General features: G+C 67.3%; 56 protein-coding genes, 1 other RNA gene and 1 riboswitch (2 of these 58 running past the window's edge). Of the genes, 25 read left to right on the top strand and 32 right to left on the bottom strand.

From position 1 onward, the window contains the following. The 4 genes from J2X01_RS11370 to J2X01_RS11385 form a co-directional block, all read right to left on the bottom strand. Positions 1-39, bottom strand: the start of a protein-coding gene (locus J2X01_RS11370; RefSeq protein ID WP_310056984.1) for an HIT family protein. It extends 390 nt beyond the left edge of the window; 39 of the gene's 429 nt are visible here — the first part of the coding sequence; the start codon lies at positions 37-39; its stop codon lies off the left edge, out of view. Then, entirely contained in the window at positions 36-1,208 is a 1,173-nt protein-coding gene (locus J2X01_RS11375; protein ID WP_310056986.1) for an NAD(P)-dependent alcohol dehydrogenase, read from the bottom strand. The genes J2X01_RS11370 and J2X01_RS11375 overlap by 4 nt, the downstream gene beginning before the upstream one ends. A gap of 103 nt (positions 1,209-1,311) precedes the next feature. Further along, complete coding sequence (locus J2X01_RS11380; protein ID WP_310056989.1) at positions 1,312-1,698, bottom strand: hypothetical protein; 387 nt, start codon at positions 1,696-1,698, stop codon at positions 1,312-1,314. Between the two features lie 58 nt (positions 1,699-1,756). Next, positions 1,757-2,221 (bottom strand): MarR family winged helix-turn-helix transcriptional regulator, encoded by a 465-nt coding sequence (locus tag J2X01_RS11385; RefSeq protein WP_310056992.1) that lies wholly within the window; start codon positions 2,219-2,221, stop codon positions 1,757-1,759. 1,012 nt (positions 2,222-3,233) lie between these two features. Here J2X01_RS11385 and J2X01_RS11390 point away from each other — a divergent pair. Beyond that, complete coding sequence (locus J2X01_RS11390) at positions 3,234-4,715, top strand: HNH endonuclease (protein WP_374724963.1); 1,482 nt, start codon at positions 3,234-3,236, stop codon at positions 4,713-4,715. Positions 4,716-4,767: 52 nt separating this feature from the next. Here the strand turns inward: J2X01_RS11390 and J2X01_RS11395 are convergent, their stop codons facing one another. Beyond that, positions 4,768-5,640, bottom strand: coding sequence for a sulfurtransferase (locus J2X01_RS11395; RefSeq protein WP_310056995.1), 873 nt, complete (start codon positions 5,638-5,640; stop codon positions 4,768-4,770). 48 nt (positions 5,641-5,688) lie between these two features. Here J2X01_RS11395 and J2X01_RS11400 point away from each other — a divergent pair, with 48 nt between their 5' ends. Then, entirely contained in the window at positions 5,689-6,834 is a 1,146-nt protein-coding gene (locus tag J2X01_RS11400) for a PLP-dependent cysteine synthase family protein (RefSeq protein ID WP_310056999.1), read from the top strand. 13 nt (positions 6,835-6,847) lie between these two features. On the opposite strand, the gene J2X01_RS11405 is transcribed toward J2X01_RS11400, so the two are convergent. Next, a complete protein-coding gene (locus J2X01_RS11405) occupies positions 6,848-7,504 on the bottom strand; it encodes an MBL fold metallo-hydrolase (RefSeq protein WP_310057002.1) in 657 nt (218 codons plus the stop codon). A 105-nt stretch (positions 7,505-7,609) separates the two neighbouring features. Between J2X01_RS11405 and J2X01_RS11410 the strand changes: the two genes are divergently transcribed. Next, positions 7,610-8,071, top strand: a complete 462-nt coding sequence (locus J2X01_RS11410; protein ID WP_310057210.1) for a Fur family transcriptional regulator — start codon at positions 7,610-7,612, stop codon at positions 8,069-8,071. Between the two features lie 76 nt (positions 8,072-8,147). Here J2X01_RS11410 and J2X01_RS11415 read toward each other — a convergent pair whose 3' ends face one another. The 8 genes from J2X01_RS11415 to J2X01_RS11450 form a co-directional block, all read right to left on the bottom strand. Beyond that, positions 8,148-9,773, bottom strand: a complete 1,626-nt coding sequence (locus J2X01_RS11415; RefSeq protein ID WP_310057005.1) for an MDR family MFS transporter — start codon at positions 9,771-9,773, stop codon at positions 8,148-8,150. After that, on the bottom strand, positions 9,770-10,399 hold the full coding sequence (locus J2X01_RS11420) for a TetR/AcrR family transcriptional regulator (RefSeq protein WP_310057008.1): 630 nt from the start codon (positions 10,397-10,399) through the stop codon (positions 9,770-9,772). The genes J2X01_RS11415 and J2X01_RS11420 overlap by 4 nt, the downstream gene beginning before the upstream one ends. 88 nt (positions 10,400-10,487) lie before the next feature. Continuing rightward, a complete protein-coding gene (locus J2X01_RS11425) occupies positions 10,488-11,378 on the bottom strand; it encodes a metal ABC transporter permease (RefSeq protein WP_310057012.1) in 891 nt (296 codons plus the stop codon). Continuing rightward, positions 11,379-12,194 (bottom strand): metal ABC transporter ATP-binding protein, encoded by an 816-nt coding sequence (locus tag J2X01_RS11430; protein WP_310057015.1) that lies wholly within the window; start codon positions 12,192-12,194, stop codon positions 11,379-11,381. It lies immediately after the preceding gene. A gap of 100 nt (positions 12,195-12,294) precedes the next feature. After that, positions 12,295-13,263, bottom strand: a complete 969-nt coding sequence (locus J2X01_RS11435) for a metal ABC transporter solute-binding protein, Zn/Mn family (RefSeq protein ID WP_310057019.1) — start codon at positions 13,261-13,263, stop codon at positions 12,295-12,297. 99 nt (positions 13,264-13,362) lie between these two features. Further along, positions 13,363-14,430: a hemolysin family protein gene (locus tag J2X01_RS11440; RefSeq protein WP_310057022.1), complete on the bottom strand. Its 1,068-nt coding sequence runs from the start codon at positions 14,428-14,430 to the stop codon at positions 13,363-13,365. After that, complete coding sequence (locus J2X01_RS11445) at positions 14,427-15,764, bottom strand: hemolysin family protein (protein WP_310057025.1); 1,338 nt, start codon at positions 15,762-15,764, stop codon at positions 14,427-14,429. The genes J2X01_RS11440 and J2X01_RS11445 overlap by 4 nt, the downstream gene beginning before the upstream one ends. 344 nt (positions 15,765-16,108) lie before the next feature. After that, positions 16,109-17,584 (bottom strand): GuaB1 family IMP dehydrogenase-related protein, encoded by a 1,476-nt coding sequence (locus J2X01_RS11450; protein ID WP_310057027.1) that lies wholly within the window; start codon positions 17,582-17,584, stop codon positions 16,109-16,111. 374 nt (positions 17,585-17,958) lie between these two features. Here J2X01_RS11450 and J2X01_RS11455 point away from each other — a divergent pair, with 374 nt between their 5' ends. The 5 genes from J2X01_RS11455 (at position 17,959) to J2X01_RS22010 (ending at position 24,178) form a co-directional block, all read left to right on the top strand. Then, positions 17,959-21,744 carry a multifunctional oxoglutarate decarboxylase/oxoglutarate dehydrogenase thiamine pyrophosphate-binding subunit/dihydrolipoyllysine-residue succinyltransferase subunit gene (locus J2X01_RS11455; protein WP_310057029.1) on the top strand — a complete coding sequence of 1,262 codons (3,786 nt, stop codon included), beginning with the start codon at positions 17,959-17,961 and terminating at the stop codon, positions 21,742-21,744. Positions 21,745-21,840: 96 nt separating this feature from the next. Next, positions 21,841-22,440, top strand: a complete 600-nt coding sequence (locus J2X01_RS11460) for a GDSL-type esterase/lipase family protein (RefSeq protein ID WP_310057032.1) — start codon at positions 21,841-21,843, stop codon at positions 22,438-22,440. 118 nt (positions 22,441-22,558) lie between these two features. Further along, positions 22,559-23,386: a DUF4097 family beta strand repeat-containing protein gene (locus J2X01_RS11465; protein ID WP_310057034.1), complete on the top strand. Its 828-nt coding sequence runs from the start codon at positions 22,559-22,561 to the stop codon at positions 23,384-23,386. Further along, on the top strand, positions 23,386-24,003 hold the full coding sequence (locus J2X01_RS11470; RefSeq protein ID WP_310057036.1) for a PadR family transcriptional regulator: 618 nt from the start codon (positions 23,386-23,388) through the stop codon (positions 24,001-24,003). Before J2X01_RS11465 ends, J2X01_RS11470 begins: the two co-directional genes overlap by 1 nt. A gap of 100 nt (positions 24,004-24,103) precedes the next feature. Next, entirely contained in the window at positions 24,104-24,178 is a 75-nt protein-coding gene (locus J2X01_RS22010; protein ID WP_369299106.1) for a 50S ribosomal protein bL37, read from the top strand. Positions 24,179-24,278: 100 nt separating this feature from the next. Here J2X01_RS22010 and rsrA read toward each other — a convergent pair whose 3' ends face one another. Next, the gene (gene rsrA, locus J2X01_RS11475) at positions 24,279-24,539 is read right to left on the bottom strand and encodes a mycothiol system anti-sigma-R factor (protein ID WP_310057040.1); all 261 of its coding nucleotides are present in this window, start codon (positions 24,537-24,539) and stop codon (positions 24,279-24,281) included. Continuing rightward, positions 24,536-25,414: a sigma-70 family RNA polymerase sigma factor gene (locus J2X01_RS11480; protein ID WP_374724964.1), complete on the bottom strand. Its 879-nt coding sequence runs from the start codon at positions 25,412-25,414 to the stop codon at positions 24,536-24,538. The genes rsrA and J2X01_RS11480 overlap by 4 nt, the downstream gene beginning before the upstream one ends. Before the next feature lie 294 nt (positions 25,415-25,708). On the opposite strand from J2X01_RS11480, the gene J2X01_RS11485 reads away from it, so the two are divergent. From J2X01_RS11485 to J2X01_RS11540, 12 genes are all read left to right on the top strand, one after another. Further along, positions 25,709-26,257: a DoxX family protein gene (locus tag J2X01_RS11485; protein WP_310057043.1), complete on the top strand. Its 549-nt coding sequence runs from the start codon at positions 25,709-25,711 to the stop codon at positions 26,255-26,257. Positions 26,258-26,264: 7 nt separating this feature from the next. Then, positions 26,265-27,695, top strand: a complete 1,431-nt coding sequence (gene aroA, locus J2X01_RS11490; protein ID WP_310057047.1) for a 3-phosphoshikimate 1-carboxyvinyltransferase — start codon at positions 26,265-26,267, stop codon at positions 27,693-27,695. Then, positions 27,679-28,794: a ribosome small subunit-dependent GTPase A gene (rsgA, locus tag J2X01_RS11495; RefSeq protein ID WP_310057050.1), complete on the top strand. Its 1,116-nt coding sequence runs from the start codon at positions 27,679-27,681 to the stop codon at positions 28,792-28,794. Before aroA ends, rsgA begins: the two co-directional genes overlap by 17 nt. Positions 28,795-28,897: 103 nt before the next feature. Continuing rightward, positions 28,898-29,710, top strand: coding sequence for a histidinol-phosphatase (gene hisN / locus J2X01_RS11500; protein ID WP_310057053.1), 813 nt, complete (start codon positions 28,898-28,900; stop codon positions 29,708-29,710). Between the two features lie 91 nt (positions 29,711-29,801). Continuing rightward, positions 29,802-29,915, top strand: a riboswitch (SAM riboswitch). Between the two features lie 34 nt (positions 29,916-29,949). After that, positions 29,950-31,371 carry an aminotransferase class V-fold PLP-dependent enzyme gene (locus tag J2X01_RS11505; RefSeq protein ID WP_310057055.1) on the top strand — a complete coding sequence of 474 codons (1,422 nt, stop codon included), beginning with the start codon at positions 29,950-29,952 and terminating at the stop codon, positions 31,369-31,371. A 95-nt stretch (positions 31,372-31,466) separates the two neighbouring features. Further along, complete coding sequence (locus J2X01_RS11510) at positions 31,467-32,225, top strand: class I SAM-dependent methyltransferase (RefSeq protein WP_310057058.1); 759 nt, start codon at positions 31,467-31,469, stop codon at positions 32,223-32,225. Between the two features lie 161 nt (positions 32,226-32,386). Next, positions 32,387-33,673 (top strand): Nramp family divalent metal transporter, encoded by a 1,287-nt coding sequence (locus J2X01_RS11515; protein WP_374724960.1) that lies wholly within the window; start codon positions 32,387-32,389, stop codon positions 33,671-33,673. A 16-nt stretch (positions 33,674-33,689) separates the two neighbouring features. After that, positions 33,690-34,403 (top strand): metal-dependent transcriptional regulator, encoded by a 714-nt coding sequence (locus J2X01_RS11520; RefSeq protein WP_310057061.1) that lies wholly within the window; start codon positions 33,690-33,692, stop codon positions 34,401-34,403. A gap of 32 nt (positions 34,404-34,435) precedes the next feature. Continuing rightward, positions 34,436-34,894 (top strand): fluoride efflux transporter FluC, encoded by a 459-nt coding sequence (locus tag J2X01_RS11525; protein WP_310057064.1) that lies wholly within the window; start codon positions 34,436-34,438, stop codon positions 34,892-34,894. Next, the gene (locus tag J2X01_RS11530; protein WP_310057066.1) at positions 34,891-35,265 is read left to right on the top strand and encodes a fluoride efflux transporter FluC; all 375 of its coding nucleotides are present in this window, start codon (positions 34,891-34,893) and stop codon (positions 35,263-35,265) included. Before J2X01_RS11525 ends, J2X01_RS11530 begins: the two co-directional genes overlap by 4 nt. Before the next feature lie 62 nt (positions 35,266-35,327). Beyond that, positions 35,328-35,699: a hypothetical protein gene (locus J2X01_RS11535; RefSeq protein WP_310057068.1), complete on the top strand. Its 372-nt coding sequence runs from the start codon at positions 35,328-35,330 to the stop codon at positions 35,697-35,699. A gap of 51 nt (positions 35,700-35,750) precedes the next feature. Then, on the top strand, positions 35,751-35,885 hold the full coding sequence (locus J2X01_RS11540) for a hypothetical protein (protein WP_310057072.1): 135 nt from the start codon (positions 35,751-35,753) through the stop codon (positions 35,883-35,885). A 139-nt stretch (positions 35,886-36,024) separates the two neighbouring features. Here the strand turns inward: J2X01_RS11540 and ssrA are convergent. From ssrA to J2X01_RS11605, 13 genes are all read right to left on the bottom strand, one after another. Then, positions 36,025-36,393, bottom strand: a transfer-messenger RNA (tmRNA) gene (gene ssrA / locus J2X01_RS11545). A gap of 126 nt (positions 36,394-36,519) precedes the next feature. Further along, on the bottom strand, positions 36,520-36,990 hold the full coding sequence (gene smpB / locus J2X01_RS11550; RefSeq protein WP_024367797.1) for an SsrA-binding protein SmpB: 471 nt from the start codon (positions 36,988-36,990) through the stop codon (positions 36,520-36,522). Positions 36,991-37,097: 107 nt separating this feature from the next. Then, positions 37,098-38,510 (bottom strand): M23 family metallopeptidase, encoded by a 1,413-nt coding sequence (locus J2X01_RS11555; protein ID WP_310057219.1) that lies wholly within the window; start codon positions 38,508-38,510, stop codon positions 37,098-37,100. A 34-nt stretch (positions 38,511-38,544) separates the two neighbouring features. Then, the gene (ftsX, locus tag J2X01_RS11560) at positions 38,545-39,459 is read right to left on the bottom strand and encodes a permease-like cell division protein FtsX (RefSeq protein ID WP_310057078.1); all 915 of its coding nucleotides are present in this window, start codon (positions 39,457-39,459) and stop codon (positions 38,545-38,547) included. Further along, positions 39,456-40,256, bottom strand: coding sequence for a cell division ATP-binding protein FtsE (gene ftsE, locus J2X01_RS11565; protein WP_310057081.1), 801 nt, complete (start codon positions 40,254-40,256; stop codon positions 39,456-39,458). The genes ftsX and ftsE overlap by 4 nt, the downstream gene beginning before the upstream one ends. Before the next feature lie 235 nt (positions 40,257-40,491). Then, the gene (gene prfB / locus J2X01_RS11570) at positions 40,492-41,607 is read right to left on the bottom strand and encodes a peptide chain release factor 2 (protein WP_310057084.1); all 1,116 of its coding nucleotides are present in this window, start codon (positions 41,605-41,607) and stop codon (positions 40,492-40,494) included. 76 nt (positions 41,608-41,683) lie between these two features. Continuing rightward, on the bottom strand, positions 41,684-42,094 hold the full coding sequence (locus J2X01_RS11575) for a pilus assembly protein TadG-related protein (protein WP_374724965.1): 411 nt from the start codon (positions 42,092-42,094) through the stop codon (positions 41,684-41,686). 95 nt (positions 42,095-42,189) lie between these two features. Then, entirely contained in the window at positions 42,190-42,717 is a 528-nt protein-coding gene (locus tag J2X01_RS11580) for a hypothetical protein (protein WP_310057092.1), read from the bottom strand. Beyond that, the gene (locus J2X01_RS11585; protein WP_310057095.1) at positions 42,698-43,096 is read right to left on the bottom strand and encodes a TadE family protein; all 399 of its coding nucleotides are present in this window, start codon (positions 43,094-43,096) and stop codon (positions 42,698-42,700) included. The genes J2X01_RS11580 and J2X01_RS11585 overlap by 20 nt, the downstream gene beginning before the upstream one ends. Positions 43,097-43,099: 3 nt before the next feature. Further along, positions 43,100-43,342, bottom strand: a complete 243-nt coding sequence (locus J2X01_RS11590; RefSeq protein WP_310057098.1) for a hypothetical protein — start codon at positions 43,340-43,342, stop codon at positions 43,100-43,102. 62 nt (positions 43,343-43,404) lie between these two features. Continuing rightward, positions 43,405-44,346, bottom strand: a complete 942-nt coding sequence (locus J2X01_RS11595; RefSeq protein ID WP_310057100.1) for a type II secretion system F family protein — start codon at positions 44,344-44,346, stop codon at positions 43,405-43,407. After that, positions 44,343-45,197, bottom strand: coding sequence for a type II secretion system F family protein (locus J2X01_RS11600; RefSeq protein WP_310057102.1), 855 nt, complete (start codon positions 45,195-45,197; stop codon positions 44,343-44,345). Before J2X01_RS11600 ends, J2X01_RS11595 begins: the two co-directional genes overlap by 4 nt. Continuing rightward, a complete protein-coding gene (locus J2X01_RS11605; RefSeq protein WP_310057105.1) occupies positions 45,197-46,420 on the bottom strand; it encodes a TadA family conjugal transfer-associated ATPase in 1,224 nt (407 codons plus the stop codon). The genes J2X01_RS11600 and J2X01_RS11605 overlap by 1 nt, the downstream gene beginning before the upstream one ends. Positions 46,421-46,713: 293 nt before the next feature. Between J2X01_RS11605 and J2X01_RS11610 the strand changes: the two genes are divergently transcribed. From J2X01_RS11610 to J2X01_RS11620, 3 genes are all read left to right on the top strand, one after another. Continuing rightward, complete coding sequence (locus tag J2X01_RS11610) at positions 46,714-49,422, top strand: GH25 family lysozyme (protein ID WP_310057108.1); 2,709 nt, start codon at positions 46,714-46,716, stop codon at positions 49,420-49,422. Positions 49,423-49,512: 90 nt separating this feature from the next. Further along, entirely contained in the window at positions 49,513-51,162 is a 1,650-nt protein-coding gene (locus J2X01_RS11615; protein WP_310057111.1) for a DUF2142 domain-containing protein, read from the top strand. Then, a complete protein-coding gene (locus J2X01_RS11620; protein ID WP_310057113.1) occupies positions 51,159-51,722 on the top strand; it encodes a GtrA family protein in 564 nt (187 codons plus the stop codon). Before J2X01_RS11615 ends, J2X01_RS11620 begins: the two co-directional genes overlap by 4 nt. An 86-nt stretch (positions 51,723-51,808) precedes the next feature. Here the strand turns inward: J2X01_RS11620 and J2X01_RS11625 are convergent, their stop codons facing one another. Together J2X01_RS11625 and rfbB are read right to left on the bottom strand one after the other, a co-directional pair. Continuing rightward, positions 51,809-53,212, bottom strand: a complete 1,404-nt coding sequence (locus tag J2X01_RS11625; protein ID WP_310057114.1) for a sugar nucleotide-binding protein — start codon at positions 53,210-53,212, stop codon at positions 51,809-51,811. 2 nt (positions 53,213-53,214) lie between these two features. Further along, complete coding sequence (rfbB, locus tag J2X01_RS11630; RefSeq protein WP_310057116.1) at positions 53,215-54,213, bottom strand: dTDP-glucose 4,6-dehydratase; 999 nt, start codon at positions 54,211-54,213, stop codon at positions 53,215-53,217. A gap of 57 nt (positions 54,214-54,270) precedes the next feature. Here rfbB and rfbA point away from each other — a divergent pair, with 57 nt between their 5' ends. Both rfbA and J2X01_RS11640 read left to right on the top strand, forming a co-directional pair. Continuing rightward, positions 54,271-55,140, top strand: a complete 870-nt coding sequence (rfbA, locus tag J2X01_RS11635; RefSeq protein WP_310057118.1) for a glucose-1-phosphate thymidylyltransferase RfbA — start codon at positions 54,271-54,273, stop codon at positions 55,138-55,140. Positions 55,141-55,256: 116 nt separating this feature from the next. Then, on the top strand, positions 55,257-56,705 hold the full coding sequence (locus tag J2X01_RS11640) for a DUF2142 domain-containing protein (protein WP_310057120.1): 1,449 nt from the start codon (positions 55,257-55,259) through the stop codon (positions 56,703-56,705). A 46-nt stretch (positions 56,706-56,751) separates the two neighbouring features. On the opposite strand, the gene J2X01_RS11645 is transcribed toward J2X01_RS11640, so the two are convergent. After that, a protein-coding gene (locus J2X01_RS11645; protein ID WP_445344436.1) for a DUF7657 domain-containing protein crosses the window boundary here: on the bottom strand, positions 56,752-57,074 show its 3' portion. The gene runs 1,627 nt beyond the window's last position; 323 of the gene's 1,950 nt are visible here — the last part of the coding sequence; its start codon lies off the right edge, out of view; the stop codon is at positions 56,752-56,754.

The raw sequence follows: 57,074 nt of genomic DNA on the forward strand, positions 1-57,074 counted from the left end.
GATCTCGCCGTTGATGATCCTGGTGAAGAGAGTGCTCATGCGTCTGCCCTTTCCGAAGGTGTACCGAGCGTGCTGGTGTCCAAGACAAAACGGTACTTCACGTCGCCGGCCACCATGCGGTCGTAGGCCTCATTGAGCTGGTCGGCACGGACCACTTCGACGTCCGAGGTGACTCCGTGCTCGGCACAGAAGTCCAGCATCTCCTGGGTCTCGGCGATGCCGCCGATCAGCGACCCGGCGTACGCGATCCGGCGCCGGATCAGCGCGCCGGGGTTCACCGGCGGCATGTCCCCCGAGGGAAGCCCGAGCTGGAAGAGGGCACCGTCAACACGCAGGGTGCGGAAATACGGGTTGAGGTCATGGGGTGCGGCGACGGTGTCGATGATGACGTCGATGCTGCGGTTCGCCGCGCGCATCGCGGCCTCGTCGCGGGACAGGATGACGTCATCGGCGCCGAGGTCGCGCGCGGCGGCGATCTTGGACTCTGACGTCGTGAAGACCTTTACCTCGGCGCCCATGGCCTTGGCCAGCTTCACTGCCATGTGGCCCAGTCCGCCCAGGCCAACGACGCCGACGACGTCCCCCTCCTCGACGTCGAAGTGGCGCAGTGGAGAGTACGTGGTGATCCCGGCACACAGCAGCGGCGCGGCCGCGGCGGGGTCGAGGCTTTCCGGGACGTGCAGTACGTAGCGGCGGTCCACCACGACGGAGGTGGCGTAGCCGCCCTGCGTGGTGGCGTCCCCGTTGCGGCGGTCCTTCGAGCCGTAAGTCCCGGTCATGCCGTTTTCGCAATACTGTTCCAGGCCGTCAAGGCAGCTGTCGCATTCACGGCAGGAATCGACCAGGCAGCCGACGCCCACCAGATCGCCCGGGGTGAAGTCGTCGACGGCGGAACCGACCCGGCTGACCCGGCCCACGATTTCGTGGCCCGGGATCAGCGGGTAGTTCGGGTTGCCCCATTCGCCCCGGGTGGCATGGACGTCCGAGTGGCAGACGCCGCAGAATTCGATGGCGATCTCAACATCGTCGTCCTTCGGCGCACGGCGGGCAACCGTGAGCGGAACCAGGCCGCTGTCGCTGGCGGTCGAACCGTAGGCGGCGGCAAGGCGCGGGCCCGGCGCCGTCGTTTCCGCGTAATCCGTGGTGTCCTCGGTCAGATCGGGAAGCGGCTTGGCAAGGGGCGGCGGTACGGGGCGTCCAGGAGTCATGGTTCGACGCTACCCTCGGGACCGGCCGGTGTGCCACTTGGGGGCCGGTCGGCCGGCGGTGGCACGCGCTAAAGCGGACCCTTCGCGAAGGATCCAACTACCCTCAGCTGAGCGAAAGGACGAGATACAGGGCTGCCAGGACCAGCGCGACCGGGGTCATGACGAGGCGTTCCGGTTTGCTGCGGGAGATCCCGTTCATCACTACGCCCAGCGCGAAGTAGGCCGTCAGCGCCCACACAAAGACCGCGGTGGCGTTTTCGTTGACCACCGGCGGCGTGAGCTCGGCCCTGGCCAGCGCCGTATAGGCAAACAGGGCGTAGAGGGCAATGGACACGGCGCTTCCGATCCGGAGCCGTGCGGGGAGGACAGCGTGTTGTCCGCCCCACGCCATTCTCCCGAGCGGCACTCCGCCGATGAGGGCGCCCTGGAAGATGCCGAGTCCGGCCAGTATGGCGCAGGCGACGATCGCCGCAAGCTGGTCTATCGGCATGGGGAAGCCTTCCTCGTCGACCGGGCGGCCGCCGTCGGAGTGGCCATGAAGATGGAGGTCATGGGCGTTCCTTCTCTTCGGTATTGAGCACGCGCAGGGCATTGTCGATGATCCGGTCGAGCTGTTGCACCAATACCTTTACATCCACGCCCGCATCAACTCCGTCCTGATGGGTTTCGAGGCCGTGCCAGGCGCGTTCCAGCAGCGCCGCTCCCTTCCGGGATAACGAGATCGTGTTCGCCCGCGCGTCGTCCGGATGGGGTCGCGCCGTAACCAGATCATCGTCGAGCAGCCGTCCGAGCCGCTGGGTGATTGAAGCCCGCGATACGTCAAGCCTGTCTGCAATTTGCCGCTGGGTCTGCTGTCCGATAGTGCCGATGGTGAGCAGGACCAGAAAGGCTGAATATCGGATCCCGTGCTGTTCCTGGAGGTAGCGGTCCGCGACCCGGTCCACCAGCGCCGTGGCGCGGTGCAGCTTGAAGACCGGGCTCTCGACGATGTCAGGATGTTTGTTGATTTTCATTTCGTTAAGTAGTTAACTAAAATCAAACCCTGGTGTCAAGGTGTGCACCACCGCAAGGACCACCGCCGTGGCGTCCGGGCCTTTGGCGATCTGCCCTGTTTGGACGCCCGGCGGGCAGCCGCATGTTGTCGCAGGTGCCCGATAGCCTGTTTCCATGGACGGCAATCAGGGGCCCGGGATGGCTCCGGCAGCAGCGGGCGGGGTGGCGGTCACCGGCGTGGCCCGCTCCCGGGCCGCGGTCCGGCTCTGCGCCGAGGGTGCCGGGCTGATCGGCCAGCCCGCCGAAGTCGAGGAGCTGAAGGCCGCCGCCGCCACTGGACCCACGGGCGCCTTAAATGTCGGAGCCCCGAGGTTCAATGGGTCTGTGGACGGCAATCAGGGACCCGGGATGGCTCCGGCAGCAGCAGGCAGGGTGGCGGTCACCGGCGTGGCCCGCTCCCGGGCCGCGGTCCGGCCCTCCGGTGACGATGCCGGGCTGATCGGCCAGCCCGGCGAAGTCGAGGAGCTGAAGTCCGCCGCCGCCGCGGCCACTGGAACCACGGGCGCTTTAAATGTCGGGGCCCCGAGGTTCAATGGGTCTGTGGACGGCAATCAGGGGCCCAAGATGGCTCCGGCAGCAACTGGCGGGGTGGCGGTCACCGACGCGGCCCGCCCCCTGGCCGCGGTCCGGCCCTCCGGTGAGGGTACCGGGCTGATCGACCAGCCCGCCGAAGTCGAGGAGCTGAAGTCCGCCGCCGCCGCGGCCACTGGAACCACGGGCGCCTTAAATGTCGGGGCCCCGAGGTTCAATGGGTCTGTGGACGGCAATCAGGGACCCGGGATGGCTCCGGCAGCAGCAGGCAGTGGGGCGGTCCCCGGCGTGGCCCGCCCCCTGGCCGCGGTCCGGCCCTCCGGTGACGATGCCGGGCTGATCGGCCAGCCCGGCGAAGTCGAGGAGCTGAAGTCCGCCGCCGCCGCGGCCACTGGAACCACGGGCGCCCTAAATGTCGGGGCCCCGAGGTTCAATGGGTCTGTGGACGGCAACCAGGGGCCCAAGATGGCTCCGGCAGCAACTGGCGGGGTGGCGGTCACCGACGCGGCCCGCCCCCTGGCCGCGGTCCGGCCCTCCGCCGAGGGTGCGTCTCTGATTGCTGAAATCCGGGCCCTGGAAGACCGGAAGTCTGCCCTGTCGGCCCGCCAGGCCCGGCTCGCGGTCGACTTCGACCTGCTCCAGCGCCGCGAACAAGCCGAGACCGGGATGCCGGCCGCGGAGCTGGGCGCCGGCGTCGCCGCGCAGCTCGCCCTCGCAAGGCGGGAATCCCCCGCCCGCGGCGGACGGCTCCTGGGCCTGGCCAAAGCCCTCGTCACCGAAATGCCCCACACCCTCGCCGCCCTGGACACCGGCCAGCTCAACGAATGGCGCGCCACCCTGCTCGTGCGCGAAACCGCCTGCCTGTCCGCGGCGGACCGGGCCGCCGTGGACGCCGACCTCGCCCCCGACACCGGAACCTTCGACGGGACCGGGGACCGGGGCCTCATTGCCGCGGCGCGGGCCGCCGCCTACCGCCGCGACCCCCGCTCGGTCACCCAGCGCGCCGGCCACGCCGCGACCGAACGGCACGTCAGCCTCCGCCCGGCACCGGACACCATGTGCTACCTCACCGCCCTGCTGCCCGTCGCCGCCGGCGTCGCCGTGCACACCGCCCTGACCCGGCACGCCGACACCCTCCGGGCCACCGGGGACCCCCGCACCCGCGGCCAGCTCATGGCCGACACCCTGGTCGAACGCACCACCGGCACCCCCGGCGGGATCACCGGGATCGAAATCCAGCTCGTCATGACCGACCGCACCCTCTTCCAGGGCGACAGCGAACCCGCCCGGCTCCCCGGCTACGGCATCATCCCCGCCGGCCACGCCCGCGCACTAATCCACACCACGGACCCACACACGGGCACCACAACGACAGGCAACGGAACCGGAACCGGCATGGACGGAACGGGCGGGGACAACGGCGCCACCGCCGGGGACCAGGCCCTGACCGTCTGGCTCCGCCGGCTCTACACCGCCCCCGGCACCGGAGACCTCACCGCGATGGACTCCCGCGCCCGGCTCTTCCCGCCCGGCCTCCGACGATTCGTGCACCTCCGCGACGACACCTGCCGCACCCCCTACTGCGACGCCCCGATCCGGCACCTGGACCACATCATCCCCTGGCACCACGGCGGCACCACGGACCAAAACAACGGCGCCGGCCTCTGCGAAGCCTGCAACCACACCAAAGAAACCCCCGGCTGGAACGCCCAACCCCGCCCCGGCCCCCGACACACACTCCACATCACCACCCCCACCGGCCACACCTACCAATCAAAAGCACCCCCACTACCGGGAACCAGGGTCAGCGGAACGGCGCCGGACCAACCCGTGGCTCCCAACCGGCACCACCACCACCGCGAACTCCGCCACCGGGCCAAAATTCTCGTCCGTGCCCGCCAGCACGCCCGGCTCGCGGCCTGAGCGAGAAGATACGGGGAGCGCCGCCGCGCTGCTGGAGGAAGCGGCGGCGCCCCTACCCGGCGGCGGTGCCGTCGGCGTACGGCGCAGCCCCCGTCACGACAGGATTCGAGGGTTTGTTGGACCACTCAGAGAACGAGCCTGGATAGAGTGCCGCAGGGAATCCTGCGATTTCGAGAGCCGCGATTTCGTGGGCCGCGGTGACACCGGAGCCGCAGTAGACGGCGGTCGGAAGGTCGTCGCGGACGCCGAGCCTGGCAAAACGGTCGCGCAGCGTCTCCGCCGGCAGGAACCTGCCATCCGCACTGAGATTGGCGGTGGTGGGCGCGCTCACGGCTCCGGGGATATGGCCGGCACGCGGGTCCACGGGTTCGAATTCGCCGCGGTACCGCTCAGCCGCCCGCGCGTCCAGCAGCAGCCCCTGCCGGCCCCAGATGGCCGCCTGGCCGGCGTCGATTACGGGCATGGCTCCGCCCGACAGCACGGCGTCCCCGGGTTCTGCCGGCGCTTCGCCGCTTTCGAGGCTGAAGCCCGCGTCACGCCAGGCAGCGAGTCCGCCGTCGAGCAGGTAAACATCGGGAAAGCCGGCATTGCGCAGCATCCACCAGAGCCGGGCCGCGGCCAGGCTGCCGCTGTCGTCATAAGCCACGACATCGTCACCGTTGCAGACGCCCCAGGCGCGGACGGACGCCTGGAATTGCGCCAGCGACGGGAGCGGGTGGCGGCCGCGGGCCGGGTCTGCGGGGTCGGCCAGATCGTTGGCGAGGTCCACGAAGACGGCACCGGGAAGGTGTTCCGCGAGGTAGTGTTCCCGGCCGTGCGGGTCACCGAGTGCCCAGCGCACGTCCAGCAACACGGTCCGTCGGCCAGTCTCGTCGGCGCCGTCCAGCCGGTTCTTCACGGTGGCTACATCCATCAGGGTCTGCATCCACCAACTCTATCCAGCGGGCCCTGCCGCCGAAGGTAGGCTGGTGCGGTGATCAAAGCGCGACAGCAGGACAGGGTCTGGGCCGACGAGGCCATCCGCCGAATCAACGCAGAGAACAACCGGTCCGCGGACACCCACCTGTACTCCGTGCCGCTTCCGGCTAAGTGGGGCGTCCAGCTCTACATCAAGGACGAGTCAACGCACCGGACCGGCAGCCTCAAGCACCGCCTCGCCCGTTCGCTGTTCCTCTTTGGGCTGGTCAACGGGTGGATCGCCGAAGGAACCACCATTGTTGAGGCCTCCAGCGGCAGCACGGCCGTGTCGGAAGCCTATTTCGCCCAGCTGCTGGGGCTGCCGTTTATCGCCGTGATGGCCCGGACCACCAGCCGGGAAAAGATCGCACTCATCGAGCAGTATGGCGGCTCGTGCCTGCTCGTGGACCACGCCTCGGAGGTCTACGACGCCGCCGCGGACCTCGCTCGGCGCACGAACGGCCACTACATGGACCAGTTCACCTACGCCGAACGGGCCACGGACTGGCGCGGCAACAACAACATTGCCGAGTCAATCTTCGGCCAGCTTGCCCAGGAAGAGCACCCGATCCCGCGCTGGATCGTCGTGGGCGCCGGCACCGGCGGCACGAGTGCCACCATCGGCCGCTACCTCCGGTACCACCGCCACACCACGGGCCTCGCAGTGGTGGATCCGGAGAACTCCGCGTTTTATCCCGGCTGGCTGGCAAGCCGCGGAGCTCGCAATGTCGGAACCCGAAGCAACACCGCCGGAACGGCCGGCACCGCGCCTGCTCCCGCCGTGGCCGGCGGGGGTCAGCCGTCGCGGATCGAGGGAATTGGCCGGGCGCGGCTGGAACCCAGCTTCGTCCCGGCCGTCATCGACCACATGATCCCGGTCCCGGACGCGGCATCGGTGGCGGCCATGCGTCATCTGCAGGATTTCGCCGGCCTGCAGGCGGGCCCTTCCACCGGCACCAACCTGTGGGGCGTCTGGCAGCTGATCTCGGCGATGATCGCCGAGGGACACCGCGGAAGTGTTGTGTCGCTGATGTGCGACGGCGCGGACCGTTACGCCGGCAACTACTACAGCCCGGAGTGGCTCAAGACCCAGGGCCTGGATCCCGCACCACATGAAGCGACCCTGCGGCAGTTCTTCGCCAGCGGGGTCTGGCCGGCCTAGCCTGGGCTGATTCCTACACCTCGACGCTCTCACCGCTGGAGAGGTGCCGGTACTCGGTGCCGTACTTGGCGCCGAACCGGGCCACATGCCCCTCCACCAGCCGGCGTCCATTGTCATTGAGCAGGGCGTCATGGATCGGGAAGGCCTTCGGGGCGCCGACTCCGATTACGAAATCGACGACCTCCCCCACCTTGTTCCAGGGCGCGTGGACCGGCACCAGCAGCGTCCGGACCTGCACGCCGTCGGGCACGATGAAGGAATCTCCCGGATGGTAGACGTTGGAATCCACGAAGTAGCCGATATTGGCCACCACGGGAATCTGCGGATGGATCAGCGCGTGCTGCCCGCCGAAACACCGGACGGAGAACCCGGCCGTCTCGAAATCCTCGCCGGGAGCCACCGCATGGATCCGGGGCCCGGCGTCGGGTGCCTTTTCCCGCAGTTGCGCCGCGACCCCGGCGGGCGCAAAAAGCTGAAGTGACCCACTGGCCGTCAGGGCGGCTGTGACGGCGTCGGCGTCAACGTGGTCGGCATGCTCGTGGGTGATCAGCACGGCGTCCGCGCCGTCGAGCGCCTGGTCGGTCTCGGAGAAGTTTCCCGGGTCGAACACCAGCACCTGCCCGTCCTTCTCCAGCCGGACACAGGCATGCGTGAACTTCGTCAGCAACATCTGCCCAGCCTAGGGTTCCTTCCCGGCGGTGTCCACGGACCCGGCTGGTAATCTGGGACCTTGCCACCACCCCTTATCGAGACCACCAGCGAAGCGAGTTTCACGATGTCCCAGGGCGCCACAGCCGACGGCAGCCGGACGACGGTGCCGGCCCCTGCCACCGCCAAGGAGCCGCGGGTCACGAAGCAGCGCCTCGCGGTCAGCGGCGTCCTGGACGAGCTGACGGACTTCGTCAGCACGCAGGAACTGCACCGCATTCTGCAGGACCGCGGCACCTCCGTGTCACTCGCCACCGCCTACCGCATCCTGCAGTCCCTCGCGGACGAGGGCCTCGTGGACGTGCTCCGGAACGCCGACGGCGAGGCCGTCTACCGGCGCTGCGCGGTCACCGGCCATCATCACCACCTGCTGTGCCGCAGCTGCGGCAAGGCTGTCGAGGTCGAGGCGCCCGCGGTCGAGTCCTGGGCCGCCCGGACGGCGTCCGAGCACGGCTTCACCGCAGTGGAGCACACGGTCGAGATTTTTGGGCTGTGCCCGGACTGCACGGCCCGGAGCAGCGGCCGCTAGCCAGGAAAAATACCGCGGGCCGGGTTGCAGCAGCTGCAGCCCGGCCCGCGGTGTTGTGTTGTGGGACTTGTACCGGCTAGTTACCGGACCGGGAGGCAGGAACAAGGGCCTCGCTGTCGGCGTCGTCGGCGGTGATCAGGATGTTGCCTTCCGAGATGGACTCGGAGAGCACATCGTGCTCGATCGCGGTGGCCAGCGGCTTCTGCTTGACGAAGCACATCAGCACCGCGGCGCCCAGCGCCAGCGGGACCATCCAGATGAAGATGGGCGTCAGCGCGTCATTGTACGAGGAGACGATGGCCTCCTTGATCGGCGCCGGCAGCTGGCCCACCACTGCGGGTGTCAGCGAATTGTCTCCTCCCGGGGTGCCGCCGCCCGTCGCCGCGGCGGGCAGACGGGCGGCGAGCAGCTCGGCCAGCCGGCTCGCGAAGAGGCTGCCCACCACTGCGGAGCCGAGTGTGGCCCCGATCTGCCGGAAGAAGTTGTTCGACGCCGTTGCGGTGCCGACTTCCCGCAGCGGGAAGGAGTTCTGCACGATGAGCACCATGATCTGCATGCTCAGGCCCAGTCCCAGGCCCATCACGGCCAGGTAGGCGCAGATTTCCCAGAGCGGTGATTCCGGCTTGAGCGTGGAGAGCAGCACGAGGGCGATCGCCACCAGCACACCGCCGGCAATCGGCATCCACTTGTAGCGGCCCGTGCGGCTGACCAGCTGGCCGGAAACGACCGAGGCAACGAGCAGGGCGCCCATCATCGGGATCATCAGCAGCCCGGATTCGGTGGCGTTGACGCTGAATGCCATCTGGAGATACGTGGGCAGGTAGCCGATGGCACCGAACATGGCCACGCCGATCAGCAGGCCGGCCACCGTCGAGAGGTTGAAGTTGAGGTCCTTGAACAGGTGCAGCGGAATGATCGGCTCGGCCGTGCGCCGCTCCACCAGGACGAAGGCAACCGCGCTGACGATCGCGCCGGCGATCAGGCCCAGGATGATCGGATCAGTCCACTCGTATTTGCCGCCGCCCCAGGTCGCGAACAGCACGAGGCAGGTCGTTGCAATCGCGAGCAGCGCCATGCCGCCGAGGTCCAGGCGCGGTTTGCCGCTGTGCTTGGGCAGCTTCAGGAAGAAAACTGCGCCCGCCAGCGCCAGCAGGCCGAGGGGGATGTTGATCCAGAACACCCAGCGCCAGCCGGGTCCTTCGGTAAACCAGCCGCCCAGCAAGGGGCCGGCGACGGAGGCGATGGCAAAGACGCCACCCATCATCCCCATGTACTTCCCGCGTTCGCGGGCCGGCACGACGTCGGCGATGACGGCCTGCGAGAGGATCATCAGGCCGCCGCCGCCGAGGCCCTGGACGACGCGGGCGGTGATCAGCACACCCATGTCGTTGGCGAGGCCGCCGATGACGGACCCGATCATGAACAGGATGATCGCGGCGATCAGGAGGGCCTTGCGTCCCATCAGGTCGCCGAGTTTGCCGTAGATGGGCATGGTGATGGTGGAGGCGAGGATGAAGGCGGTGATGACCCACAGCATGTCGCTGACGCCGTGGAGTTCGCCCACAATGGTGGGCAGGGCCGTGCTGAGCACGGTCTGGTTCAGTGCCGCGAGGAGCATCGAGAGCATCAGGCCCACGAACATCAGCACCATGTGCTGTTTTTCCTCGACCGGTCCCGGAGCGGGGACAGCTTGCGTGGTCATGAAATTTTCCTTAGTAAATGGTGAAGAAGGGTCAATGACGGTCCGAGGGTCTCCGCGGAGATTCCCTCGGCGGGGTCGAAGTCAGCGGAAGTGAGATTGAAGCGGATGGGAACGCCGGCGATCATCACCAGCATGCGCGCGGATTCCTCCGCGCCGAAGCCTTCGGCGCCGGCCGCCCAGGCGGGATCCTGTGCCAGCAGGCCCGCGAGCCCCTGACAGACGAGGGACTCCGCTTTGACCATGTAGTCCATATGGCGGCGGCCCAGCTGGGGATACCGGGCGATGAGCTGGCGGCGCCGTGCGGGGTCGGTGCCCCCGCGCGCTGTCGAGGCAACGGCAATCAGGAGACGCGAAACCTGCCCCACCAAATCATCCGCCGTCGTGGCGACTTGGGACAGCAGAGCAGCTTCCAGGACAGGTTCACGCAGGCCCAGGATGGCGTCTTCCTTCGCCTGGAAATAGTTGAAGAACGTCCGCGGGGAGACGCCGGCACTGGCTGCGATGGCCTCTACTGTGGTCTGCTCGACGCCGTGCTGAAGGGCCAGGGATGCGGCAGCATCATGCAGGGCCGTCCAGGTCTCGGCCTTCTTGCGCTCACGCAGGGGTAGCGAGACGGTGTTAGTCATGCGTTAAATAATTGCACGACTGCAAGGATTGCACAAATGCATACTTGCAGTGATGCAAAATCGCCGCGCGGGGATCGGCGGCGCCGGCTCAGGCCGCCGGCACCGCGGCGCTGCGCAGCACCCGGCCGTTCCTTCCTTGCCTGGTCCGGAGGCTGCCGACAATCCGGCAGACGACGTAAATCAGGAAGGACAGTGTGGTCACATACGGGCTGATCGGGATCCGGCCGCCGAGTGCCAGCAGGATCCCGCCGACCGTGGCCGTCATCGCGAAAACCACACTGAGAACCACCACCAGCCGCGGCGACGATGTCACCCGCATTGCCGCAGCGGCGGGAGTGATCAGCAGCGCCAGCACCAGCAGTGCGCCGACAATCTGGATGGACAGCGCCACGCTGACGCCCAGCAGCAGCATGAACGCGATGGCCAGGGTCCGTACCGGCACGCCGCGGGCCGACGCAACGTCGGGGTCCACGCTGGCAAAGGTCAGCGGACGCCAGATGGCCACCAGGGCAAGCATTACGACCACGGCGGCGACCGCCAGCACCTGCAGCTGGACCGTTCCGACTGAGACGATCTGCCCGGTGAGCAGCCCGAACTTGTTGGCGGCCCGCCCCTCGTACAGGGAGAGGAACAGGATGCCCAGACCCAGTCCGAAGGGCATAATGACGCCGATGATCGAGTTCTTGTCCCTCGCGCGGACGCCCATCAGACCCAGCAGCAGCGCCGCAAGGACGGATCCCACCAGTGAGCCCAGAACGATGTCCGCCCCGATCAGGAGGGCAAAGGCCGCGCCGGCAAACGAGAGTTCGGAGATCCCGTGGACGGCAAAGGCGAGGTCCCGCTTCATCACGAAGGTTCCCATTAAGCCGCCCAGCAGGCCGAGTACTGCGCCCGCCCAGAGGGAATTCTGGACCAGCACGAGCAGTTCGCCGTAGTTTTCGAAGTTGAAGATTGAATTCAGCAGGGTGTCCAGGTCCATCTAGCCCACCTCCCCCGCCACCACGTGGGCGTCCTCGTGGTGATGCGTTGCGGCGTCGGGCAGTCCGACGACGATCAGCCGCCCGTTCGCGTGGATCACTTCGACGTGGCTGTCGTAGAGATCGGACAGGACCTCGGTGGTCATGACTTCCTCCGGGGGACCGATCCGGAACCGGCCGCCCGCCAGGTACAGCACCCGGTCCACGTAGTCCATGATCGGGTTGATTTCGTGCGTCACGAACACCACGGCACTGTCCTGGTCGCGGCACTGCTTGTTGATCAGCGCACTGACGGCCTGCTGGTGATGCAGGTCAAGGGACAGCAGCGGTTCATCGCAGAGCAACACCTGCGGGTCGGCGGCCAGCGCCTGTGCCACCCGCAGCCGCTGCTGCTCGCCGCCGGAGAGCTGGCCCACGGGAACCTTGGCGTAATCGGCGGCTCCCACCAGGTCCAGCAGCTCATCGATTCTGCGGTTCACCTTCGCCGCGCCCAGCCGGAGACCCCAGCGGTGGCCGTCGACGCCCAGCCCCACGAGGTCGCGGGCGCGCAGCGGTGTGTCAGGGTCGAACGACTTCTGCTGCGGGACATAGCCGATCCCCGGGTTGCCCCGCGCCACGGGCCGGGCCGCCAGGGTGGCCGAGCCGGAGCTCAGCTCCTGCAGGCCGAGCAGGACCTTGAGGAACGTGGTTTTGCCACTGCCGTTGGGGCCAAGGACAGCAAAGAATTCACCCTGGTTGATCTCCAGATCCAGGCCCTCCCACAAGGTCCGATTGCCGAACGACAGGGAGGCTCCACGGAGGCTCACTACGGGTGTCAACTTGGATTTCCTCAACTTCTGCGCAAGCCTCGGCTCGCGCTCTTTGGGCTGTCGGGCCGGACTGTCGGGCTGGACTGTCGGGCGGGGCTGTCTGCTAATCCTAGGCCAGGGCCTTGCCGATGTGGTCGACGTTGTCAGTCATCCACTGGAGGTAGGACATGCCGTCCGGCAGGGTCTCGCTGAAGGTCACGACCGGCACTCCGGCGGCCGCTGCCGCCTGCTTGACGGCGAGAGTTTGCGGGCCTTCGGTCTGGGGGTTGTAGGCCAGCAGCCGGATGCTGCCCGACCCCATAAGGTCGGTGGCGGCCTTCAGCACGGCGGGCGGCACATCGGCGTCGCCTTCGATCGCGGCCGTATATTCTGCCGGGGTCCGGTTTTCCAGTCCTGCGGCCTCGAGCAGGTACAGCGGGACCGGTTCCGTGACGGCGACCGAGGCCCCGCCGTCGGACACCTTGATATCCGCCAGCCTGGTCTCCAGGCCGCCGAGCGAATCCTTGAAGGTTCCGGCGTTGCTGCGGAAGTTTTCGGCCGAGGACGGTTCGAGCTCACCGAGCTTGGCCGCGACGGCGTCCGCCAGACGCGTCATGGCGGGCAGGCTGTACCAGACGTGCTCATTAAAGCCGGCAGGGCTGTGCGTGTGCCCGTCGGCCGCGGCGGACGGGCCGGCAGTCTCTTCCGGAGCCAGGCCGGAGAGCTCCACGGCATTCAGGACGCTGCTGTGGTCCAGCCCCGTGTCGTCTGCGAGCTTGTGGATGAAGTCGTCATAGCCGCCGCCGTTCTCCAGCACCAGCTCAGCCTTGGAAACCGCCAGCTTGTCCTGCGTGGTCGCCTCGTAGGAGTGCGGGTCCTGGCTGGTGCGCGTGATGATGGAATTGACCCGCACTTTGTCACCGCCGATGGCGCCCACGATGTCCCCGTAGACGCTGGTGGAGGCAACGACGTCGACAATTCCGTCGCCGCTGCTCCCCTGACTCCCCTGCGGGTTTCCCGACGTCGGAGTGCAGGCCGTCAGCAGCAGGGTCGCGCCGGCACAGGCGGCAACGATGGCACGGGCAGCAGGACGGCGCACGGGAAACCTCGGATCTGTTATTGAGAATCAGCAGCAATAGCAACTGCCCCGAGTGTATCCCTAAATAGGAATGATTCCTATTTAGGGATACCCCCTGGACTACTGCCGGTCCTGCCCGAGCCTCCGGTAGCCGGTGGCCTGGGTGGCGTCCCTGATCTCCCCGACGAGCTCCTCAATGACATCCTCCAGGAACAGCACGCCCTGGGTTTTGCCGTCCGGGCCGATGACGCGGGCCAGGTGCGAGCCGGTCCGCTGCATCACAGACATGGCCTTCTCGATCTCGTCGTCCATGGCCAGGTTCGCCAGCGAGCGGATGTGGCTTTCGGCAATCGGCTGGTGATAGGCCGCGTCGGGAATGGACAGCACGTCCTTGATGTGGAGGTAGCCGGAGAGCATCCCGTCATCGTCCAGCATCGGGAAGCGTGAGAATCCGGTGCGGCTCACGGCCTTTTCGAATTCCACCGGCGTGGTGGCCGGCTTCAGCATCACCAGCTTGTCCAGTGGGACCATGACGCGGGACGCGGTATGTTCCGAGAACTCCAGCGCTCCGGTGATCAGGCCGGCGTCGTCATCCACGAGCCCGTGCCGCGTCGATTCCTGCACGATCGACTGCACTTCCTCCAGGGTGAAGGAGGACGTCACCTCGTCCTTGGGTTCGATCCGCATCAGTTTCAGGATGTGGTTCGCTGACCAGTTCAGGGCAACGATCACCGGCTTCACCGCACGGGCGATAAACATCAGGGGCGGGGCCAGCAGCAGGGCCGCCTTGTCCGCAACGGACACCGAGATGTTTTTCGGGACCATCTCACCGATGGTGACGTGCAGGAAGGTGACCAGCAGCAGCGCGACGGCGAACGCCGCCACGTTCGCGATTTCCACCGGAACGCCGACCGCTTCCAGCGGTACGGCCATCAGATGGTGGATCGCCGGTTCCGCGACCAGCAGGATCAGCAGCGAACAGACGGTAATGCCCAACTGGGCGCACGCCAGCATCAGGGAGACGTTTTCCATTGCGCGCAGGGCAGTCTGCGCGCGTTTGGAGCCCGCCTCGGCGAGCGGCTCGATCTGGCTCCGGCGCGCGGACATGACCGCGAACTCGGCGGCCACGAAGAAGGCGTTGCCGATCAGCAGGACGACCAGCCAGAGAATTCCCGCCCAGTCGCTCATTCGGCACCAACCTCGGTGGTGGAGTGGTTACCGCGGTGGACACGTCCGGGTTTGAAGCAGATCCGGTCGATCCGGCGCCCGTCCATCCGGGTGACGCTCAGGGTCCCGCCTTCGACGTCGACTGTGTCCCCGACGGAGGCAATCCTGCCCAGTTTGCTCATGACGTAGCCTCCTACCGTTTCGTAGGCAGATTCGTCGGGAACGGTCAGGCCCGGGATCTGTTCGGAGAGTTCATCGGGGCGCAGCAGGCCCGGGAAGTACCAGTCCCCCGAGGCGCTCTGCAGCAGACCGGGCCGGACCTTGTCGTGTTCATCGGCCACTTCTCCGACGATTTCCTCGACAAGGTCTTCAAGGGTGGCGATGCCGGCGGTTCCGCCGTATTCGTCCAGCACCACGGCCAGCTGCAGATTGCCTTCGCGCAGTTCGGCCAGCAGGGCGTCCAGGTGGATGGTTTCCGGAACCCGGAGCACGTCGGTCATGATCGCTCCGGCTTCCAGGTTGGGCCGCCGGTCCGACGGAACGGCGATGGCCTTCTTGATGTGCACGACGCCGCGGATGTCATCCGAGGAATCCCCGATCACCGGGAACCGCGAATAGCCGGTGCGGCGTGCCGCCTCCACAATGTCGGAGACCGGCTGGTCGCCGTCAATCGTTTCGATCCGGATCCGGGGCGTCATAACGTCCGCGGCGGTCCGGCCCGAGAATTTGAGCGTCCGCGCGATGAAGTTGGCGGTTCCGGCGTCCAGCGTTCCCATCGCCGCCGAGCGGCGCACGAGGGAGGCCAGCTCGGCCGGAGTCCGGGCCCCGGAAATTTCTTCCTTGGCCTCGAGGCCGAAAATATTCAGCACCTTGTTGGAGAAGCCGTTGAGCACCACAATGGCGGGCCTGAAGATGGCCGTGAAAATCAGCTGCGGACGGGCCAGGGCCTTGCCGACCTGGAACGACAGCGCAATTGCCATGTTCTTCGGTACCAGCTCACCGATCAGCATGGACAGCAGCGTCGCGAAGGCCATCGCCAGAATCAGCGATACGGAGGCCACCGCGGCCGGCGGCAGCCCCAGGGCGGCCAGCGGGCCCTCGAGCAGTTTGCCGACCGATGGTTCCATGACATAGCCGGTGAGCAGGGTGGTGATGGTGATGCCCAACTGGCAGCTGGAAAGCTGCGTGGACAGGGACTTGAGGCATTTGAGCAGCGGCGCGGCGGCGGTGTCGCCGTCATCCACGGCCCGCTGGACCGTGGCCTGGTCAAGGGCCACGAGGGAGAATTCAACGGCGACGAAAAAGCCGGTTCCCAGGATGAGCAGCAGTCCCGCTCCGAGAAGAAGCCACTCCATCTAGCGGCCTGCTTCGGGGGAAGCGGTGCGGCCCGGTGCCCCGGCAGCCCGGAAGCGCGCGTTGGGGGGTTGGAACAGACCGCCTGGCGGAGGATGGTCGGCCGCGGCCGACCCTGTTTCCTGAAAGGCTCCGGGCTGGTGTGCCGCCGGAGAATGATGGGCACGTGAACGGGGTTTGCCGGCTCTTCGGGTGGACTGCGCGGCAACGGTTTCCGTTCCCCGCTGACAGCCCCCAGGCCGGCACCTAGATTTACTGTCCATAAGGAGTTCAGTCTACAGGAGCAGCTCACGCCGGCGGCGCTCACATGACGCCCGGCGGTGGCCGCGTCCGCCGCCGGCGCAGCTCACCAGCTCTGCGGGACCGGACGGCCCTCCTCGTAGCCGGCCGCGGACTGGATTCCGGCCACGGCGCGTTCGCGGAATGCCGCAAGGTCGGCAGCGCCGGCGTAGCTCATGGAACTGCGGAGCCCGGCGGTGATCATGTCCAGCAGGTCCTCGACCCCGGGCCGCGCGGGGTCGATGTACATCCGGGAGGTGGAGATGCCTTCCTCGAAGAGCGCCTTGCGGTCCTTCTCGAAGGCGCCCTCGCGCTGGTTGCGGTTCTGCACGGCCCGGGCTGACGCCATGCCGAAGCTTTCCTTGAACTGCCGCCCTCCGGCGTCCTGCTGCAGGTCCCCGGGGCTCTCATGGGTGCCGGCGAACCAGGATCCGATCATGACCTGGCTGGCGCCGGCAGCCAGGGCGAGCGCCACGTCGCGCGGGTAGCGGACGCCGCCGTCGGCCCACACCCGCCCGCCGGCAGCCCGCGCGGCAGCCGAGCACTCCAGCACGGCGGAAAACTGCGGCCGGCCCACGGCCGTCATCATGCGCGTGGTGCACATCGCTCCGGGGCCAACACCGACCTTGACGATGTCCGCACCGGCCTGGATGAGTTCACGGGTCGCGTCGGCTGTGACCACGTTGCCGGCCACCACGGGCACTCCGGGGTTGAGGCCCTTCACCGCGGCCAGGGCGTCGAACATCTTCTGCTGGTGGCCGTGCGCGGTGTCCAGCACCAGGACGTTGACCCCGGCAGCGAGGAGTTCCGCTGCCCGCCCGGCGACATCTCCGTTGATCCCGACGGCGGCGGCCACCTTGAGCCTGCCGCCGGTGTCCAGGGACGGCCGGTACAGCGTGGAGCGCAGGGCGCCCTTCCGGGTGAGGACTCCGGCCAGGACGCCGTCCCGCTGCACCGGCGCAAAGTCGGTCCCGGCGGCGTCCATCGCATCGAAGGCGCGGCGCAGGCCGGACCCACCGCCGGCCGCCGAACCGGCGCCGGCGGTGTCGTCCAGCAGTGCCGCGTCCAGCACCACCGGCTGGTGGCGCATCACCGAGGCGAGCGAGGCGAATCGGTCCTGCCCCTCGCAGTCCGCGGCACGGACGACGCCCGTCGCGGCACCCGAGTCATCCACGACCATGACCGCCCCGTGCGGACGTTTGCCCATCAGGTGCAGGGCGTCAATGACGGTGTCGGCCGGCGAGAGGGTGACCGGTGTCTCCAGGACGGGATGGCGGGTCTTGATCCAGGCCGTCACGTCCCGGATCACCTCGAGCGGCACGTCCTGCGGCAGCACCGCCAGCCCGCCACGCCGGGCCATGGTCTCGGCCATCCGCTTGCCGGTCACCGCGGTCATATTGGCCGCCACCAGGGGAATCGCTGAGCCCGTCCCGTCGTCCGCGGCGAGGTCCACATCCAGGCGGGAGGTGACGTCGGAACGGGACGGGACTAAAAAGAGGTCCGAATAGGTCAGATCGGTGGTGGGCTCGGTCAGGAAACGCACGGCTGCTCCTTAAATAGGCACTCCAACTAGGCACTCCGGTGCTCAACGGGGTCTCAGTGCGAGTCTAGCGAGGGTTCCTTGGGCCGGGGCACCCTCCCGACGCCGGCGCGCGGCTCCCGCCCAGCGTCCCCTCCCGGGGTTTTTCGGACGGCATCCGGACACCCTCCGCACGGCTTCCGGACGGCCGGATGGTGTGTCATCTCGGTGCTTTAAGCCGAGTTGATGATTTGAGTCACCCTTATTGGCAGTTTGGCAAGAATCGTCACTAGACTGGCAGGGGTCTGGGTTCACTGGACGCGGAGACTGGTTCAATCGTTGTGCTGAGGCACCCTGAAACCAGTGGGAATCAAACTCATGGAAGAGGCGTAATTCAAGTGCCAGAGCAGCCTAGCCACCGTCTACCAGAGGAATTTGGCGGAAACGAGTGGCTCGTTGACGAACTGTACGAGCGTTATCAGCAGGACAAGAACACCGTGGACGCCAAATGGTGGCCCCTGTTCGAATCCTTCGACGCCGGTGACAGTGCCGCCACCAACGGAGCCTCAGGCGCAGCGACAGTTGCGCACCCCGCCACCCGCGAACTTCCCGTCGTAGCTCCGGCTGCCGCGTCGGCAGCGCAGCCGGCCGCGCCCGCCCCGGCAGCAGCCCCCGCAGCCCCGGCCGCGAAGAAGGCCCCGGCCACCGTGGCGCGCGACGGCGCCAAGGCCAAGGAAGCCGGCCCCGGCACCCAGCCGATCCCGGCCCAGCTGCCCAAGAACATCAAGGCCCCGACGGCCCCCGAGGAAGACCTCGTCTCGGTCCTCCGCGGCCCGGCCAAGGCCATCGCCACCAACATGATCACCAGCCTGGAGGTCCCTACCGCCACCAGCGTGCGGGCGATCCCGGCGAAGCTGCTGATCGACAACCGTGTGGTCATCAACTCCAACCTTGCCCGCGCCCGGGGCGGCAAGGTTTCCTTCACGCACCTGATCGGCTACGCCGTCATCCGCGCCCTGGCCCAGTTCCCCTCGATGAACGTCTACTACGACGTTGTCGACGGCAAGCCGGTCGCCGTGCAGCCGGCGCACGTGAACTTCGGCATCGCCATTGACATGCCGAAGCCCGACGGCACCCGTCTGCTCATGGTTCCGAACATCAAGAAGGCGGAGACGCTCAACTTCTCCGAGTTCTGGCACACCTACGAGGACCTGATCAAGCGGGCCCGCGCCGGCAAGCTGACCGCCGACGACCACTCCGGCACCACCGTGTCGCTGACCAACCCCGGCGGCATCGGAACCGTGCACTCGGTGCCGCGCCTTTCCAAGGGCCAGGCCGCGATCATCGGCGTCGGCGCACTGGACTACCCCGCGGAATTCCAGGGTGCCAGCCCGAAGATCATCGCGCACAACGCAATCAGCAAGGTCCTCACGCTGACCTCCACTTATGACCACCGCGTCATCCAGGGTGCGGGCAGCGGCGAGTTCCTGAAACTCGTGCACCAGCTCCTGCTCGGCGCCCAGAACTTCTACGACGAGATCTTCGAGTCGCTGCGCATCCCGTACGAGCCCGTGCGCTGGAGCCCGGACCTGCAGGTGGACCCGGCCGACGAAATCAACAAGGTCGCCCGGATCCAGCAGCTCATCCATGCCTACCGCGTCCGCGGCCACCTCATGGCGGACACCGATCCGCTGGAGTACGTCCAGCGCAAGCATCCGGACCTCGACGTCCTGACCTACGGCCTCACGCTGTGGGACCTGGACCGCGAGTGGCCCACCGGCGGTTTCGGCGGCAAGCCGATGCTCGCCTTCCGCGACATCCTCGGTGTGCTCCGCGACGCCTACTGCCGCACCACGGGCATCGAATACATGCACATCCAGGATCCGGCGGAGCGCAAGTGGTTCCAGGACCAGATCGAGCACCCGTACTCCAAGCCGAGCCGGGACGAGCAGCTGCGCATCGTCTCAAAGCTCAACGCGGCCGAGGCCTTCGAGACCTTCCTGCAGACGAAGTTCGTTGGCCAGAAGCGCTTCTCGCTCGAGGGCGGCGAGTCCCTGATCCCGCTGCTGGACGCCATCATCTCCGATGCGGCCGACGACGAACTCGACGAAGTGGCGATCGGCATGGCCCACCGCGGCCGGCTCAACGTGCTCACGAACATCGCCGGGAAGACCTATGCCCAGGTGTTCCGCGAATTTGAAGGCACCCAGGACCCGCGCTCGGTGCAGGGCTCCGGCGACGTGAAGTACCACCTCGGCACCGAGGGCACCTTCACCTCGGACAACGGCAAGGAGACCAAGGTCTACCTCGCCGCCAACCCGTCCCACCTCGAAGCCGTGGACTCCGTCCTCGAAGGCATCGTCCGCGCCAAACAGGACCGCCTCGACCAGGGCAATGCCTTCCCCGTCCTGCCGATCATGGTGCACGGCGACGCCGCCTTCGCCGGCCAGGGTGTCGTGGCGGAAACGCTCAACCTCTCCCAGCTGCGCGGCTACCGCACCGGCGGCACCATCCACATTGTGGTCAACAACCAGGTCGGTTTCACCACCGCCCCGTCCTCGTCACGCTCCTCCACCTACTCCACGGACGTCGCCAAGATGATCCAGGCACCGGTGTTCCACGTGAACGGCGACGACCCCGAAGCCGTGGTCCGCATCGGGCAGCTTGCCTACGAGTTCCGCCAGCGGTTCCACAAGGACGTTGTCATCGACATGGTCTGCTACCGCCGCCGCGGCCACAACGAGGGCGACGACCCCTCGATGACCCAGCCGCTGATGTACAACCTGATTGAAGCCAAGCGTTCGGTCCGCAAGCTGTACACCGAATCCCTGATCGGCCGCGGTGACATCACCGAAGAGGAAGCCGAGCAGCTGCTGCGCGACTACCAGGAACGGCTGGAGCGCGTCTTCGCCGAAACCCACGCGGCGCAGACCTCGCCGATTCCGATCATCACGGCGGATTCCGCCGCGGTGTCGGACCTGGAGCGCCCGAGGGCCCAGCAGTCCGACTCCGGCATCAACGCCCCGGCATCGACGGCGATTTCCGCCGAGACGCTGGCACGCATCGGCAAGGCCCACGTCGACATCCCCGAGGGCTTCACGGTCCACGCCAAGCTCAAGCAGCTGCTGGAGAAGCGTGAAGTGATGTCCCGTGAGGGTGGCATCGACTGGGGCTTCGGCGAACTCGCCGCCTTCGGCTCGCTCATCATGGAAGGCGTTCCGGTCCGGCTCGCCGGCCAGGACTCGCGCCGCGGCACCTTCGTGCAGCGTCACGCCGTCTTCCACGACCGCGCCAACGGCGACGAGTGGCTGCCGCTGGCGCACCTTTCCGACGACCAGGCCAAGCTGTGGATCTACGACTCCCTGCTCTCGGAATATGCAGCCATGGGCTTCGAGTACGGCTACTCGGTGGAACGCCCGGATGCCCTGGTGCTTTGGGAGGCGCAGTTCGGTGACTTCGTCAACGGCGCACAGACCATCATCGACGAGTTCATCTCCTCGGCCGAGCAGAAGTGGGGCCAGCGCTCCTCGCTTGTGCTGATGCTGCCGCACGGCTACGAGGGCCAGGGCCCGGACCACTCCTCCGCCCGGATCGAACGCTTCCTGCAGATGTGCGCCGAAGAGAACATGATCGTGGCCAACCCCACGACGTCGGCGTCGCACTTCCACCTGCTGCGCCGCCAGGCGTACAGCCGCCCGCGCAAGCCGCTGATCGTCTTCACGCCGAAGCAGCTGCTCCGCCTCAAGGCGGCGGCGTCTTCGGTGGAGGACTTCACCACCGGAAGCTTCCGGACCGTCATTCCCGAGCACGAGCAGCTGCAGGCCGACGCCGTCGAGCGTGTGCTGCTGGTCTCCGGCCGCTTGTACTACGATCTGCTGTCCACCCGGCAGAAGACCGGGGACAAGACCACGGCGATCGTCCGGGTCGAGCAGCTCTACCCGCTGCCTGCCGCAGAGATTGCCGCTGAGCTGGCCAAGTACCCGAACGCCGACGTTGTCTGGGCACAGGACGAGCCCGCCAACCAGGGTCCGTGGCCGTTCATTGGCCTGAACCTTCCTGACGCCCTGGATCGCCGGATCCGCCTCGTTTCCCGCCCCGCCTCGGCTTCCACCGCGGCAGGGTCGATGAAGCGTCACGCGGCCGAGCAGGACACGCTGCTCAAGCAGGCATTCGCACGTAAGTAGGGTCAGCGCTGCCCGGCCGGAGATTGAAATTCGCAACTCCGGCCGGGCAGCGTTGTTTAACCTTTTTGATGGACGCTCGGGAGTGAAGAGGTAGTCGTGGAAGATCGAAAGCTGCGGATCGCGGCCGTGGGCGATGAGTTGCTGGCTGGCCTGGGTGATCCCCGCGCGCTCGGCTGGCTGGGGCGCGTGCTGGCGCGCACGCCGCAGGACGGCCTGTCCCTGGAGTGCTACTCCCTTCCCTGCCCGCAGGAAGGCACGGAGGGCCTGGCTGCCCGCTGGCTGGAGGAAGCCGGCCGGCGCTTCAACAGCCAGCACGAAAACCGACTGGTGATCGGGCTCTCCGGCCGCGATGTCGAGTTTGGCCTCTCCACGGCCCGCAGCCGGCTCAACCTTGCCAACATCCTCGACTCCGCCTCGCAGAACAAGATCGAAGTCTTCGTGGTGGGGCCGCCGCCGACGCTGGACCCGACCCAGAACCGCAGGCTCGGTGAGCTGAACACGGCCTTCGCGGACGTCACCACCCGCCGCAAGCACCTCTACGTCGACACGTTCTCGCCGCTGCTGAACCACGAGCAGTGGCGCCAGGACCTCGCTGCCAACGGCGGTACCCCCGGCCAGGCCGGCTACGGGCTGATGGCATGGCTGGTGCTGCACCGCGGCTGGTTCCAGTGGCTCCGCATCGACGCGCCGGAGTAGGCCGCACGCCCGGGCATCGCGATATATCTTGACCGGATCGGGACCGCGATATATCGTGACTTCATCGTCGCGATATATCGCAACCGCCCGCAGGTAGCATCGCCTTCCCGGAGGAACCATGACAGAGAACAACTGGACCGTCACGGGTCCGCAGACGATCGACGTCGACGGCGTCACTTCACTCAAGCTCGGCATCGTCCGGGGCCGCTTCGACATCGTCGCGCATGACGAGGCCGTCGCCCGGATCGAAGTCTCCGAGGTCCACGGCGACCCGCTCGCGATCAGCCTGGTCAACGGACGCCTCGAGGTCCGGCACCAGCTGCACGGGCCGCAGGGCTGGTTCAAGAATCTTATGGACACCGTCAACAACAGCAGCAGCAACTCGGTTGTCATCAGCATCGCCCTGCCGGCCGGCGTCGACGTCGAGGCCGGCACGGTCAGCGGCGACGGCATGGTGTCCGGGATCGGCGGACACACCCGCCTCAATACCGTCTCCGGCTCCGTGCTGGCCGACGGCACGGCCGGGAATTTGTCGGTCAACACGGTCAGCGGCGAGGTGATCGCCCGCAACCACCACGGCGTGCTGACGGCCAAAAGTGTGTCCGGCGAGGTCACCGCCTCCGGCGACTTCAGCAACATCCGTGCCAACACCGTCAGCGGGGACCTCAGTTTCGACCTGCACGGATTCACCCAGGACTTCGGGGCCAATTCGGTGTCAGGTGACGTGACCATCCGCCTCCCCCACGACGTCGGCGTGGACATCATCGCCAAGTCCGCCAGCGGCGCCATCGTCATCGACGACCAGCGGTACACCCAGCCCGGCGGCAGCGTGCAAACCATTGCCGGACCCGATACCCAGCTCATGCTGGTCCGGACCAACTCCGTGTCAGGGAAGACCTCGATCTTCCACGGCCAGCCGAGCACGGACCCCAGCAAGGGACTCTGATGCCTCCGGTCTTCGCCCACGGGGCGCTGCGGCTCTATCTGCTGGCACTGCTGGAGTCGGGTCCCAAGCACGGCTATGAACTCATCAAGGCGCTCAGCGAACGCTTTGGCGGTACTTACTCCCCCAGCGCCGGAACCATCTATCCGCGGCTTGGCAAGCTTGAGGAGGAAGGGCTGGTCGCCACCCACACCGAGGGCCGCCGGACCTACTACAGCATCACCCCGGCAGGACTGGTGGAGCTGAACAACCGGCGGGAGGAACTTGCCGGCGTGGAAAACGACATTTCCGCCTCAGTCCGGCGGCTCGCGGACAACCTGCGGCAGGACATCCGGGTCAACATGCGCGGGCTGCGGGCCGACCTTGCCGCCACGGCGGAGGCCGCGCGTTCCTCGGCCCGTGCGGCCGGCTCCACGGTCGCCTCGCTGGGGCAGCGCTATTCGCAGGAGAGCGACGGCCGGCTGCGGGAGGCTGAGATGCTGGTGCAGGCCTTCCGCGACGACATCCGCGTGGAACTGCGCCGCCACGGCGGCCGGCATCCGATCACTCCCGTGACGCTGGAGACGGTCAAGACGGTGCTGGACCAGGCGCGGATCTCCATTCGGAATTCCCTGGACTGATCCACCCCGCGGCGCCCGTCCCGCCGGTTCGCGGCGGGTGCGCTGATGTGGGAGACTTGAGGGCAGCTCTTTTGAGTACCAGAAATTAAGGAGGCCAGCTATGAGCAAACGTGCACGTAAACGTCGTGACCGTAAGCGTGGCGGCGCGAACCACGGCAAGCGCCCCAACACCTAAGCAAAGTCTGGAATGACAGCTTTAGACGAATGACCCCGGAAACCTCAAGGTTTTCGGGGTCATTCGTTGTGGTTCCTTGGCCGGTGCAGTCCCTGGCTGGTCAGGCCTCGACCGGGTTGCTGGAGTGGATCCGGTCCAGGATCGAATTCTTGAGGTTCGCCGGGGCGGCCTCCGTGCAGGAACGCTTCACCATGACGCGGATGACACATTCGAGGTCGTACTGCTCAAAGCATTCCGGGCACCCGTCCAGGTGGTCCTTGATCTCGGCGATGTCATCGTGGGTGAGGGCACCGTCCAGGTACTCGTAGATACGTTGCATCCGGGCGTCGTCGCAGTCGCCCAGTCCCTGGCAGTCGCTCATTTCCTGTTCTCCTGTTTGTTGCTTCCGGCCGCCGCGGTGGCATCTGCGGCCCTGAATCCCCGCTCCGCGGCGTAGTCGGCGAGCATGTCCCGCAGCATCTTCCGGCCCCGGTGCAGCCGGGACATAACGGTTCCGATCGGGGTGTTCATGATGTCTGAGATTTCCTTGTACGCGAATCCCTCGACGTCCGCGAAGTACACCGCCAGCCGGAATTCCTCCGGGATGGCCTGCAGGGCGCGCTTCACGTCCGAATCCGGCAGGTGGTCCAGCGCCTCTGCCTCCGCCGACCGGAGGCCCGAGGAGGTGTGTGACTCTGCCCGGGCGAGCTGCCAGTCCTCGATGGTGTCCGAGTTCGACTGCAACGGCTCGCGCTGCCGCTTGCGGTAGAGGTTGATGTACGTGTTGGTCAGGATGCGGTACAGCCAGGCCTTCAGGTTGGTGCCCGGCTTGTACTGGTGAAAGGCCGAGAAAGCCTTCGTGTACGCCTCCTGGACCAGGTCCTCGGCATCGGCGGGATTCCGGGCCATCCGCATGGCTGCGGAGTACAACTGGTCCACATACTGCATGGCGTCGCGTTCGAACCGAACCCGGCGTTCCTCCGTGGTTTCCGTCGCAACATCCAGGGCCTGTCCGTCCACGAACGTTTCCCGGGCCGCGGGATCCAGCTCGGCGCCAGGCTCCGGGACAGGTTCTGAGAGTGCGCCGGCGGAGCCGGCAGCAGGTGACTTGGCGGGCGTGGCGCCGTTTCCGGCCACCTCGTGCGTGGCCGCAACGGCCGGATCCATGGTGCTCATTGCCTTCAAGTCTACTGTCACCTTCCGGCGGGCGCCCGTTGTTGCCGGCACGGTTCCGTCGTGCGGCGCCCCGCCCCACAGCGCCACCGGGTCTGCCGGGTCTTGCACGGTGAGCTTCAACGCGGTGTCCGTCGCGGGACTGTCCTTCACCAGAATCAAATCTCCGCCTTCCTGCGCCACGCCGGGGTATTCCGGCCATGCCGCTGAGTTCCAGCCCGCTGGGCGGGCTGGTCTGAGCCAAAATCCAGCCGCAAACAGACGGCTGGAACCTGTCTTTGATAACCCGGTCCAGCGGGCAAATATTCCGCAAAAGTGCAAGACTAGAACCGGTTCTCCCGCATTGATTCCGCGGTTCGTCCATCCAGGAGGAAATTCATGTCCGTTGTCCGCTTTCTCGCCCGGCCCATGCTCGCCTCCAGTTTCGTCCTTGCAGGCATAGACAAGCTGAAGAACGCGGATGACACTGCGACGCAGCTCTCCCCCCTGCTGCGGCACGCGGCTGAATCCCTGCCGTTCCAGACCAACGAGAAGGTCCTGGCCCGCGTTATCGGCGGAACCCAGGTCGGCGCCGGCGTGTTCTTCGCACTCGGCAAGTCGGCACGCCTCGCCGCCACCCTCCTGGCCGTCATCTCCGCGCTCAACAGCTATGTTGAATGGCGCAGCGCCGACATCAGCAGCAAGAACGCACGCGACGCCCGCCGCAAGCAGTTGCTCAAGAACGTCTCGCTGACCGGTGGCGTGCTGCTGGCCGCCGTCGACACGAACGGCCGGCCGAGCCTGGCCTGGCGCGCCGAGCACCTCGCCGCTGACGTCCGGAAAAACGCCGGCCACCTCAGGGCTGATGTCAGGAAAACCACGGGCAAGCAGCTGAAAAAGGCCGACAAAGCCGTGCGCAAAGCCGTAGACCACACCGTCGGAGCCTAAGACAGCAATGACAGGCACTACCCCCGCTGCAGCAGCCCGTTCCCTTCCGGCCGACAGCGCTCCGCTTTGGCGGGCGCCGTTCGCCGGACATCCCGTCGACGCAACGCTCACCGTGCCGGGGTCGAAGTCCCTGACCAACCGGTACCTCGTGCTGGCCGCCCTCGCCGACGGGCCCTCGCGGTTGCGCGCACCCCTGCATTCGCGTGATTCGGCACTGATGATCGAGGCACTGCGGCAGCTCGGGGCCATTATTACGGAAGTCCCGGGCGACGGCGCTTTCGGCCCCGACCTGGCCGTCACCCCGATCAGCCGGGACGCCCCCGGGGCGCGGTCCGGCGTCGATTGCGGGCTGGCCGGAACGGTGATGCGCTTCGTCCCGCCCGTCGCGGCCCTGCGCCGCGGAGTGACAATGTTCGACGGGGATCCGCACGCGCGCAAGCGCCCGATGGGCCCCGTCATCGACGCGCTGACCGGCCTGGGCGTCGCCGTCAGCGCGCCCGGCGGCGGGCCGGCGACCTCGCTGCCGTTCGCGGTCGACGGCACCGGCGAAGTGCGCGGCGGCCACCTCGTCATCGACGCCAGCGCCTCCTCGCAGTTTGTGTCCGCGCTGCTCCTGGCCGGAGCCCGCTTCACTGAGGGGCTGCACCTCGAGCACCGCAGCAAGGAGCGTCCCGGGAAGCCCGTCCCCAGCCTGGACCACATCAACATGACCGTCGCCGTGCTCCGCGGGGCCGGGGTGGCCGTGGACGATTCCCGGTCGGACCACTGGATCGTCGCTCCCGGGCCGATCCGCGCCTTCGACGTCAGGATCGAACAGGACCTCTCCAACGCGGGCCCCTTCCTCGCGGCGGCCCTGGCCACCCGCGGCACGGTCCGCATCCCCAACTGGCCGGCCGCGACCACGCAGGTCGGCGATCTGTGGCGCAGCATCCTCACCACCATGGGAGCCACCGTCACGCTCACGGACGGCACCCTGACCGTGACCGGCGGCCCCGAGATCAAGGGCGCCGACTTCGACGAGACCAGCGAACTCGCCCCCACGGTCGCCGCACTCTGCGCCCTCGCCACCGGCCCCTCGCGGCTTGGCGGCATCGCGCACCTCCGCGGACACGAGACGGACCGGCTGGCCGCCCTCGTGGCCGAGATCAACCGCCTGGGCGGCGACGCGGAGGAGACCGCGGACGGTCTCATCATCCGGCCCGCTCCGCTGCACGCCGGCGTCGTCCGCAGCTATGCCGACCACCGGATGGCCACCGCAGGTGCCATCCTGGGCCTGGCCGTTCCCGGCATCGAGGTCGAGGACATTGCCACCACGGCCAAGACGATGCCGGACTTCCCGCAGCTCTGGGAGTCCATGCTGGCCCAGGGCGCCCCCGCGGACTCCACTCCTGCCGGCTCCACTCCCACAGACAAGGACGCCGGTGGCACGCAGCACTGACTCCTGGGACGAATCCGATGTCCGGATCCGCCCCAACAAAAAGGGCTCCCGGCCCCGCACCAAGGACCGGCCCGCCTACGACGACGCTGTCACCGGGCGGATCATCACCGTGGACCGCGGACGCTACACCGCCGTCGTCGCCGAAGGCACCCCCGAGGAACGCAAAATCATCGCCGCCCGCGCCCGGGAACTGCGCCGCAACCCGGTGGTCTCCGGGGACTTCGTATCCCTTGTCGGCGACGTCACCGGGGAACCCGACACCCTGGCCCGGCTGGTTAAGATCCAGGACCGCAAGACCCTGCTGCGGCGCAGCGCCGACGACACGGACCCGATCGAACGCGCCGTCGTCGCGAACGCCGACCAGCTGGTGATTGTGGTGGCAGCTGCGAACCCGGAGCCGAGGACAGGGTTCATCGACCGCGCCCTCGTGGCCGCGTACGACGCCGGAATCGAACCGCTGTTGCTCGTCACCAAGGCCGACGTCAAGGATCCCGCGGAGCTCCTTGCCAACTACCAGCACCTCGCCTTTCCGGTGATCATCTCCAAGACGGCGGACTCCGAGGCCTCCGGCATCGATGCACGTTCCGACGACGGGCTCTCCGCCCGGCTGGACAAGGACGCCGTCTCCCAGCTCCGCGACTACCTCGACGGGAAGGTCACCGTCATGCTGGGCCATTCCGGCGTCGGCAAGTCCACCATGGTGAATGCGCTGACCGGCGCCGAGCGCGCCACCGGCGGCGTCAACGCCGTCACCGGCCGCGGGCGCCACACCTCCTCCTCGGCGCTGGCCCTTAAGGTCAACGATGCGCCCGCGGGCAGCTGGATCATCGACACCCCCGGCATTCGCTCCTTCGGCCTGGCCCATGTGGACCCCGACCGGATCCTGCACTCCTTTCCGGACCTCGAGCCCGGAACCGACGACTGCGAGCGGGGCTGCAAGCACGATTCCAGCGCCGTCAACTGCGGCGTGGACGCCTGGGTGGCCGCCGGCCATGCCGGCGAATCCGGGCCGGCCCGGCTTGGCTCACTGCGCCGGCTGCTCGGGACGGACCCGCGGATGGAAGCCCAGGACGTCAAGGAACTCGGCACCGTCTCCTGAGCGTGCCTTCCGGAGCGCTGCCCGGGGCCGCGCCGGGCAGCATCCGGCGGCGCAGCAACGTGGCCTCCCGCCCCGCCGTCCGCTTTGGCGGTAGTTTGGAACCATGAGTCAACCCGCTTCGAGCTACAACGATGACCTGCGCCTTGCCCATGTCCTGGCAGATTCCGTAGATTCCCAGACCATGAGCCGCTTCAAGGCGCTCGACCTTCGGATCGAGACGAAGCCGGACCTGACCCCGGTGACGGACGCCGACAAGTCAGCCGAGGAAGCCATCCGCGGCCAGCTGTCCCGCTCCCGGCCGCGCGACGCCGTCCTCGGGGAGGAGTTTGGCAGTTCCGGCCACGGCTCGCGCCGCTGGATCATCGACCCGATCGACGGGACCAAGAACTTCGTCCGCGGCGTCCCCGTCTGGGCCACCCTGATCGCCCTCGTCGACGAGGGCGAGCCGGTCGTTGGCGTCGTGAGCGCCCCGGCACTGGGCAAACGCTGGTGGGCCGCCAAGGGCGCCGGAGCCTATATGGGCCGGTCGCTGGCGGCCGCCACCCGGTTGAAGGTCTCCAACGTCTCCCAGCTCTCGGACGCCTCGTTGTCCTACTCCAGCCTCGGCGGATGGAAGCAGCGCGGCAACCTCGATGAATTCCTCGGCCTCACCGAGGAGGTCTGGCGCACGCGGGCCTACGGCGACTTCTGGTCCTACTGCCTGGTGGCCGAAGGCGCCGTCGACATCGCCTGCGAGCCCGAACTGAACCTCTACGATATGGCCGCGCTGGTCCCGATCGTGACGGAGGCCGGCGGACGCTTCACCTCGCTCGAAGGCGAAGACGGCCCCTTCGGCGGCAACGCCCTCGCCACCAACTCCATCCTGCACTCGGAGGTCCTCAAGCGCCTCAACCCGGGTCTGGACGACCTGCTGTAGCAACGGCTCCCGGCGGCGGCTGCGTAACAAACAGCTTCATATTCGGCCCGCACCTTCCCGCCGGAACGGGGAATGTCCTAGGCTCGAAAAAGGTCACGAGTGCCAGCGCGAAACCCCGGTTTGCTGGCCGGCAACCCTCCATTCGCGGTGGGGTGCCCCGGGTGACGACCTGGCCGGTCCGGAATGGACCCGGCAAGCGCGGATCCCCGGTATGTGGGGTCCTTTTCAAGCGAGGTCCCATGACAACTGTCACTTTTCCTGCCACTGCCGGCGCCGGTTCTGATGCCCGGTTCGCCGTCGCCCGCCGGCCACTGGCCGCGGTGACCGGTGCCGAGATCCAGGCACCGCTCATTCAGGGCGGCAACGTCCGGTACGCCAACCTGGACTATGGCGCCTCGGCCCCGGCCCTGTCCGTGGTCTCGGCCTATCTCAACGAGATCCTGCCGTACTATGCGAGCGTCCACCGCGGCGCCGGCTATGCCTCGCAGATCAGCACCTCGGTGTACGAGAACGCCCGCACGATTGTCCGCGATTTCGTGGGCGGCCGCCCGGACGATGCCGTGATCTTCACCCGGAACACCACCGATTCCCTGAACCTGCTGGCCGGCTGCCTGCCCAAAGCCGACGGCGTGCACACCGGTGAGGTGCTCTACCTCGACATCGAACACCACGCCAACCTGCTGCCGTGGCAGCAGGTGCCGCACCGCAGTGTCATCGCCGCCGCCACGCTCGCCGGCACACTGGAACTGCTCCGGAAGGAACTCGCCTATGGCGGCGTCAGCCTGCTGGCCGTCACCGGGGCTTCCAACGTCACCGGCGAGATCCTGCCGATCCGGGCACTGGCCGCCCTGGCGCACGAATATGGCGCCCGGATCGTCGTCGACGCCGCGCAGCTTGCCCCGCACCGGCGGATCGACATCGCCGCGGACGACGTCGACTATCTCGCCTTTTCGGGGCACAAGCTCTACGCACCCTTCGGCGCCGGTGTGCTGATCGGCCGTCCCGACTGGCTCGACGCCGGCACACCGCACCTGGCCGGCGGCGGAGCCGTGCAGGACGCCCGGGTCGATGCGGTCAGCTGGACCACCGGTCCGGCCCGGCACGAGGGCGGCTCCCCGAATGTCCTCGGCGCAGCCACGCTGGCCCGCGCCACGCAGGTGATCGCCGATCTGGACGTGGAACAGTGGCACGCGCACGAAAACGCCATCCGGTCCTTCCTCGTCGAAGGCCTCAGCCGGCTCGACGGCGTCAGGGTCCACCAGATCTTCTCGGACAGCGCTTCCTTCGATGCACCCGCGGGCACCGGGACGATCGGCGTCGTCAACTTCTCGCTCGAAGGCTACGACGCCGGCCTCGTGGCGGCGTACCTGTCGGCAGAACACGGCATCGGACTGCGTGACGGCCGCTTCTGCGCGCACCCCCTGCTCCGGCGGCTCGGTCTGCCGGCCGGCTCGCTCCGGGCCAGCTTCGGCCTGGGTTCCCGGCTGGAGGACGCCGAGCGGCTGCTCGCCGGGATCCGGGAACTGCGCCAGACCGGCCTCGGTTGGGACTACGTGGTGGATGCCGGACGTTGGGTGCCGGCCAACGACACCCGCAGCTACCCGCACTGGGCGCCCAACACACCGGGCACCGCCGGCGCCGCCCCCTGCACGCTGGACTGACAGGGCGGCGGCTGCACGACCCTTGGAAACACCGACCGTGCCGCGTGCGGTAAATTCGAGAGGTACCCATCCGGACCTGCCGAAGGAGATCACACGTGGCACGCGGCGGCCCCAAACTGTACCAGGAGCGGCGCCGGGAACTTGGGCAGAGCTTCCAGGACGGCGGGGAACACTACGAACGCGTCCGCCCGGGCTACCTGGGCGACTCAGCCGACTGGCTGATCCCCGCCGGCGCGAAGGACGCCGCGGATCTCGGCGCGGGAACCGGGAAGTTCACCGCGCTGCTGCTTGAGCGCGGCCTGCACACGGTGGCGGTGGATCCGTCCGCCGACATGCTGGCACAGCTGCGCCGGGCACTTCCCGGCGTCGCCGCCGTCGAGGGCTCAGCCGAGCAGAGCGGGCTGCCCGCCGCGGCTTTCGACCTGGTCACCGTCGCCCAGGCCTGGCACTGGTGCGATCCCCTCCTGGCCAGCACGGAGATCGCCAGGATCCTCCGCCCCCACGGTGTCCTGGGGCTGATCTGGAACCAGCTGGACACGTCCGTCCCCTGGGTGCACCGGCTGTCGCGCATCATGCATGCCGGCGATGTGCACAAGCCGCATTTCAAACCGCCGCTGGGTCCGGAATTCACCGGCCTGGAGAGCCACCTCACCCGCTGGGAAGATCCGCTGCGCACCGCAGACATCATGGAGCTGACGAAGTCCCGCAGCTACTACCTGGCTGCCAGCGAGGAAACCCGCGCCAAGGTGCTTGGCAACCTCGACTGGTACCTGCACGGGCATCTGGGCCACCATCCCGGCGAGATCCTCCCGCTTCCGTACCTGACGCAGAGCTGGCGCGCCGTCCGCGCCTGAGACCGCCGCAGTCCGTGACGGCGACCTTGCCGCGGGGGCACTCTGGCCTAAAGTTTCGGCATGCCTAATAATTGATTGTAGGCAAGCAAAGACCGGTGCCAGCGGCAACCTGCCGCCACCATCGCGTCTTTGCCGACACTTACGATCACCAGGGAGCCCCCGTGCTGGACGTAACAGGACACCAACCGCAGGCCCCGGCAGCGCCCGCGCGGCGGAAGCCGGGTGGCAGCCGTGCCGTGATCGGCCTGCTGGGACCGGCGTTCGTCGCCGCAATCGCGTACGTGGACCCCGGCAACGTCGCGGCCAACCTCACGGCCGGCGCCCAGTACGGCTACCTCCTGGTGTGGGTGCTGGTGTCCGCCAACATCATGGCCGTACTGGTCCAGTACCAGTCCGCCAAGCTCGGGATCGTCACCGGAAAAAGCCTGCCTGAGATCCTCGGCGAGCGGCTCAAGCCGTTGTGGCGCCGCGCCTTCTGGGTCCAGGCCGAGATCGTGGCCGCTGCCACCGACCTGGCCGAGGTGGTCGGCGGCGCGATCGCGCTCTACCTGCTCTTCGGCCTGCCGCTCCCCCTCGGCGCTGTAATCGTCGGCGGCGTGTCCATGCTGCTGCTGGCCGTGCAGGCCCGGAACCGGCAGCGGCCCTTCGAGTACATCATCATGTTCCTGCTGGGCATCATCACGATCGGATTCCTGACGGGCCTCTTTATCAGCCCGCCCGACCCCGCGGGCGTGGCGGCCGGGCTGATCCCGGGCTTCCAGGGACCGGAGACCGTGCTGCTGGCCGCCAGCATGCTGGGCGCCACGGTGATGCCGCATGCCATCTACGTGCACTCGGCCCTCTCCAGGGACCGGCACCGCCCGAACCCGCACGTCCACGTCCCCCCGCAGGCGATCGCCCGTCTTGTGAAGGCAACCCGCTGGGACGTCGTGGCGGCCCTCGCGATCGCCGGGATCGTGAACATCGGGATGCTGCTGCTGGCCGCGTCGACCCTGGGCGGCGAGGAGGGGACGGACTCCATCGAAGGCGCCCATGCCGCAGTCACCAACAACCTGGGCCCGGTCATCGGCGTCATCTTCGCCGTCGGCCTGCTCGCCTCCGGCCTGGCCTCCACCTCCGTGGGCTGCTACGCCGGCGGATCCATCATGCAGGGCCTGCTCAAGATCCGGATCCCGCTTATGACCCGCCGCGTCGTCACCCTGATCCCGGCCGTGGTGCTGCTCAGCATCGGCTTCGATCCAACCTGGGGCCTGGTCCTCAGCCAGGTCGTCCTGAGCTTCGGGATCCCCTTTGTGCTGGTCCCGCTGGTGGTCCTGACCAGCAACAAGGCCCTCATGGGCCGCTTCGCCGATGGGATGGCCCTCCGTGTAGCCGCCATCATCAGCGTGATCCTGGTGGTGGTGCTCAACCTCGTCCTGTTGTGGCTGACGTTCTCCGGCGCCGCCTGACGGTAGGCTGGAGGCTGTGAAGACCAGTCTGCCCTCCTCCTCGATCGAGGACTACGTCAAGGTCATCTACTCCTTCACGGAGTGGCAGGACAAGCCCATCACCTCCACCCAGCTGGCCCAGCGCCTCGGCGTTGCCAACTCCTCGGTCTCCGAAATGGTCCGCAAGCTCAAGGACCAGGGTCTCGTGGACCACCAGCCCTACAGCGCCATCACCCTCACAGCCGACGGCGTCCGGCTGGCGTTGTCCATGGTCCGGCGGCACCGGCTGATTGAAACATTCCTGGTCCGGGAGCTTGGCTACCGCTGGGATGAGGTCCACGACGAAGCCGAACTTCTGGAACACGCCGTCTCGGAGACTTTCATTGAACGGATGGCAGCCAAACTCGGCAACCCGGTGCGGGACCCGCACGGCGATCCGATCCCGGCAGCGGACGGCACCGTGAGGGTGCCCGCCGCCCACCGGATGAGCGAGCTCGACGCCGGGCACACCGGCCTGATCACCCGGATCAGCGACGAAAACCCCGAGCTGCTGCGCTACCTTTCCGCCCAGCGGATCGGGCTGGACGCGGACATCGAGGTCCTGGGCCGGAAACCGTTCGGCGGCGCCCTGGTCGTGCGCATCGGCTCGGGCGGGACCCGGCAGGAGTTTGACCTCGCGGCCGAAGTCGCATCCGCCCTCTGGGTCCACAGCGAGAAGGTCCATCCCGGCTGCAGCCTCAAGCGGCCCTGAATGCGGGCAGCAGCCCCGGCGGGCGCCGCGGCATGAAACGCGCGGCGAAGGCTCCGCCACCGGCGGCAGTTGCGGCGCGGCCCGGACTGCCCGGGCTGCGCGCGTGGGCCGCCGTCGCCGTCGGCGGCCTGATCGGAACCGAACTGCGCTACGGCGCCGGCGTCGTGTTCCCCGAAATTCCCGGCACGGTCCCGTGGACGACTCTGGTGATCAACGTCCTGGGCAGCTTTGTCCTCGCGGCCCTCACCACGGTCTGGATCGCACGGCCGAAGACCGCCTTCTGGCTGCGGGCCGGTCTCGGCCCCGGGCTGCTGGGTTCGTTCACGACCTTTTCCGCCGTGGTGTTCACCATCGACCAGCAGCTCCGTGGCGGCTTCCCCGCCGTCGGGCTGGCCTACCTCGGACTGTCGCTCGTCCTGGGACTCGGTGCGGCGGCCGCCGGGTGGAAGGCCGGCAAGGCCGTGGCCGACCTGAGCGGCGGGGCCTCATGATCACCGCCGTGCTGGTGGGAGCCTTCGGCGTCGCGGGCGCCCTGCTGCGCTTCGCCGTCGACTCCTGGTTTGCGCACCACCCGGGAGGGCATCCGCACTGGCCCTGGGCGACCCTCACGGTCAACGTGACCGGCTCCTTCATCATTGGCGCGGCCCTGGGGTGGACGGGCCAGCTGGGTCTGGGGGCCGAGTGGCAGGCCGGCCTCTCGGCCGGGCTTGCCGGCGGCCTGACCACCTTCAGTTCCTGGACCACCGCCACGGTGCGGCTGGTGAGCGAGACGCGCTACCGCGCCGCCGCCCTCAATCTGGCTGCCAACCTGGTCGCCGGGCTGGCGGCAGCAGCGCTCGGCCTGGCCGCCACCGCCCTGTGACGGGCCTAACGCCGCCGCCCTGACGGCGATTCGGGGCCCGTTGCATCCCGTATCGTTGAAGGATGGTTACCCGACGTGAAGCAGCCCAGATCCTCGACATTCCGCTGGAAATGGCCCACCGTCACCACCTCCCGCCCCGGCTGAGCGACGCCGAGCTCGGCGAACTCCTGGACAATCCGCCCGCCTGGCTCGTGCAGTCCAAAGCCAACCGGACTGGCAAACGCCCCGTCTGGGTCCAGCTGACCTGCGCGGTCTGCGGATTCTCCGAAGCAGCCCGGCCGAAGAAATGGTGGCCGGAGTTCACCTACGTGTGCTGCGCGGACCACGCCCCGTACGAGATCCCCGGCGCTGCTGCCGGTCTGGTCCGCAGTGAGTACGAGGGCGTGGGCAGCCGCTTCGTCGGTATCGTGGACGTTGCGGTGCCCGAGGCGTAACTTAAATACCACGGGGCCATCCCGGCCCCCTGCTGTTTAGGGAGCGCCCACATGCCTGACAAAACGCCGCACCAGAGCACGGCCAAGAAACCGGTGAAAACCATCAAGGAAAAACGGGCCGAGAAGAAGTCCAAGAACGTCGCGGAGACGCACGCGGACCCGGTCGCCCACATCAAGAAGCGCTGAGCACGCCCGCACGCCGGGGCACCGCCCCTGCAAACAAACGGGCAACGCAAAAGGCCGGAAGCTGAGCTTCCGGCCTTTTGTGTGGAACTTTACTGTGTGGAACTTTACGGGGTGGAGCACCGTTTCCGGGGCTCCGATGGGGTGGAGATGGGGGGAATTGAACCCCCGTCCGATGTCGTGTTGTCAGGGCTTCTCCGGGCGCAGTTTGCGTTGGATTTTCTCGGCCCCAGCCACGCTGCAAACAGCTGGCTGATCCGGGCCCAGTCATCTAAGAGTCCCGTTCACCCCGATGACGGGGGTAAACAGCAGTGGCTATCTAAATGACGCCAGGATCCGGGGCAATAGCAACCTCGGGCTGACGGACTGTCTTACTGCTTAGGCAGCGAGAGCGAAGTCAGTGCGTTTTGATTCGGCACTTATTGGTTTGCAGACAGCGTTTACGAGATAATTCTGCATCCTCGGCCCGCTTCACCTGTCGCGACTAACATCGTCGAAACCGATCATCCCCGTATTTTTTTATCAAACCGGTCTGGCACTTTGCTGGCCGCTGTCGCGGACACCGCACCGTTCCTTCCCGGACTATCAAGCATAACGCACGAACCTGCGGAATCATTCCGGCGGCGCCGGCAGTTTCCTAGCGCCGGTTCCGCTCGCGCATAACGCGCAGGGCCTCGCGCTTGTCCTGCTGCTCGCGCAGGGTCTGGCGTTTGTCGTATTCCTTCTTGCCGCGGGCGACGCCGATCTCCACCTTGGCCCGGCCGTCCAGAAAGTACAGCTGGAGGGGGACGATCGTGAAGCCCGATTCGCGGATCTTGTGCGAGATCTTGGTGAGCTCGTCGCGGTGCAGCAGCAGCTTCCGGCGGCGCCGGGCGGCATGATTGGTCCAGCTCCCCTGGTGGTACTCGGGGATGTGGATGCCCTCCATCCACAGCTCGTCGTTGTAGAAGGTGCAGAAACCGTCGACCATGGAGGCGTGGCCCTCCCGAAGGGACTTCACCTCGGTGCCCATAAGGGCGATCCCGGCCTCGTAGGTATCGAGAATGTGGTAGTCGTGCCGGGCCTTGCGGTTGGTGGCCACTACCTTACGGCCACTTTCTTTCGGCACGGTGGAACTCCTTGGATCGATGGATGGGCCGCAGCCTGGGTGGCGCGGAGTGCTACCAGTTTACGGCAGGGCCGCGGGTCAGCCGGGAGGCTTCCGCTCCGGGCGGATCAGAGCAGGTTCATCGGGTCCACCGCCCGGCCGTTGAGCCAGGTCTCGAAGTGCGAATGGCAGCCGGTGGAGTTGCCGGTTGTTCCCGAGTAGGCGATCAGCTGCCCCTGGCTGACCTGCTGCCCGGGGGAAACCGTCACGCTGACGTTGTGGTAATAAATGGTGGTCAGCGAGTTTCCCTGGACAACGCCGTGGGAGATCTTCACATTGTTGCCGCCGCCGTCGTTGGCCCAGCCGGCCGAGAAAACGGTGCCGGCCGCCGCTGCGTAAACCGGCGTACCGCAGGCCGCGGCGAAGTCGATGCCGGTGTGCATATAGCCGCCCTGGCCGTAGAAGTCGATGGTACCCGGCGGCGTCGCGCGCCAGCCGAAGCCGGAGCTGATCGGCACGCCGTTGAAGGGGTGCCGCAGTCCGAACGCCGACGGGGGTCCCGGCGGGGCCGGGACGTACGGCGCCGGGGGCTTGATCTGGCCCTGGGCACGGGCTGCCGCCGCGGCGGCTGCCGCCGCGGCCTCAGCGATCCGCCGCTGTTCGGCTTCCCAGGCCTCCCGCAGCTTGCGGTCGCGTTCGACGATGTCCGCAGCGACGGCGTCCTGCTGTGCCTTGACCTGGGCGATCTGGGTCTGGATAGCGGGCTTGGCGGCCTGGAGTTCGGCGTCGAGCCGCGTGGTGTCGGCGATGAGCTGGTCCACCTGGGCCTTTTTGGCCTCAGCCTCGTCACGGGCGGCCTGTTCACGGGCCAGTGCGGCGTCGGCCTTGGCTTTGAGGTCCGTGATTTCCGCTTCCACCGCTTCGAGCCGGGCCTGCGAGTTGACGTTGGTGGCATTCTGCTGGGTGAGCTTGTCCATCGCGGAGTTCTGGCTGCGCATCGCCTGGTCGGCCAGATCGATGGTGTCCGTGAGGCTGCCGCCGTTGTTCGAGCCGAAGAACAGTGAAAGGTTGGAGGGCACGCCGCCGGACTTGTAGGCCTGGGTGGCGATCTGCCCGATCAGCTTTTTGGTGTCGGCAATCTTCTGTTTGTCCGTCTCAAGCTGCTGGGCGATCTTCGCCTTGTTCTGCTGCGCCATGTCCACCCGGGCAGCGAGGGCCTCGGCCTCCTTGACCGCAGTCGCCACGCGGCCCTGTGCCTCCAGCAGGGCCTGCTGCGCCCCGGGGAGCTGGCCCTGGTAGAGGACGAGGTCCGCGGCGGCCTGGGAAATCCGGGAGTCCACGAACTCCAGGGAATGCTGGACCCGGGCCGCCTCCTCGCGGAGTGCGGCCTGCTGGTCCTCGAGCGTGTCGGCGAATGCCACCGGGGTCGAGGCGCCCATGCTCGCCGCCAGAACGAGCGCCAGTGCGGCGCTGACGATGCGGCTGCGGCGGCCGGCCACGGACAGCCGGCGCGAAGCCGGACGCGGGGCCAGTCGATGCATCGGTGTCATGGGCCTTCCCTTTTCGTTGCGCACCCTAGACCCTCAAGTATCGACGGAGGGTCAGGAGTGATGATACGCCAGCCAGCAGAACGCCGAGACCGATCAGGGCCGGCGCCAGGATCAGCGTCTGAGCTGCGGAGATAAAGGCGGTGTCCGGATATTGCTGGGACAGGTAGCCGCCCAGGAAGAAGTGCGCCACGGCCCACAGCGTTCCGGAGGCCAGCCCCGCACCAATCACGGCGGCAATCACGCCCTCGAGGATGAACGGCAGCTGGATTACTATCTTCGACGCGCCGACGAGGCGCATGATTCCGGTTTCCCGGCGCCGGCTGAAGGCCGAAAGCCGGATCGTGGTGGCAATCAGCAGGATGGCACAGACGATCATCACACCGGCAACGCTGACGGCCACGAGGGACGCGGCGTTCATCACGGAGAAGAGCCGTTCCAGGAGCTGGCGCTGGTCGATGACGGTTTCCACGCCGGCCTGCGAGGAGAAGGTCTCGCTGATGATCTGGTACTTCTCCGGGTCTTTCATATTGATCCGGAAGGAGGCGGGCAGCTGGTCCGGCGTCACGGAGTCGACGATCGGGGAATTGGAGAACTGCTCCTTGAAGTGCTTGTACGCGTCGTCCTTGGACTCGAACTGGAAGTCGTTGACGTACTGGGCCACCGCGGGCGACTCCAAAAGCTTGCCCAGGTTGTCCTGCTGCTCCGGGGTGACGGGGCCGGTGGCACAGCCAGCCGCCGTCGAGCCGTCACTGCAGAGGAAGATGGCGACCTGGACTTTGTCGTACCAGTAGCCCTTCATCTGGTTGATCTGCAGCTGCAGCATGCCGGCGGCGCCGACAAAGGTCAGCGACACAAACGTCACCAGGATGACCGAGACCACCATGGAGAGGTTGCGGCGCAGGCCGCTGCCGATTTCCGCGAGGACGAATTGAAGCCTCACAGCTGGTTCTCCCCTGCGGCCCGTGCCCCGGCGCGGGTGGTGCCGGCCGGGGCAGCTTCGGCTTCCCGTCCGCTGGCGTCCCGGAGGCGGCGCGACGCTCCGACGACCGGAATCATGGACGTGTAGAGGGCCTTGGCCTCGTCCCGGATGATGACCCCGTTGCGGAGTTCCACGACGCGTTTGCGCATCTCGTTCACGATGTCGTCGTCGTGGGTGGCCATGACCACGGTGGTGCCGTTCTGGTTGATTTTGTCCAGCACGCCCATGATGCCCATGGACGTGGTGGGGTCCAGGTTTCCGGTGGGCTCATCGGCCAGCAGGATGCCGGGGCGGTTGACGACGGCGCGGGCGATCGCCACTCGCTGCTGTTCGCCGCCGGAGAGTTCGTGCGGAAGACGGTTTTCCTTGCCCTCGAGTCCGACGGTCTTCAGGACCTCGGGAACGGTGTCGCGGATGACGCTGCGGCTCTTGCCGATGACCTGCATGGCGAAGGCGACGTTGGCGAAAACGGTCTTCTGCGGCAGCAGGCGGAAGTCCTGGAACACGACGCCGATTCCGCGCCGGAGCCTGGGCACGCGCCAGCTGGAGATGTTTGCCACGTTTTGGCCGGCCACGTAGACGGCGCCGGAGGAGGCGCGGTCCTCTTTGAGGACCAGGCGCAGAAAGGTCGATTTGCCGGAGCCTGAGGCCCCGACCAGGAAGGCGAATTCGCCGCGGTCGATCTCCAGGTTGATCGAATCCAGCGCGGGTCGCGCCGTCTGGTCATAGACCTTGGTGACATTTTCGAAACGGATCATGGCCCTAATACCCTGCAGGACGTGGACGGGTACGGCCCAGTTCTGCCGCCGGCGCGCGGGCTTTCTAGTGGGGGAAGTAGAGCTCCGGCTTCTCGACTATACGCACGGGCCCCGGCGGATCGGCCCGCGCGCGGGGGCGTGTCGCAGGATTAGACGGGAGGGGCGGGTGTGACGCAAGAGACGGGAGGGGCAGGGCTGGGTGCGCCGGTCCGCCCTGCCGTCCCCCCGCCCGCGGCTACTTGTCCGCGTTGCGGTTGTCAGTCCGCCAGCGGATGCCGGCGTCGATGAAGTCGTCGATCTCGCCGTCGAACACGGCAGAGGTGTTGCCCACCTCGTGCTCGGTGCGCAGGTCCTTGACCATCTGGTACGGGTTCAGTACGTAGGAGCGCATCTGGTCGCCCCACGAGGCCTTCACGTCGCCGGCAAACGCCTTCTTCTCGGCGTCCTCCTGCTCCTTCTTCAGGAGCAGGAGCCGGGACTGCAGCACGCGCAGTGCCGCAGCACGGTTCTGCAGCTGCGACTTCTCGTTCTGCATCGAGACCACGGTGCCGGTGGGGATGTGGGTCAGGCGCACGGCGGAGTCGGTGGTGTTGACCGACTGGCCGCCCGGGCCCGAGGAACGGAAGACGTCGACGCGGATCTCGTTGTCCGGAATATCGATGGAGTCCGTCTGCTCGATCAGCGGGATGACTTCGACGGCGGCGAACGAGGTCTGGCGGCGGCCCTGGTTGTCGAACGGGCTGATCCGGACCAGGCGGTGCGTGCCGGCCTCGACGCTGAGCGTGCCGTAGGCGTACGGGGCCTTGACCTCGAACGTGGCTGACTTCAGCCCGGCTTCCTCGGCGTAGGAGGTGTCCATGATGGTGGTTGGGTAGCCGTGGCGTTCGGCCCAGCGCAGGTACATCCGGAGCAGCATTTCGGCGAAGTCCGCAGCGTCCACGCCACCGGCGCCGGCGCGAATCGTGACGACGGCCTCGCGCTCGTCGAATTCCCCGGACAGCAGGGTCACAACTTCGAGTTCCTTCAGTGCCTTGCGGATCGACTCCAGTTCGGTGGCGGCCTCCCCCATCGAGTCGGCGTCGTCCTCGTCCTGGCCCAGCTCCACGAGGACCTCGAGGTCGTCAATCCGCGAAACCAGTGAGTTCAGGCGCGCGAGTTCGGACTGGCGGTGCGACAGCCTGGAGGTGATCACCTGGGCGGCCGCGGGATCATCCCACAGATTGGGTTCGCCGGCCCGCTCGCTGAGTTCTGCGATGTCTTCCGTCAGCGCCTCGATATTCGAAACGTTCTCGATGGAGGCGTAGGTGGCGCGCAGGGCGCGGATTTCTGCGGGAAAATCAATGTTTGCCATGGTTTTTTAAGCCTACGCTATCCATGCGGGCCGCCCGGACTGGGTTTGCGGGCCGGGCAGGCGGCCGGCCGCGGGGTCAGCGCGTGAGCCGGGAGCGCGCCGTCGACGTCGCTTCGATCCTGATGCCGTCAGGCACCAGGAAGTTGACTATGGGCGGGTGGACGGCGGCGCTGAGCACCACGACGGCGGTGGATCCGTCCGGGCTGCCCGTTCGCGGCCCGACGGCGAGACCGCTGAAGCGCGTGGAGGCGCTGCTGCGGTCCAGGAAGTCGTCGGCTGTGCTCCGCACCCGGGCACCGGTCAGGATGGCGGTAGGGTTGCCGCCCACTGTCTCGAGCTGTCCCAGCGTGAAACTGTCCGCGGCGGCCACCGAGGCGCCGTCGGCCAGCGACAGCAGCTTCTTGTGTTCGATGTAGACGCTGGACGCTGCGATGACAACGGTCGTGAGCAGCAGTGCGAGCAACACGAAGCCGATGATCAGCACCATCAGCTGCCCGGCGTCGCGGCGGTGGTCCCCGCACGGGTGATGCGCCGGCCGCGGTTGCTGCCGGCGGAGCGCGGGGCGGGGCGTCGCGGGAAGGCTCACCGGAAGCGGCCCACCAGTTGCGTGGCGGAGGCGCTGAGCTGCCCGGCGTTCAAGTCGAGCACCTCGCTGAACGGCACGAACGGCAATGGCACCGTGAGATGGACCGTCACCGTCACGGCCGAGCCGGCAGCCAGGCAGTCTGCGGGGGCACAACTGGTCTCGACCCGGGCATTCGCTGCGGAGTGCCCGTGGTCGGCGAGCGCGAGCAGCACCGCCTGCTCGGCGGCTGCCCGGCCGCCGGCGGCATCCGTCTGGGCAACGAAGACCTTGGCCGCCTGGTCCGCGGCGCCGACGACCGCGAACGAGCCGCCCTGGAGCTGGCCCATCGTGATGATGAGGTAGACCAGCGGCACCATCAGCAGCAGCGACAGGAACGTGAATTCAACGACTGCGCTTCCCCGTTCGCCGCCTTCGGGGCCGGTGGCGATTGCCGTCGCGGTGTCCCCCGCGGGCAGTTGGTCCCGCAGGCCAGGGCGGGCCCGCGCCGCAGGGCTTGCCGGTGCGTCAGGGCTGGATGGCAGCATGCCCCTTCACCTCCAGGACCGCCCGGGGGCCGATCAGCCCGATGACGGGCAGCGGCGCCCGGACCGTGACTTCCAGGGTGCGGATGCCCTGGTACGTGGATTCGCTCGTCGTGACGTCCTGGGCAAACTCCGCGTTGAGCGCCACCCCGATCAGCTGCGCGGCCCGGTCCCTGGCATCGCCGGCGCCGCGGTCCGCGAGCGTGCCGTACCTGGCTCCCGAGGCTGCGGCGTCGATCAGTGTGTTCCGGACGTGCAGGACCAGAGTGAGCTGGACGATGGCGAGGAAGAACAGCGTCAGCAGCCCACCCACCAGGACGAAGTCCACTACCGCCGAACCCCGTTCGTCAGGTTTGCCCCAGCCGGCGCCGGGCAGGCGCACGTGCTACTGCCCGACCTTGTCCATGGCCTGGTTGAACAGTCCTTCCAGGGCCGGGCCGGCGAGCGCGAGGAGCGCGGCGACCAGGACGGCAGACATGAGGGTGATCATCACCCAGCCGGGCACATCGCCCCGCTCGCGATGGTCACCGGGACGGGTCCTCCCCGTGGCCCCGTGGGCGCTGGCCGGCCCGGGCGCGAGGCTGATGGTGCAGAGCAACAGCGCCATGCGGTTCATGATCTGTTTCACTTTGTCCCCTTACATCGGTGGTTCGGTGTCCTGCTACTGCTTCCGTGCGGTTCCCTTCACTGCTACAAACCCATGCTGATGGCCGCCAACCCAGGAAAGACAGCGAACACGACGGTCAGCGGCAGGACGCCGAAGACGACGGGAATCATCATTCCGATTTCCTTCTTGCCTGCCGACTCCATCAGCTCGCGTTTGGCGGTATCCCGGGCGTCCTGGGCCTGGGCACGCAGGACATCAGCGAGCGGTGTTCCCCGTTCGACGGCCACGACCAGCCCGTCCACGAAGCGCAGCAACGGACCCAGCTCGGTCCGTGACGAGAATTCCTGCAGTGCTTCCACGAGCGGCTTTCCTGCCCTGGTCTCCGCCAGCACGTGCGTGAAGTCCTTGGACAGCTCTCCCCTGGCACTGCGGCAGACTCTGTCCAGTGCGCCGGTGGCACTCTCGCCCGCGCTGACGGCGAGCGCCATGAGTTCGGCGACACTGGGGAACTCGGCCATCATGCGCGCTTCGCGTTTCCTGATCCGGGCACCCAGCAGATAATCCCGCAACATGAATCCGCCGGCGGCGCTGCCAATCACCAGCACGACGGCGAGCAGGGGGCTGAACCGTCCGGACGCGCCGAACAGGACGACTGCCCCGACAGCCGCGACAAAGCCAGCCGCGCCCCAGAGGAGCTGTTCGGCCCGGAAATCGGCGGGCGACTTGACGGTCCCGGCCCTGGCAAGGCGGCGCTTCAGGGCCGAGGAACCGGGATTCAGCCTCCCCAGCCATAGGACGGCATCGCCGATGACGGGCCGCAGGATTCGCTCCAGCGGGCCGAACGGGGTGAAGTTTCTCGGCACTGCGCGCAGGAGCCGGGATTCCAGGTTGTGGGATTTCAGCTGCGGGCCGATGCGTTCAACGAAGGTGGTCGGCCGCATGAACGGGAGCCTGATCAGCAACAACCAGAATCCGCAGCCAAGGACGACTCCGCAGGCGGCGGCTGTCGCGATCTGCCCTGTCACCGGAGGACCCTCTCATCTGCCGGCAGTGCTCCGATGCGGAGCATGATGGCATAGGAGACCAAGGACACTGCCAGGCCCCCGAGCAGGACGGCGGCCCCGAGCGGCGTGTTGTAGGCTGCCACCGCTTCGGGCCGGCTTGCCAGCAGCATCAGGACAATCCAGGGGGCGGCTACTGCCAGACGGGCGGCGTTGACCGTCCAGGACTGCCGGGCCTCCAGCTCGCTCCTGGTGCGGGCACTCTCGCGCAGGAATTCCGCCAGCGTGCCCAGCAGCCGGCCGAGGTCCGAGCCGCCCACTTCCCTGGTCAGCCGGAGTGCTTCGACAATCCGGTCCGCCACGGGATCCGCCAGCCGGTCCTTGAGCCGGGTCAGGGAGGGATCGAATTGCCCGCCTGCGCGGTAGTCGGAGCCGAAATCGCGGAACACATCACGGAGTTCCTCGGGACCCTTGTCGCCCAACTGGATGAGGGCTTCCGGCAGTGAAAGACCGGCCCGGATCGCCGACCGCAGATGGTCCACAACGTCGGGCCAGAGCTGCCGCAGGACAGCGGTGCGCTTCCGCGCGCGCCATTTCACGACGGCCATCGGCAGCCAACCCCCGAACAGGCCGAAACAGGCCGCAATCGGCCACGACCTGGTCACCGCAAAGAAGACCAGCATCGTGAACGCCCCGACACCCAGGCAGCTCGCCAACAGACCCGTGCCGCTGACCTTCTCAATGCCTGCGGAGCGCAGCAGATCCTCCAGCCGGCTGGGTTTGGGCCGGCGGCGGCCCGGCGTGGGCTTTTCCCAGGCAGACCACCAGATCAGCAGGAGTCCGGAACCGGCGAGCATGCCCAGCAGCGCCGCCATCAGCGCGGCTCCAGCAGGGTCGCGACGTCGTACCCCGCGCGGGCAAACTTCTCGGCTGAGGGCATCGAGTTGGCCTTCGGCTGCAGTTGTCCGTTCTCGAAGGCGAAGACCATGGAGGACTCGATGATGCCGTTTTCCACGCGTCGGCCCAAGGAGAGGATCTCTGTCACCTCCCGGCGTCCGCTGGTGTGCCGCGCGCAGTGGACCACGAGGTCGATGCAGGACGCGACGGTCGGAACCACAAAAGCGCTCGAGATGTTTTCGCCCGCGAGCAGCGGGAGCGTACAGATCTTGGTGACCGCGTCGTGCGCCGAATTCGCATGGACCGTGCACATCCCCGGCAAGCCGGAATTAAGGGCGATGAGCATGTCCAGGCTCTCGGCCTCCCGGACTTCGCCAACCACCAGCCGGTCGGGCCGCATGCGCAGCGCCTCCTTGACCAGCCGCCGCATTGGAATTTCGCCTTCGCCTTCGAGGTTTGGTTGCCGGCACTGCAGCCCGACGACGTCCCGAAGCGGAAACTGCAGCTCGAAGATCTCCTCGACGGTGACAACGCGCTCCCGCGTTCCGATGCTCGCCGCCAGACAATTCAGCATTGTCGTCTTTCCAGCCTGGGTGGGGCCGGAGACCAGGATGTTGAGGCCGCTGGCCACGGCAGCGCCGAGGAACCGCGCCGACTGCGGCGTCAGGGTTCCCAGTTCCACCAGGTGTTCGAGCCTGCTGGCCTTCACGACGAATTTGCGGATATTGATGGCCCAGTGGCGCCGCGTCACGTCCGGGATCACGACGTGCAGCCGGGAACCGTCCGGCAGTGCGGCGTCCACGAAGGGCGACGACATGTCGAGGCGGCGCCCGGAACTCTTGAGCATCCGTTCCACGAGGTCCCGGACGTGCTGCTCGGTGAGGGAGACCGAGGTCAGCTCGGATTCGCCGTTCCGCGCCACGTAGATTTCGTTGGGCGCGTTCAGCCAGATTTCCTCAATGGCCGGATCGTCAAGCAGGGGCTGAAGGGCCCCGAACCCTGCCACGGCGTCGAAGACGAACCTGCGGGCGGATTCCAGCGGGCCAATCGGCGGGAGGGGCCCCAACAGGGCCCGCTCGTCGTAATCCATGACCGCCGCCTCGACGAGGCGGCGGACTTCGCTGGTCTGGCGCAGGGGGTCCAGTCCGCGCCGGCGAATCAATTCGCGGACTTCGTCCTCGACAATACGTACAGCCTCCACGATGGCCCCCAATTTGACTGCCGCCCTGTCTCCGGGGCACTGCAATTGGGTTAAAGCTAGGCGTGAGCACGCTGCCGGACAAGGGCCTGCCAGGCAGCATGTGGAAAACCGGCGATGCCATTCACAACAATCATCACACTAGTAACTTCAGAAACTCTGGTTCCCGTAATTATGCGGTGTTAGGGTGGGCGCGACAAGTCAGACATTCTCACCTCCGGGACTGCCCATCGCGCTGGGCACCGGGCGCGGGATCACTATGACACTGCCATGAGCGTGTTGTTCCGGAGCGGCAAATGAAGCGGACCGTACTTCCCCCCACCAGACACCTCGGCAGCCGGGTCGGTGCCACGCTGCTGGCCGTCTCACTCATCGCAGGTCCCGGTCTGGCCACTCCGGCAAGCGCCGTCGAGCCGGCCCCCACGGCGACCGCGGCTGCGCCGACGGCGCCTCCGGCACCGGCCGCCACGGCAACTCCGACGCTTTCGCCCGCTCCGGCCCCCGCCACCGTGACCGCGACCGCGGCGCCGTCGGCCAGCGCGCAGCCACCGGTTGATCGAACCTCAGCGGCCTACCGCAGCGCCATGACCGAGGCCACCAAGGCCGGCGGGGCCGAGATGGGACAGGGAACGCGCGCCGCCGGCGGGTCGCCTGCCGGAGACACCACCGCCGCCACCGAGGCACTGGCCACCGAAGGCACCTGGATGCCCAGCTATGGGGTCCAGGGACTCGACGTCAGCAAGTACCAGGCCGGAATCAACTGGCAGACCGAGTGGAACATGGGCGCCCGCTTCGCCTACATCAAGGCCACCGAGGGGAACTATTACACCAGCACCACGTTCAGCGACCAGTACCTGGGCTCCAGGGCTGTTGGCATGATCCGCGGCGCCTACCACTTCGCCAACCCGGCGGCCTCCTCCGGGGCCGCCCAGGCCCGGATCTTCGTCCAGAACGGCGGCGTTTGGAGCGCCGACGGGTACACCCTCCCTCCCGTGCTCGACTTTGAGGGAAACCCCTACGCCGGACAGACCATTGGCGGCTACTACCAGGGCAACACCTGCTACGACATGACCCCCGCCCAGCTGACGTCCTGGGCCCGCGACTTTGGCAACACCATGCAGGCCCTCACCGGCCGGCTGCCGGTCATGTACACCACCACCACGTGGTGGAACTACTGCACCGGCGGGCCCTCCGGTTTCGGCGACTGGCCGCTGTGGATCGCCCGCTGGCCCAGCTCGCCCAGCGACAGCCCGGGCGCCCTGCCCTCCAGCTGGGCGAACTTCAGCTTCTGGCAGTACAGCGAGTCCGGCCCCTTTGCCAACGGCGGCGACTCCAACGTCTGGAACGGGGACTACACCTCGCTCAAGCGGTTCGCCACGGGCAGCGCCCCGCCGCCCCCACCGCCGCCGCCCGCCCCGCCGGTCCCGACAGATCCGACCCGCCGGCTCGTCTCGCCCGGCGACTTCGACGGCGACGGCCAAGCCGACCAGATCCAGCGCCGGGCCGACGGCGAACTGTGGTTGTACCCCGGCAACGGCGCCGGCCAGTATCTCGCCGGTCGGCGGATCGGTTCAGGCTGGGGAATCTATGACCGGGTCCTCGGTGTGGGTGACTACAACTCCGACGGAAAAAACGACCTTGTCGCGAGGAAACTGGACGGATCACTCTGGTTCTACGCAGGCACCGGACGGGTGTCGGGAACCGACGAGGGCTACCGTCCCGTCGTCAGGATCGGGGAATACGGCTGGAACGCTTTTGACAGTCTCCTCGGCGTCCGCGATTTCGACGGCGACCAGAAGCCCGACCTGGCGGCCCGCACCCCCGACGGCAGCCTGTATCTCTACTCCGGGACCGGGACCGGCCAGACCGGAACGGCCCGCAAGATCGACTACGGCTGGCAGATCTTTGACCAGCTCATCGCCATCCAGGACTTCGACGGCGACGGCACCAATGACCTAGCGGGACGGCGCGCCGACGGCACCCTGTTGTTCTACTCCAACAACGGCCGCGCGGGGCTGGTCAACGGACGCCAGATCGGTACTGGCTGGGGGGTCTACGACGACATCGTGGGAACCGGGGACAGCAACGGCGACCGGATGTCGGACTTCGTGGCCGGCACCCCCACCGGCGCGGTCTATTTCTATGCCGGAACCGCCATGAAGGACGAGGGATACCAGGGAGCCCGAAAAATCGGGGAGTACGGCTGGGGTGCCTTCAACGCCCTCGTGGCCGTCCAGGACTTCAACGGCGACGGCAAGGGTGACCTGCTGGCCCGCAAGCCCGACGGAACCCTCTGGTTCTACCCCGGCAACGGGACCGGTTCCTACGGGAGCGCCAAGAGGATCGGCGACTACGGCTGGGACGCCTTCGACGCGTTCGCCGGTGTCGGCGACTTCAACGGCGACGGGAAAAACGACCTGGTGGCCCGGAAACCGGACGGGACGCTGTGGCTGTACGCCGGGACCGGGCGTGTCGACTCGGCAAGCAACGGGTATGCCGGTGCCAGGAAGATCGGCCTGTCCGGCTGGGAGATCTTCGACACGATCACCGGGGCCGGGGATCTGAACGGCGACGGCAGGAACGACCTCCTGGCCAGGCAGTCCAACGGCGCGCTCTGGCTCTACAAGGGAACCGGAAAAGTTGATGCGGCCAACAGCGGCTACCAGGGTGGAGTGAAGGTCGGCGACTACGGCTGGGAAGCGTTCGATCAGCTCTTTGGCGCCGGCGACTTCAACGCTGACGGCAGGAACGACCTTCTGGCCCGCAGGCCCGACGGCACACTGTGGTTCTACGCCGGGGACGGCAGCGGCAAACCCGGCGCCGCCGTCCGGATCGGAACCGGCTGGAACGTGTACGACCGGGTCCTCAACGGCTGGAACCTCAACGGCGACGGGAACCCGGATCTGGTCGCGCGGCGGCCGGACGGCTCCCTCTGGGCCTACTCGGGAACCGGGATGAAGCCCAGCGAGGGTTATCTGCCCCGCACCCTGGCAGTGGTTCTCTGAGCGGACTGACTAGACTACTTAGAGCCATGACCTGAGGCAGACCCGTCAGCAGCACGGACGTTGCCCGCCTTTCCCTGAGGAGCCCGCACCTTGAAGCACGCCATCACGAGCCCGCCGGACCGCCACCCCGGTGTGGGATGGTTCTGGTGGCCGCTGCTCGTCATCTTCGTGATGAGCTCCGGGTGGGCGCTGGCGTCGCCGATCTCATCGGTCCCCGACGAACCTGCCCACATCGTCAAGGCGGCCGCCGTCGTGCGCGGCGAACTCGTCGGTGCCCAGACCGGCGGGGGCGGTCCGCTCCTGGCCGTCCAGGTTCCCCGTTTCATCGAGCACACAAACCAGATCACCTGCTTTGTGCGGAACGTCGCGGCCACCCCGAAGTGCTCGCCGCCGATCCCCGGGGATCCCAACGAAATGGTCGCCGGACTGACCACCGCCGGCCTGTACAACCCCGTCTACTACGCCGCCGTCGGATGGCCTTCACTGCTCACCGGCGGATTCAAAGCCGTCTATGGCATGCGGCTCGTGAGCGCCCTCCTGACCAGCATCTTCCTGGCGCTGGCGTTTTCAGCGCTGTCACGCCTGCCGCGGAACAAGTGGGCCATCATCACCCTCGCCGCCGCCGTCACGCCGATGACTCTTTTCCTCAATGGCTCCGTCAACCCCAACAGCCTGGAATACGGGACCACAGCAGCCATCGCGGCCAATCTTTTGCTCCTCCTGAAGGGGTCCCTGCAGGGCCGCGCCCTCGCCGTGCCGGTGATCGCCACAACGGCCGCAGCCGCGCTGCTCGCCAATACCAAGGCGCTCTCCCTGCTCTGGCTGCTCGTTATCGTCGTAGCTGTCGTGATACTCGGCACAGCCGCGGAACTCAAGGCCCTGCTGCGCCGGCCGGCGGTGTGGGCGGGCGCGGCCGTCATCGGATTGTCCTGCGCCTACGCACTCTGGTGGATCGGCAGCCACAACAGTCTCGCCAGCAAGCCCTTCGACGGCGCCGGGCTGGGTTTTGATGCCGGGGCTGAAATCATGATCGACCGGACATTCCTCTTTATGCACGGCTACATCGGCCAGTTCGGCTGGCTTGAGCTGGACGCCCCCACGGGCGTCATGGCGTTGTGGACTGCCGTCTGCTTCGCCGCCGTCCTCGCGGGCATCATCTACGGCAGGGGCCGCTACCGGGCCGCCACGATCTTCCTTTCCGCGTCCCTGCTGCTGCTCCCCGTTTTGTTGCAGGCCGTCATCATCACCGACCAGGGCATGGTGTGGCAGGGCCGCTACATCCTGGCGATCTTCGTTCCCTGCCTCATGATCGCCGGAATCGCGCTGGACAACACCCACCGGCGGCCGTGGCCCGCGGCCGCCGTGCCCGCCCTCAACACCCTCATTGTCCTGCTCGCCGCGTCCCAGGTCCTGACCTTCATCTGGGTCCTGAGGCGCTACGTCACGGGGCTGGCCATGGACATCCGGTGGGTTGACCTGATCCGCAATCCGCAATGGCAGCCCCCGCTCGGGACCCTGACGGCCGTTACGGTCTTTGTGGCCGCCACCGTTCTCGGTGCGTTCCTCCTGCTGCGCCATGTTCGGGACAACTCGGTGCCCGCCGCAGGTTTCGCTCCGGACGCGCCGCGACGTTCGTCCGTGCCGGCCACGGACCCCGCCCCGGTGCCCGTCAACGCAGCCCCAGCACCCCCCGCCGTCGAGCGGGAACGCCTGACGCCGGTTTCGCTGGGCAAGCCATGAGCCGGACCACACCCGCGGACGCGGCGGCGGAAAAACCCCGCGGGCTGCTGCGGAAGTTCTTTGGCCACAGCGCTGTCCGCTACCTGATCGTGGGCGGGCTCTCGTTCGCCGTCGATTTTGGCCTCCTCGTGCTCCTGCGCGAGGTATTCCACTGGGATGTCGGGATTGCCAGCGCCACCGCCTTCCTCACCAGCCTCGTGTTCAACTTCCTGGTCCAGCGGAAGTTCTCCTTCGAATCCGCGCACCGGACCCACGTCAGCATGATCCGCTACGGCGTGCTCGTGGTCGCCAACACCCTGGCCACCGTGCTCATCGTGCAATTGCTGACGCCAACCATCCTGGGCTACATGGGCGGCAAGGTCGTGTCCACAGCCGCCATGACGGTCTGGAACTACTTCCTGTACAAGCACTGGGTGTTTGGGAAGAAGCCGGCCCACCACGGCGCCCACGCGCACAAACACCTGTCCGCGGGACCCGACGACGCACAGGATCCGGCAGCCGGGACACCGCAGCCGCTGCAGGCCGCGGACGCGGAACTCACGCGGCCGGAGCCTTCCTAGGCAGCTGGCACAACGGGTGAGGCCCGGACTGGGATCCAGTCCGGGCCTCACCCGTTTCAGCCGGGCCGGTTTCGGCCGACGTGGCGCTAGACGGTGCCGCGCAGGTATTCGGTGAGCCGCTGGGACGCGTCGGCCGGGGCGAATCCGGTCGCCTTGATCTTGTCCAGCTCCAGGACACTGTTCAGCGGCCGGGGCGCAGCGGCCTTCCCGCGGAAGTAGTCCTCGGTGGACACCCCGGTGACGTCACCCCGCGAAGCGCCGACCAGCTCAAAAACCTCGGCGGCGACGTCGGCCCACGACTGGGGCTCGCCGTCGTTGGTCAGGTTGTAGATGCCAAAAGGCGCCTTGACCTGGAGCAGGTGCCTGATGCCCGCGGCCAGGTCCTCGGCAAACGTCAGCCGGCCCACCTGATCGTCGACAACCGTCGGGGTGACTCCCTTGGCCGCCAACGCGGCCATGGTGCGGACAAAGTTGCTGCCCTCGCCAATGACCCAACTGGTGCGGACGATGTAGTGGCTTGGCACGACGCTGACGGCGGCGTCCCCTGCGGCCTTCGTCTGGCCGTAGACTCCCAGCGGAGCCGGCCCCTCGTCCTCACTGTGGCTCTTCAGGGAGCCGTCAAAAACGTAGTCGCTGGAGACGTGCACCAGCACCAGCCCGTGGCGTGCCGAAATTTTGGCCAGTTCGGCGACGGCAGTGACGTTGAGGGCCCACGCCGTGCGGCGTCCCTCCTCGGTTTCCGCGTCATCCACCGCGGTATAGGCGGCCGCGTTGATGATGGCGGAATACCGCCGCCAGTTCCGGTCCGTAAACGACGCCGGATTGGCCACATCGAATTCACTGCGGTCGGCGAATTCCACGCTCGCATCGCCGGCATACGCAGCCCGAAGTGCCTGGCCCAGCTGTCCGCCGGCGCCCAGCACCAGCGTGCGCCGCGGCTGCATCGGGACAACATCCTGCAGGCGCGGGTGGGCCTTGTCCTTGTCCGAAAGCTCGGCCCGGTCCAGGGGAATGGGCCACGGAATGCTGACGGTCTCGTCAGCAAGGTTCAGGAAGGTGTATTCGGCATCCGCGGACCAGTGATCGTTCACCAGGTAGACGTACGAGGTGTCGTCCTCCAGGGTCTGGTACGAGTTGGCCACTCCGCGCGGAATGTAGATCGCCTTGCCGGCATCCAGCTCGGCAGTGAAGACCGCGCCGAACGTCGGGCCCTCCCGCAGGTCCACCCAGGCACCGAAGATGCGCCCGGAGGCCACCGAGACGAATTTGTCCCACGGTTCGGCGTGGATGCCGCGGGTGGTTCCGGCTTTGTCGTTGAAGGAGATGTTGTTCTGGACCGGTCCGAAATCGGGAAGACCTGCGGCCAGCATTCTTTCGCGCTGCCAGTTCTCCTTGAACCAGCCCCGGTTGTCGCCGTGGACCGGCAGGTCGAAGAGAAGCACCCCCGGGATGGGGGTCTCCGTGACGGAGAGCTTTTTCTGAAACTCCATCCCTACTGGCCCTGCTCCTTGTACTTGGCTTCCGTTGCGGCCTTTTGCGGCCGCCACCAGTCCTCGTTGGCCCGGTACCAGTCAATGGTGTCCTCAATACCGGCGTCGAAGTTCGAGAACTGCGGCTGCCAGCCGAGCTCGGTGCGGAGCTTGGTGGAGTCGATCGCGTAGCGCAGGTCATGGCCGGCCCGGTCAACGACATGGTCGTACGCGTCACGCGGCTGGCCCATGTGCGCCAGGATGAGTTCGACAACTTCCTTGTTGTTCTTCTCGCCGTCGGCGCCGATCAGGTAGGTTTCGCCGATCAGGCCCTTGTCGATGATCGCCAGCACGGCCGAGGAGTGGTCATTGGCGTGGATCCAGTCCCGGACATTCTCGCCCTTGCCGTAGAGCTTCGGGCGGATCCCGGCAATCACGTTCGTGATCTGGCGCGGAATGAACTTCTCCACGTGCTGGTAGGGGCCGTAGTTGTTCGAGCAGTTGCTGATCGTCGCCTGCAGCCCGAAGGACCGGACCCAGGCCCGCACCAGCAGGTCCGAGCCGGCCTTGGTGGACGAATACGGGCTGGAGGGGTTGTACGGTGTGTTCTCGGTGAACCGCTCCGGATCGTCAAGTTCCAGGTCGCCGTACACCTCGTCGGTGGAGATGTGGTGGAAGCGCTTATTGTGCTTCCGGGCCGCCTCGATCAGCGTGTACGTGCCGATGATGTTCGTGTCCAGGAACGGGCGCGGATCCTGCAGCGAGTTGTCATTATGGGATTCCGCCGCGTAATGCACCACGACGTCGTGGGCGGCCACCAGGTCATCAACCAGCGGCTGGTCGCAGATGTCCCCCTTCACGAACTGGAATCGGTCGGCCGGAAGATGCTTCAGCGACTCCAGGTTGCCCGCGTACGTCAGCTTGTCGAGGACAGTCACGAAGTTCTCTGTCGTGGACATGACGTAGTGGACAAAATTGGAGCCGATGAAGCCGGCGCCGCCGGTTACTAGTAGTCGCTGCATAGTTTCAAAGGTTACCGGATTTGGCCGATGCACGAGTCAGCAGGAAAGATGGCCTGTATGCGCGGAATCATTTTGGCCGGCGGTACCGGCTCAAGGCTCCATCCGATTACTCTTGGCGTCAGCAAGCAGCTGATGCCGGTCTTCGACAAGCCAATGATTTACTACCCGCTCTCCACCCTGATTCTGGCCGGCATCCGGGACATCCTGATCATCACGACGCCGCACGACGCCGAGCAGTTCCAGCGCCTGCTCGGTGACGGTTCGCAGTTCGGTGTGAACCTCAGCTATCTGCAGCAGCCCTCCCCTGATGGTCTCGCCCAGGCTTTCGTGCTCGGAGCCGAGCACATTGGCAACGAACCCGTTGCCCTGGTTCTCGGTGACAATATCTTCTACGGCCCGGGGATGGGCACCCAGTTGCGCCGCTTCGAGAACATCCAGGGCGGCGCTGTCTTCGGCTATTGGGTTGCAGACCCCTCTTCTTACGGCGTTGTCGAATTCGACGGGGACGGCAAGGCCATCTCCCTCGAGGAGAAGCCCGCGAAGCCCAGGAGCCACTACGCCGTACCGGGCCTGTACTTCTACGACAACGACGTCGTCGAGATCGCCCGGGACCTCAAACCGTCACCGCGCGGCGAGCTCGAAATCACCGACGTCAACCGCACCTATCTCGAACGCGGGAAACTTCACGTTGAGATCCTCCCCCGCGGCACCGCCTGGCTCGACACCGGAACGTTCAACGACCTCAATGACGCCTCCAACTTCGTCCGGACGACGGAAAACCGGCAGGGGCTGAAGATCGGCGCCCCCGAGGAGATCTCCTGGCGTCTGGGCTTCCTCAGCGACGACGAGCTCCGGGAACGCGCGGAACCGCTGATGAAGAGCGGGTACGGAAGCTACCTCCTCGGGCTGCTGGAAAACGGACGTTGATCCCGGCGTCGCTGCGTCGACGACAGGAACCAGGCAGCGCGCGCGACGAGCGCCCGGCTGAGAACTCAACCCGGCCCGGCCGGCGCCGAACCTTCTGGTGGGCTTTCATTGTGCTCATGGGCCTGTCCAGCGCCTGGACGCTGGCCACTCCGCTGATGGGGGTCCCGGACGAACCCGCCCACGTCATCAAGGCTGCCGCCGTGGTCCGCGGAGAACTGACCGGACGTGAGGTGCCCGGCGGCGGAGCGTTCCAGCTGGTGACTGTCCCGGCCGGCATCGGCTACTACGACACGTTCGGCTGCTTCGCGCAGAAGAAGGACACTCCGCCCTCCTGCGTCCCGCCGTTCAGCGGCGACCAGAGCGCATTGGTGGACGCCCGGACCTCCGCCGGCAACTACAACCCGCTGTACTATGCGGTGGTTGGGCTGCCGTCGCTCGTCAACAACGGCGCCGCCGCCGTGTACGGGATGCGGCTTGTCAGCGCCCTGGTCAGTTGCCTGTTCCTCGCATCGGCCTTTTCGGCGCTGTCCCGGCTGCGGCACCGGAAATGGGCCATGGCCGCCACCGCCGCGGCGATGACACCGATGGTGCTGTTCCTCAACGGCGCCGTGAACCCGAATTCCCTGGAGTACGCCACGTCGGCCGCGCTGCTGGCCAACCTGGTGCTGCTGCTGGAACGCTCCGCTGACCCCGGAGCCTACCGGCGTTACGTCCCCGTCATCACGGTTGCGGCCTGCGTGCTGGCCAACACCAAGGGCCTGTCGCTGCTCTGGCTGGCGCTTATGGCCGCCACCGCCTGCATACTGGGGACCTGGCCGCAGATCAGGGCATTGAGCCGCAACGCCTGGGTGTGGGCCGGATCCGCGGCGATTGGTTTGTCCTGCGCCTTCGCCCTGTACTGGATCACCCGGCATGACAGCCTTTCCAGCAACCCGTTTGAAGCTGCAGGCTCCTCCCCGCTCACCGGAGCCGAGATCATGCTGGACCGGACGTTTGACTACGCCACCGGATACGTCGGGCAGTTTGGCTGGCTCGAAGTCCCGGCACCGATGGGCGCGTTTGTGCTCTGGCTGGGGCTCGGCGCGGCGCTGGTGCTGGCCGCCGTCGTACTGGCCCGGGGCCGCGGCCGGACCGCAACTCTCTTCCTGCTCGCCGCGTTGCTGCTGCTTCCGCCGCTGCTCCAGGCCCAGGCCGTCGGGACGATGGGAATCGTCTGGCAGGGCCGGTACATCCTCGCCGTTTTCGTCCCGTTGCTGATGGTGTGCGGCCTTGCGCTGGACCGGACGGATGCGCGCGGCTTCTCCCCGCAGGCCGCAGCGATGCTCAACGCCACGGCGGTCCTCGTGGCTCTCTTCCAGTTCTGGACCTTCGTTCACACCCTGCGGCGCTACGTGACCGGGTGGGCGGTGGACCGCCGATGGTTCGAGATGGTCACCAATCCGTCCTGGCAGCCGCCGGGCGGCGCACTGCTGTGCATTGCCGGCTTCGCCGTCATGCTGGTGATGGCGGTGTGGCTGCTGCGCCGGGGTGTCCGCGCGGAGCTCCGGACCGGGCCCACCGACTGAGGAGCCCCGGCCGCATGGCACGGCTGACGCGTGCACCCCGCCGGCCTCAGCGGACGGCGTAGACGTAGGCCGGCTTCCCCTGCCACTGGAGTTCAGAGTCCAGGGTCAGGCATGGTGCTTCGAGCGGCCGGGACGAGACGATCCTGTCCAGGTTCTGCCAGGCGCCCTTGAGCGTGCAGGGATCGATGCTCACCCCGACGGCGTCGAAGTCGTTCGTCTCGTAGGACGTCGGCTGGCCGGGAGCCCAGGCGAAGAAGATGTAGCCGCCCCCGCGGTTCCACTTGTTGGAGAATTCCGACGTGGGATCCAGCTTCTGCCAGGCCGCCACGTCCGGGCCGGACCGCTGGAGCCCCGAGAGGGACGGCATTC

It is taken from the genome of Arthrobacter ginsengisoli, assembly GCF_031456935.1.
GTDB lineage: Bacteria > Actinomycetota > Actinomycetes > Actinomycetales > Micrococcaceae > Arthrobacter > Arthrobacter ginsengisoli.

Coding starts and splice junctions, on each gene's coding strand:
- rfbA (WP_310057118.1), top strand. CDS start 54,271: ATGCGCGGAATCATTTTGGCCGGCGGTACCGGCTCAAGGCTCCATCCG.
- J2X01_RS11555 (WP_310057219.1), bottom strand. CDS start 38,510: ATGCATCGACTGGCCCCGCGTCCGGCTTCGCGCCGGCTGTCCGTGGCC.
- J2X01_RS11600 (WP_310057102.1), bottom strand. CDS start 45,197: ATGGCGGCGCTGCTGGGCATGCTCGCCGGTTCCGGACTCCTGCTGATC.
- J2X01_RS11620 (WP_310057113.1), top strand. CDS start 51,159: ATGAGCCGGACCACACCCGCGGACGCGGCGGCGGAAAAACCCCGCGGG.
- J2X01_RS11380 (WP_310056989.1), bottom strand. CDS start 1,698: ATGCCGATAGACCAGCTTGCGGCGATCGTCGCCTGCGCCATACTGGCC.
- J2X01_RS11465 (WP_310057034.1), top strand. CDS start 22,559: ATGACAGAGAACAACTGGACCGTCACGGGTCCGCAGACGATCGACGTC.
- J2X01_RS11410 (WP_310057210.1), top strand. CDS start 7,610: ATGTCCCAGGGCGCCACAGCCGACGGCAGCCGGACGACGGTGCCGGCC.
- J2X01_RS11440 (WP_310057022.1), bottom strand. CDS start 14,430: ATGAGCGACTGGGCGGGAATTCTCTGGCTGGTCGTCCTGCTGATCGGC.
- J2X01_RS11420 (WP_310057008.1), bottom strand. CDS start 10,399: ATGACTAACACCGTCTCGCTACCCCTGCGTGAGCGCAAGAAGGCCGAG.
- J2X01_RS11470 (WP_310057036.1), top strand. CDS start 23,386: ATGCCTCCGGTCTTCGCCCACGGGGCGCTGCGGCTCTATCTGCTGGCA.
- J2X01_RS11385 (WP_310056992.1), bottom strand. CDS start 2,221: ATGAAAATCAACAAACATCCTGACATCGTCGAGAGCCCGGTCTTCAAG.
- ftsE (WP_310057081.1), bottom strand. CDS start 40,256: ATGATCCGTTTCGAAAATGTCACCAAGGTCTATGACCAGACGGCGCGA.
- J2X01_RS11425 (WP_310057012.1), bottom strand. CDS start 11,378: ATGGACCTGGACACCCTGCTGAATTCAATCTTCAACTTCGAAAACTAC.
- J2X01_RS11485 (WP_310057043.1), top strand. CDS start 25,709: ATGTCCGTTGTCCGCTTTCTCGCCCGGCCCATGCTCGCCTCCAGTTTC.
- J2X01_RS11535 (WP_310057068.1), top strand. CDS start 35,328: ATGGTTACCCGACGTGAAGCAGCCCAGATCCTCGACATTCCGCTGGAA.
- J2X01_RS11415 (WP_310057005.1), bottom strand. CDS start 9,773: ATGACCACGCAAGCTGTCCCCGCTCCGGGACCGGTCGAGGAAAAACAG.
- J2X01_RS11580 (WP_310057092.1), bottom strand. CDS start 42,717: ATGCTGCCATCCAGCCCTGACGCACCGGCAAGCCCTGCGGCGCGGGCC.
- aroA (WP_310057047.1), top strand. CDS start 26,265: ATGACAGGCACTACCCCCGCTGCAGCAGCCCGTTCCCTTCCGGCCGAC.
- J2X01_RS11625 (WP_310057114.1), bottom strand. CDS start 53,212: ATGGAGTTTCAGAAAAAGCTCTCCGTCACGGAGACCCCCATCCCGGGG.
- hisN (WP_310057053.1), top strand. CDS start 28,898: ATGAGTCAACCCGCTTCGAGCTACAACGATGACCTGCGCCTTGCCCAT.
- prfB (WP_310057084.1), bottom strand. CDS start 41,607: ATGGCAAACATTGATTTTCCCGCAGAAATCCGCGCCCTGCGCGCCACC.
- J2X01_RS11525 (WP_310057064.1), top strand. CDS start 34,436: ATGAAACGCGCGGCGAAGGCTCCGCCACCGGCGGCAGTTGCGGCGCGG.
- J2X01_RS11405 (WP_310057002.1), bottom strand. CDS start 7,504: ATGTTGCTGACGAAGTTCACGCATGCCTGTGTCCGGCTGGAGAAGGAC.
- J2X01_RS11375 (WP_310056986.1), bottom strand. CDS start 1,208: ATGACTCCTGGACGCCCCGTACCGCCGCCCCTTGCCAAGCCGCTTCCC.
- J2X01_RS11610 (WP_310057108.1), top strand. CDS start 46,714: ATGAAGCGGACCGTACTTCCCCCCACCAGACACCTCGGCAGCCGGGTC.
- J2X01_RS11575 (WP_374724965.1), bottom strand. CDS start 42,094: ATGGTGCTGATCATCGGCTTCGTGTTGCTCGCACTGCTGCTCACGACC.
- rsrA (WP_310057040.1), bottom strand. CDS start 24,539: ATGAGCGACTGCCAGGGACTGGGCGACTGCGACGACGCCCGGATGCAA.
- J2X01_RS11530 (WP_310057066.1), top strand. CDS start 34,891: ATGATCACCGCCGTGCTGGTGGGAGCCTTCGGCGTCGCGGGCGCCCTG.
- J2X01_RS11395 (WP_310056995.1), bottom strand. CDS start 5,640: ATGCAGACCCTGATGGATGTAGCCACCGTGAAGAACCGGCTGGACGGC.
- rfbB (WP_310057116.1), bottom strand. CDS start 54,213: ATGCAGCGACTACTAGTAACCGGCGGCGCCGGCTTCATCGGCTCCAAT.
- J2X01_RS11505 (WP_310057055.1), top strand. CDS start 29,950: ATGACAACTGTCACTTTTCCTGCCACTGCCGGCGCCGGTTCTGATGCC.
- J2X01_RS11640 (WP_310057120.1), top strand. CDS start 55,257: ATGGGCCTGTCCAGCGCCTGGACGCTGGCCACTCCGCTGATGGGGGTC.
- J2X01_RS11445 (WP_310057025.1), bottom strand. CDS start 15,764: ATGGAGTGGCTTCTTCTCGGAGCGGGACTGCTGCTCATCCTGGGAACC.
- J2X01_RS11540 (WP_310057072.1), top strand. CDS start 35,751: ATGCCTGACAAAACGCCGCACCAGAGCACGGCCAAGAAACCGGTGAAA.